This is a genomic window from Xenorhabdus littoralis, from assembly GCF_033949345.1.
In the GTDB taxonomy this organism is placed as follows: Bacteria; Pseudomonadota; Gammaproteobacteria; order Enterobacterales; family Enterobacteriaceae; genus Xenorhabdus; species Xenorhabdus littoralis.
In genome coordinates this window covers 1-49403 of the sequence record NZ_VCDP01000031.1, presented here as the reverse complement: position 1 = coordinate 49403, position 49403 = coordinate 1, and the positions used below count along the sequence as shown (strand labels likewise).

General features: G+C 41.7%; 39 protein-coding genes and 4 pseudogenes. 13 read left to right on the top strand and 30 right to left on the bottom strand.

The features are described 5' to 3' along the window. The 4 genes and pseudogenes from FE394_RS09370 to FE394_RS09355 all read left to right on the top strand — a co-directional run. Positions 1-237, top strand: a pseudogene (locus tag FE394_RS09370) (TetR/AcrR family transcriptional regulator); the annotation flags it as partial. Between the two features lie 15 nt (positions 238-252). Continuing rightward, on the top strand, positions 253-489 hold the full coding sequence (locus FE394_RS09365; RefSeq protein ID WP_319926129.1) for a TetR-like C-terminal domain-containing protein: 237 nt from the start codon (positions 253-255) through the stop codon (positions 487-489). Between the two features lie 55 nt (positions 490-544). Further along, the gene (locus tag FE394_RS09360; protein ID WP_319926128.1) at positions 545-1069 is read left to right on the top strand and encodes a DAPG hydrolase family protein; all 525 of its coding nucleotides are present in this window, start codon (positions 545-547) and stop codon (positions 1067-1069) included. Positions 1070-1188: 119 nt separating this feature from the next. After that, positions 1189-1594 (top strand): annotated as a pseudogene (locus FE394_RS09355) (GNAT family N-acetyltransferase). Between the two features lie 88 nt (positions 1595-1682). Here FE394_RS09355 and FE394_RS09350 read toward each other — a convergent pair. The 12 genes from FE394_RS09350 to FE394_RS09295 form a co-directional block, all read right to left on the bottom strand. After that, the gene (locus FE394_RS09350; RefSeq protein WP_319926127.1) at positions 1683-2009 is read right to left on the bottom strand and encodes a lysozyme inhibitor LprI family protein; all 327 of its coding nucleotides are present in this window, start codon (positions 2007-2009) and stop codon (positions 1683-1685) included. Continuing rightward, positions 2010-2489 (bottom strand): hypothetical protein, encoded by a 480-nt coding sequence (locus FE394_RS09345; RefSeq protein WP_319926126.1) that lies wholly within the window; start codon positions 2487-2489, stop codon positions 2010-2012. 121 nt (positions 2490-2610) lie between these two features. Next, the gene (locus FE394_RS09340) at positions 2611-3948 is read right to left on the bottom strand and encodes a PI-PLC domain-containing protein (protein WP_319926125.1); all 1338 of its coding nucleotides are present in this window, start codon (positions 3946-3948) and stop codon (positions 2611-2613) included. A gap of 269 nt (positions 3949-4217) precedes the next feature. Further along, positions 4218-5882: an alpha,alpha-phosphotrehalase gene (treC, locus tag FE394_RS09335; protein ID WP_319926124.1), complete on the bottom strand. Its 1665-nt coding sequence runs from the start codon at positions 5880-5882 to the stop codon at positions 4218-4220. A gap of 40 nt (positions 5883-5922) precedes the next feature. After that, positions 5923-7356 carry a PTS trehalose transporter subunit IIBC gene (gene treB, locus FE394_RS09330; RefSeq protein ID WP_319926123.1) on the bottom strand — a complete coding sequence of 478 codons (1434 nt, stop codon included), beginning with the start codon at positions 7354-7356 and terminating at the stop codon, positions 5923-5925. A 908-nt stretch (positions 7357-8264) separates the two neighbouring features. Then, on the bottom strand, positions 8265-9245 hold the full coding sequence (locus FE394_RS09325; RefSeq protein WP_319926122.1) for a hypothetical protein: 981 nt from the start codon (positions 9243-9245) through the stop codon (positions 8265-8267). 84 nt (positions 9246-9329) lie between these two features. Beyond that, positions 9330-10175: a hypothetical protein gene (locus FE394_RS09320; RefSeq protein ID WP_319926121.1), complete on the bottom strand. Its 846-nt coding sequence runs from the start codon at positions 10173-10175 to the stop codon at positions 9330-9332. A gap of 218 nt (positions 10176-10393) precedes the next feature. After that, complete coding sequence (locus tag FE394_RS09315) at positions 10394-11233, bottom strand: hypothetical protein (protein WP_319926120.1); 840 nt, start codon at positions 11231-11233, stop codon at positions 10394-10396. Between the two features lie 55 nt (positions 11234-11288). Next, positions 11289-12920, bottom strand: coding sequence for a hypothetical protein (locus FE394_RS09310; protein WP_319926119.1), 1632 nt, complete (start codon positions 12918-12920; stop codon positions 11289-11291). A gap of 10 nt (positions 12921-12930) precedes the next feature. Then, on the bottom strand, positions 12931-13200 hold the full coding sequence (locus tag FE394_RS09305) for a PAAR domain-containing protein (protein WP_319926118.1): 270 nt from the start codon (positions 13198-13200) through the stop codon (positions 12931-12933). A gap of 21 nt (positions 13201-13221) precedes the next feature. Beyond that, entirely contained in the window at positions 13222-14052 is an 831-nt protein-coding gene (locus tag FE394_RS09300) for a DUF4123 domain-containing protein (RefSeq protein ID WP_319926117.1), read from the bottom strand. Continuing rightward, positions 14049-16055 carry a type VI secretion system Vgr family protein gene (locus FE394_RS09295; RefSeq protein ID WP_319926116.1) on the bottom strand — a complete coding sequence of 669 codons (2007 nt, stop codon included), beginning with the start codon at positions 16053-16055 and terminating at the stop codon, positions 14049-14051. Before FE394_RS09295 ends, FE394_RS09300 begins: the two co-directional genes overlap by 4 nt. A 615-nt stretch (positions 16056-16670) precedes the next feature. On the opposite strand from FE394_RS09295, the gene FE394_RS09290 reads away from it, so the two are divergent. Continuing rightward, positions 16671-17639 carry a LysR substrate-binding domain-containing protein gene (locus tag FE394_RS09290; protein WP_319926115.1) on the top strand — a complete coding sequence of 323 codons (969 nt, stop codon included), beginning with the start codon at positions 16671-16673 and terminating at the stop codon, positions 17637-17639. Between the two features lie 79 nt (positions 17640-17718). On the opposite strand, the gene FE394_RS09285 is transcribed toward FE394_RS09290, so the two are convergent. From FE394_RS09285 to FE394_RS09230, 12 genes are all read right to left on the bottom strand, one after another. Continuing rightward, positions 17719-18900: a M20 metallopeptidase family protein gene (locus FE394_RS09285; RefSeq protein ID WP_319926114.1), complete on the bottom strand. Its 1182-nt coding sequence runs from the start codon at positions 18898-18900 to the stop codon at positions 17719-17721. After that, complete coding sequence (locus tag FE394_RS09280) at positions 18900-19349, bottom strand: hypothetical protein (RefSeq protein WP_319926113.1); 450 nt, start codon at positions 19347-19349, stop codon at positions 18900-18902. Before FE394_RS09280 ends, FE394_RS09285 begins: the two co-directional genes overlap by 1 nt. Further along, entirely contained in the window at positions 19346-20167 is an 822-nt protein-coding gene (locus FE394_RS09275) for a DUF3100 domain-containing protein (RefSeq protein WP_319926112.1), read from the bottom strand. The genes FE394_RS09280 and FE394_RS09275 overlap by 4 nt, the downstream gene beginning before the upstream one ends. Before the next feature lie 213 nt (positions 20168-20380). Next, the gene (locus FE394_RS09270) at positions 20381-21919 is read right to left on the bottom strand and encodes a M28 family metallopeptidase (protein WP_319926111.1); all 1539 of its coding nucleotides are present in this window, start codon (positions 21917-21919) and stop codon (positions 20381-20383) included. A gap of 82 nt (positions 21920-22001) precedes the next feature. Further along, positions 22002-22541 carry a dihydrofolate reductase family protein gene (locus tag FE394_RS09265; RefSeq protein ID WP_319926110.1) on the bottom strand — a complete coding sequence of 180 codons (540 nt, stop codon included), beginning with the start codon at positions 22539-22541 and terminating at the stop codon, positions 22002-22004. 235 nt (positions 22542-22776) lie between these two features. After that, positions 22777-23808 carry a methyltransferase gene (locus tag FE394_RS09260; protein ID WP_319926109.1) on the bottom strand — a complete coding sequence of 344 codons (1032 nt, stop codon included), beginning with the start codon at positions 23806-23808 and terminating at the stop codon, positions 22777-22779. A gap of 253 nt (positions 23809-24061) precedes the next feature. Beyond that, complete coding sequence (locus tag FE394_RS09255; protein ID WP_319926108.1) at positions 24062-25129, bottom strand: methyltransferase; 1068 nt, start codon at positions 25127-25129, stop codon at positions 24062-24064. A gap of 60 nt (positions 25130-25189) precedes the next feature. Beyond that, a complete protein-coding gene (locus FE394_RS09250; RefSeq protein ID WP_319926107.1) occupies positions 25190-25393 on the bottom strand; it encodes an MbtH family NRPS accessory protein in 204 nt (67 codons plus the stop codon). A 30-nt stretch (positions 25394-25423) separates the two neighbouring features. Continuing rightward, complete coding sequence (locus FE394_RS09245) at positions 25424-26482, bottom strand: hypothetical protein (RefSeq protein ID WP_319926106.1); 1059 nt, start codon at positions 26480-26482, stop codon at positions 25424-25426. Between the two features lies 1 nt (position 26483). Then, positions 26484-30863, bottom strand: coding sequence for an amino acid adenylation domain-containing protein (locus FE394_RS09240; RefSeq protein WP_319926105.1), 4380 nt, complete (start codon positions 30861-30863; stop codon positions 26484-26486). Beyond that, entirely contained in the window at positions 30853-34176 is a 3324-nt protein-coding gene (locus tag FE394_RS09235) for a non-ribosomal peptide synthetase (protein WP_319926104.1), read from the bottom strand. The genes FE394_RS09240 and FE394_RS09235 overlap by 11 nt, the downstream gene beginning before the upstream one ends. A gap of 13 nt (positions 34177-34189) precedes the next feature. Next, the gene (locus FE394_RS09230; RefSeq protein WP_319926103.1) at positions 34190-37393 is read right to left on the bottom strand and encodes an amino acid adenylation domain-containing protein; all 3204 of its coding nucleotides are present in this window, start codon (positions 37391-37393) and stop codon (positions 34190-34192) included. A gap of 266 nt (positions 37394-37659) precedes the next feature. Here FE394_RS09230 and FE394_RS09225 point away from each other — a divergent pair, with 266 nt between their 5' ends. From FE394_RS09225 to FE394_RS09200, 6 genes and pseudogenes are all read left to right on the top strand, one after another. After that, a complete protein-coding gene (locus FE394_RS09225) occupies positions 37660-38295 on the top strand; it encodes a class I SAM-dependent methyltransferase (protein ID WP_319926102.1) in 636 nt (211 codons plus the stop codon). After that, positions 38285-39790 (top strand): FAD-dependent monooxygenase, encoded by a 1506-nt coding sequence (locus FE394_RS09220; RefSeq protein ID WP_319926101.1) that lies wholly within the window; start codon positions 38285-38287, stop codon positions 39788-39790. Before FE394_RS09225 ends, FE394_RS09220 begins: the two co-directional genes overlap by 11 nt. Before the next feature lie 380 nt (positions 39791-40170). Continuing rightward, positions 40171-40326, top strand: a pseudogene (locus FE394_RS09215) (cytochrome b); the annotation flags it as partial. A 25-nt stretch (positions 40327-40351) separates the two neighbouring features. Beyond that, complete coding sequence (locus FE394_RS09210; protein ID WP_319926100.1) at positions 40352-40933, top strand: YceI family protein; 582 nt, start codon at positions 40352-40354, stop codon at positions 40931-40933. A gap of 219 nt (positions 40934-41152) precedes the next feature. Further along, positions 41153-41995, top strand: a complete 843-nt coding sequence (locus FE394_RS09205; RefSeq protein ID WP_319926099.1) for a hypothetical protein — start codon at positions 41153-41155, stop codon at positions 41993-41995. Positions 41996-42005: 10 nt separating this feature from the next. Further along, positions 42006-42545, top strand: a complete 540-nt coding sequence (locus FE394_RS09200) for a hypothetical protein (RefSeq protein ID WP_319926098.1) — start codon at positions 42006-42008, stop codon at positions 42543-42545. A gap of 66 nt (positions 42546-42611) precedes the next feature. Here FE394_RS09200 and catB read toward each other — a convergent pair whose 3' ends face one another. From catB to FE394_RS09165, 6 genes and pseudogenes are all read right to left on the bottom strand, one after another. Further along, positions 42612-43250, bottom strand: a complete 639-nt coding sequence (gene catB, locus FE394_RS09195) for a type B chloramphenicol O-acetyltransferase (RefSeq protein WP_319926097.1) — start codon at positions 43248-43250, stop codon at positions 42612-42614. A 141-nt stretch (positions 43251-43391) separates the two neighbouring features. Further along, on the bottom strand, positions 43392-44324 hold the full coding sequence (gene paaX, locus FE394_RS09185; RefSeq protein ID WP_319926096.1) for a phenylacetic acid degradation operon negative regulatory protein PaaX: 933 nt from the start codon (positions 44322-44324) through the stop codon (positions 43392-43394). A 230-nt stretch (positions 44325-44554) separates the two neighbouring features. After that, on the bottom strand, positions 44555-44947 hold the full coding sequence (locus FE394_RS09180) for a hypothetical protein (RefSeq protein WP_319926095.1): 393 nt from the start codon (positions 44945-44947) through the stop codon (positions 44555-44557). 1 nt (position 44948) lies between these two features. Then, positions 44949-45308: a tlde1 domain-containing protein gene (locus tag FE394_RS09175; protein ID WP_319926094.1), complete on the bottom strand. Its 360-nt coding sequence runs from the start codon at positions 45306-45308 to the stop codon at positions 44949-44951. Between the two features lie 412 nt (positions 45309-45720). Then, positions 45721-45876, bottom strand: a pseudogene (locus tag FE394_RS09170) (acyl-CoA synthetase family protein); the annotation flags it as partial. 227 nt (positions 45877-46103) lie between these two features. Further along, on the bottom strand, positions 46104-47030 hold the full coding sequence (locus tag FE394_RS09165; protein WP_319926093.1) for a LysR family transcriptional regulator: 927 nt from the start codon (positions 47028-47030) through the stop codon (positions 46104-46106). A 128-nt stretch (positions 47031-47158) separates the two neighbouring features. Here FE394_RS09165 and FE394_RS09160 point away from each other — a divergent pair, with 128 nt between their 5' ends. After that, positions 47159-48361, top strand: a complete 1203-nt coding sequence (locus FE394_RS09160) for an MFS transporter (RefSeq protein ID WP_319926092.1) — start codon at positions 47159-47161, stop codon at positions 48359-48361. Next, complete coding sequence (locus FE394_RS09155) at positions 48354-49370, top strand: hypothetical protein (RefSeq protein ID WP_319926091.1); 1017 nt, start codon at positions 48354-48356, stop codon at positions 49368-49370. Before FE394_RS09160 ends, FE394_RS09155 begins: the two co-directional genes overlap by 8 nt. The last annotated feature ends 33 nt before the right edge of the window (positions 49371-49403 follow it).

Here is a 49403-nt window from a genome sequence, read left to right as displayed (position 1 = left end):
GGGTTATTCCGCAGGACCCCAAAAAGGGCTAATTCAAGTAAGCCTACGATCTATCGGTGGTGGCCCAACAAGGCGCAGCTGATTGCGGAAGTTTACGAGTCTGAAGCGAGTCAGAGTCATGTTCCCGAAGATTTATCAGTCAGCGAAAGGATTGAGTTTCTGCTTAAAGGGCTTTGGAAATTCTGGAATGGGACTATCTGTGGTGAGGCATTTCGCAGTTTCATTGCGGAATCGTAGAACGTCAGGGAGAACATGGCGCTGCTGCGTGAAGATTTCATGCAACGACGTTTTGCCTTGCCCCGAGAAATTTTTCTTTCCGGTATTCGCAGCGGAGAATTGCCTCAGAATACTGACGTGGATTTAATACTGGTTACTCTCTTTGGATTTTGCTGGTTTCACTTACTCACTGACAATCTCGGGGACACATCCATTCTGGAACCATTTATCCACTATATCTTCAAAAATGTACCACTAAAGCCAGTCGGTTGATGGAGGTATATTTCTAACCGGTTTTACTCATAATCCATGTAATAAGGTAATAAAAATGTCGCGAAATCTGAAAGAACGTTGGGATCTGGATGATATAGGGAACATGCTTAATCCAGCCCCTTTACGTCTAGAAATGGGAATTACCCGCATAAATGATGGCAGATTGGTTGTTGCCTGCCAAAGTGATTTGATGGATTGTAAAGGGGCAATGCTGAATTGGTGGTTCAGCTATTTCTGCACAACACAGCACCTTAAATGGTGGTATCCCCGCGATCATAAACACCATTATGGCTGGGATGATAAGTGGAAGAAAGGCGAGAATTATATCGGTGCCACAATTCATGCCGTTGAATCACTGAATGAAATCCCTCCTGTTGCAGCGAAAATCAAATTTCACCATCCGTCCGATTTTTTCTCTTCGAATAGTGTCGCTTCCGCTTTTGAAAAAAAATGGATATCCGCAGCAGTTTGTGGATGTAGCGGTTTTGGGGACGATGAGTTTGCTTCACTTTCTCGGATATTGCCTTCGCTTTATTACGCAGAAAACACCGATAATGTTGTACCTCCTGATTGGTGGTAATCGGTAATAGAAGATGAAAACAATTAAATTTCATTGCATTAGGAAATAAAGGTATGGAATAATATTATTACTGGCAAAAAGAAAACTATTTCGTTTCAACTGATCAATCTCTATTAGATATCACCACCATTCATCAATATCTTACTCTTTGCCGTTGGGTGGAAGGTATTGATCTCACGACAGTACAGCGTTCTATTGAGAATAGTCTGGCGTTTGGATTGTATAAGATTGGATGAGGATAAAATTCAAATAGGATTTGCCAGATTCGTGACAGATTTTGCTACTTTTGGCTATCTATGTGATGTTTACATATTAGAAGAATATCAGAAACAACAATTAGGAAGTTGGCTGATGGAGTGTTGCCAATCTCACCCTATTGTGCAGAATTTACGGAGATTAATGTTGGTGACTTCAACAGCTCCGTGGTTATATGAAAAATTTGGTTATTCACCTGTTGAGCGTGAAAATGGTGTGTGGCAAATAGTTCGTCCAGATATTTATAAAAAAAGTAAATTAATAAAATAACTAAGTCAGTATCATTAATATGATTTTTTTCTTATAACAAACTCAAGGAAAGAAAATCCTTCCTTGAGTTTCCAGTCGTTATTTTCTGTTAAATAGGTTTATCTATCGAGTTATACAATGTATCAAGCTGTTTAATGCGCTGGTGATAACTTTGCATTAAACAGGCTGTATCTCTCTTGCATTTCTGGCGCTGCTTCAGCCATGCAGTTTGGTTATCATACATTTCACCTGATACTCCCATGGCAAATAACCCTCGCAGAAAGTGATATTTCACACTCATTTCAACATCCAGATCATTCAGTTTTTGATTGGAGCAAATGGCTTTCTCATCCGCTGTTTTGGCTTTTGCACAATCAAAACTGGCAGCGAAACTAAATGGCGACAGAAGAAACAACATCAACCAGAGATATTTCATTTATTTCTCCTTATGGGGAGGAACGACAGGCCCCGGTCCAGTTTGCAATCTTGGGGGTACTATTTTTTCGTACGTGAATGATTGTGCTTTGCCGGTTGCATCCAATTTGCAGGAGAACCGGATGTCTTTCCAACCCTCATCTGTCCGGTACATCCCTATACCGACCAATTCAGAAGAAGGAGCCAGTTTTATGCTATCTGGCGACACATCACCAAGGAAAACCTTATCAGCGTCTTTGTGATGTTTCTTAATGACAGGTAAAGCAAAAGGGCGACAAATAAATTCAGCGACTTTTTTGGTATCAGACCAATTTTCGATATCTTTCAGAGCAGACTTATCTGTCACTTGTTCATTAATTTGTTTTTCCAGATATTTTTTCTGGTTTAAGGATAATTGTTTAGAGGGTGCCTGTGCTTGTGCAAAGGCAGATAATAGCAGACAGCTTGCTCCCAAATAAGTTAGATATTTTGAGTAAAACATAATGGCATACTCCTCGTTTGAGATAAAAAAAGTATGACACAGATTTTATGAATATGCCATTGTAGGGATATATTTCCCGTTATAAACAAGAGTAATATTAATAAATAAAACAGTTGTTTATCTAACGATAATATAGATGGCAGCTTATCGCCAGAGATAAAATTGCAGGTACTTTATCTTTAACATTATCTATAATAATAATATTGGGATATATGGCTGGGCTGTAACCTGGATAAAGATAATAGACTAATTGATCATTTGCTCTATCCGCTGATTCTTTAATTCCATAAGAGGAAATAAGGGGGCAGCTTGTTATTTCTGCTGCCTGTTGAGTCAATGTCCAATAAAATAAACAATAATGCAAGTAATTTTTTCTCAATTTTTTCATCTGATCTTCAATCATTTCATATAAAGCATCTGTATTGGAGTATTCACCAGCCACATCTAATCTACCAAAATAAAAAAAACCTTTATCGGAATACTTACCAAAGTCAATAGTAAATGTTTCATCATCAAGAAAAATAAGAACAGCTGAACGAGTGCCATTATTAGTTAGAGTATTTAGAGTTAACGCTGACATGTCTCTTACTTGATAATCGTTATAGTAATACAATTTGTTAATTTTGTTTAGTGAATCGAATAAATTCGTCCATTCATCTTGGTTAAAAGGACGATATGTCTCAAAAAACCCTACATCTAAATTTAGAGAGTGAGCAAGCCTTATCATAATTAATTCATTATTATTTTCCGTAAACTTATTAATTCCATCAATAATAGATTCCATTGACTCACCATTAGCGCCTTCCCACCCTATTACTGGTATTTTTTTGTAGTGCCCAGTATAAAACTCTTTATCGCTAAGGACTGGTCTGATATCAAAATATCGTACGCCCAACTTCAATTGTTCTAAGATATTATTTGATTGTGTTAAGGTATTGCATTCGCTAACCGCTGAAGTACTCCATGTAGACACACTCATTCCTGCATCATGAGAGCCTGGAAAGATAAGCCCTTGTATTGTCATTTCTCCTAATATATTTCGGTGATCTTGCATCCAGGATTCGGTATTTATGTCTGGTCCTATATAGTTACCAACATCCCCCATAAGAAATAAATGGGTAGTTCTACTTTGATTCCAACCCAAGCTTACTACAGATTGTTCACTATGATTACTTGTGGAGAAAGTTTCTAGGTGCATTTCTAAATCGAATCGTCCAAGTTTATCTTTATATACTCCGCGTATTAAGAAAGTATTATTTTCTGAGTCCATTATTTGGTATCTTACATCAAAGCTGGATTTTTTAATATCATCAACACTACCAATATTAACTAGAGTTATTTCTCCATAGTTAAATAATTCTGGGAAACCACTTATTTCTATATTATGAATATCTGAATATATTTTTTTCCAAGCAGACTTTGTAGTGTTAACTAGCATTAAAGTTGTGTGGTTAGACATAATTATTACCCCCTCTTAGAGAGTTATTGTATGGTTTTTATGAGTTTGTTTTTAATTATAGCAGGAGATTGAAAATATCAAGGTTAATTTCGAATAATTTTTATATTTTTGGTTTGTGATATTTATTTATAATTTGTGTTTTATTTAATTAATGATATTAAAGTTTTTATTAAGATAACTTCATGCCTCCTTTCATATTTCATGAGACATGAAGTTATAAAGCACTTTATAAACAAACCACTATGTTAAATGGATGTCTATAAATAAAACTATTCCGATGAAATTAAATATATTGCTTCATAAGGTTTAATTTCACTTTCATTTTCGATACTCGCAGAAGATTGATAATTACTCATTAATACCTGCCAGTCCTTGTGCATGAGAGAAAGCTCGGGTGACCACAGTTGTGTTTTATCACTGAGATTTGCAATGACCAGCAAGGTTTGATCCTGCCAACGACGCAGATAACACCACAATGAAGGATGTTCAGGAAGCAGATCCAAGTAGTCACCGTATGTCAGAATAGGGTGCTGCTTTCTCAATCTAATCAAATCGTGGTAGCAATAGAAGACAGAATCTTTATCTTGCAACGCAGTTTTGGCATTGATCTCTGAGTAATTACTACAAGGATTAATCCACGGTGTGCCTGTGGTAAAACCGGCATTTACTGAGTCATCCCACTGCACGGGGGTTCGGCCATTATCGCGGGATTTCTGCGCTAAAATTGACAGTATTTCTCCCGGAGGCACACCTTTTGCAATACGCTCTTGGTACATATTCAGGCTTTCGATATCCCGATAGTCTTCTATATGTGCAAAGTGCGGATTTGTCATACCCAGTTCTTCGCCTTGATAAATATAAGGCGTACCCTGCATTCCGTGCAGTACCATCGCCAGCATTTTAGCGGATGTTTTATGATGCTGATGCTCGTCCCCAAATCGTGAAACAATGCGGGGTTGATCATGATTACACCAAAAGAGCGCATTCCATGCCTTTTGATGCATCCCTTGCTGCCACGTTGAGAAAATCTTTTTCAGCTCAACATAATCTGGTTTTGCGCGAGTCCATTTCTCACCATTTGGATAGTCAACTTTTAGATGATGAAAATTAAACGTCATGGATAATGCTTTTCCATCCAGAGCACTATAATGCTGGCAGTGCTCAAGGCTTGTTGAAGACATTTCACCGACAGTCATCAACCCCTTCGGTTGGAAAACATCACGGCTCATTTCTTGCAGAAACTCATGTATCCGAGGGCCGTCGGTATAGAATCTGCGGCCATCGCCACGATCATCATCAGGATAATCCTGCTGTTTTGAAACGAGGTTAATCACATCCAGTCGTAAGCCATCAACACCACGATCGGCCCAGAACTCGCAGATTTTTTTCAGCTCAGCGCGGACAGGCTCATGCTCCCAATTCAAATCAGCCTGTTCTACTGCAAATAGGTGGAGGTAATACTGCTGGCTCTCTGCATGCCATTGCCACGCATTGCCGCCAAATTTAGATTTCCAGTTAGTGGGCAGGGAGCCTTCAGAACCGTCTTTCCAGATATAAAACTGGCGATAAGGACTATGAAGATCCTGCGCCGCCTGAAACCATGAGTGTTGAGTTGATGTATGGTTGAAAACCATATCCAAAATGATGCGAATACCACGGTGATGAGCGTTTTGCACCAGATTATCAAAGTCTTCCATTGAGCCGTAATCAGGATTGATGGCGCAGTAATCGGCGACATCATAGCCGTTATCAACCTGTGGAGACGGATAAATCGGGGTGATCCAGATAGCATCCACGCCAAGCTGCTGTAAATAATCCAGCCGTCGGGTGATCCCATTGATATCCCCTGTGCCTTTTCCGGTACTGTCCTGAAAACTCTTTGGATAAATTTGGTAGATAACGCTATCCATCCACCACGGTTTTTGTTCGGTCATAACTATACCTGCCACCTATTAGTTTAATATTCTTACTAATTTAATTAGTTATCTCATTGGTCAAGGCTGCTTTACGTTCATTTCTGCGATAAGCCAGAATGGTCAGCAACAATGGAACAACAATAGCAATAAGCATAGCGATGAGATAAACCATCCAGAACTGCGGTTTTATGGAAAGAATCCCCGGTATTCCTCCAACGCCGATGCCATTAGCCGTCACATGATTGAGGCCACAAACAAGTCCGGCAAGACTTGCGCCAATCATTGCGCAAAACATCGGATAGCGGTATTTCAGGTTGATACCATACATAGCAGGCTCGGTGACACCCAGATAGGCTGAAATTGCCGCAGGAATAGAAACCTCACGTTCTTTCTGCTTTTTACTTGCCCAGATAATTCCGGCAACGGCTGAGCCTTGAGCGATATTGGATAGCGCAATAATAGGCCAGATCGGGGTTCCTCCGGTACTCTGGATCATTTGCAGGTCGATTGCCAGAGTAGTCTGGTGTACACCTGTAATAACCAATGGGGCGTAGAAGAAGCCGAACAGGGCTGCTCCGATGGGGGCAAAACTCCCTGTCATTAACCCTTTGACTGCCCAGGCAACGCCATCCCCGATAGCACGTCCGGCAGGGCCTATCAGAGCATGTGCAAGGAAGACTGCCAACAGCAGAGAGGTCACAGGGACAATCACGAGATAGAGATAATCGGGCACCCATCTTTTCAGTCGAGTCTCAATCCATCCCAGAGTCAGGCCGGCTAACAAAGAAGGAATGACCTGCGCCTGATAGCCGACTTTCGAAATAGTAAACCAGCCGAAATTCCAGACTTCAGGGATTTGCTGTCCAAGCAGATAAGCATTCATTAACTGTGGAGAAACCAGCGTAATCCCCAGAACAATCCCCAGAATTGGTGTTCCGCCCATTTTTTTCACGGCAGACCAACAGATCCCAACAGGGAGGTAGAAGAATATTGCTTCACCGATTAGCCAGAGGAAATCATAGATGCTTTGCCAGACAGGATAGAGTTGTGCGAGTGGTTTGCCCTCACTGAACGGGATATCCCCGATCAAATTACGAAACCCGAGAATTAAACCACCACTGATAAGGGCGGGCAATAATGGGAAAAAGATCTCGGCAAAATGTGAAATTGCATTTTCATACCATTTCATATTTTGGCGAGCGGCTTGCTTAACCTCTTCTTTATCAACGGATTGTTTCCCTGTAGTTTCAAGAAGAGCTTTATAATAGACATCCACATTCGTCCCAATCACCACCTGAAATTGTCCCGCATTAGTGAAGCATCCTTTAACCATGGGCAATTCTTCAATTGCTTTGGCGTCGGCACTTTCGGGATTATTGAGAACGAATCTGAGGCGGGTAATGCAGTGACTGACGGAAGCGATATTCTCTTTCCCGCCAATCAGGATAATAAGTTTATCAATATCCTTTTGATTTAGTTGTTTTTTCTTCATGCCTTTTCTCCTTGGTATGGCAGGAGTTATAAATAATGGAGTGTTGCAATTAACAGAATGATTACTCTCGTGATGAGATAATTAATAAACTGAAGTAATAGCAGATTCATCCTAGTCAGATTTCATGCTTTTTAATATGAAAATATTTTTTGTTTGAGTTTTGGATCACACTTTATGCTATTAGATTGAAATTAAAATACTTTTTTATATTTATAAAGTTTATTGGTGAGGTTGTTTTTGGTTACTTAGGTTACTAATGGATTTTTATTATACATGTTTGGTTATGCATCCAAATTTGTAATGTTGTGATTTGTAAATTAGGGGGAGTTAACCATGATATACAGAACAAGAACTTCTAATATTAATAATGATAATGATTTTTCATCAAACCCGTTACAACGGACTCAGTCCGCTTCGAATATGAGATCTGTTGATGCTGAACTTACAAACTTTAGGGATCTCAGGAGAGTTATACGCATCAATAAACTGTTAATAACTTTAATTATAAATTAAGGTGGGAAATGACGATAGGTATGTATTCTAAACTAGCTTGGATTCACATATTAAGAGTATGTCGATATTGATTTTTCCATATCAAGAATATTTTTTTAAAAACAACCATCAGTGCATATTAAACATGGGTTGATGGTTGTTTGAATAACATAAATTGTATTTATCTAAAATTTAAACCGATCCGAAATTTGTACTGAAATTTCAATATAACATATAAGAATACAATAAAACACCAGCCCAAATAAATCCGATAGGGAGATTTATCTTTAGAAAGTTGTTTTTGAAATACCCATTTATTTTTTCTGCTCCATTTTATTTCTGTGTCATCAGAGATATCTTGATATTGGGCTAATCAGGCTTTCAAAGAACAATACCTGATTAGCCAACAAAGTTAATTATCTTGCTATAACGACTTTTCCGTTAATTATGGATAAATAAGGGCTATAGGTAGCTGTTTTTCCAGTTTCTTTATTATCGAATAAGATGGGGGAACGGCCATGTGCGCCAGCTTCTAAGCGAAATAGACGACCATTTTTATAGCTGACCAATCTGAACTTTTTCCATTCTGGTTCTGTTCTGACTGTATATTTATCACTATCTATTTTTTCTTCGAACTCCATAGAATTGAAGAAAATTTTGGGATTACTGTTATCGGCAATAGCCCATTCTTCCCAAGCGGGTTGACTCATTTTCCAGATTTTATCTAAATCTTTTTGTGAAAAAGTATTAATAATTTCCTGATAAAAAGTTTTTATCATAGGTAGATGTTTTTCTGTGACGGGTTGGGCTTTTGCCCACATCCAGTCTGGCAATCCATTGATGGTATATGTTTTTTTTGCAGAAAATAAACCTTCTTCTGCGGGTATTTTTGACATGCCAGTCGAGTCATAACTTGCTTTCTTATCGGATATATTCCTGCGTGACTCTTCAGTCACAGCGTTGCCATCTTTATCAACCACTAATTTAATTTGACTGATAATTTCACCATCTTCGTTGTAAATTGATACTTTTTTTAATGTGGCTTCACATCGGGATTCGGATTTAAGTTCCTCCTCAAAAGATCTACTGCCAAATAGTAATTCTATAGAGTTAGCACCATTCTCTAAAAAAGCGGTTGAATTTATGCCGCGAGACTGAGTTCCATTGGATGAGTTTAAATTATCCATGGCAGTCATACCATTAATACGTACTAAACAAAGACTTTTATGTGTATTAAATGAAAGTAAATATTTATATTCCATTTCTGTTTTCCCTGATGCAGAATTACTGAATAATATATAAAAACAAAATAAAATGCTAACCCAAAGAAATCCGATAGGGCGAGTTGTTTTTAGCAAGTGGTTTTTGAAATGCTTATTCATATTTTTCTGTTCCATTTTATTTCTATATCCTCAGGAAAATTATGATGTTTGGCTAATCAGATGTTTAAAGAACAATACCTGATTAGCCAACAAAGTTAATTATCTTGCTATAACAACTTTTCCGTTAATAATTGATAAATAAGGGCTGTAAGTGGCGGTATTACCATTTTCTTTATTATCAAATAAGATGGGAGAGCGACCGTATGCACCTTCTTCCAAACGGAATAGGCGTCCATTTTTATAACTAATGAGTTTAAAATTATTCCATTCGGGCTCTGTTCTGACTGTATACCTATCACTATCTATTTTCCCTTCAAATCTCATTGAGTCGAAGAAGATTCTGGCGGTACTATTATCAGCAATAGCCCATTCTTCCCAAGCGGGTTGACTCATTTTCCAGATTTTATCTAAATCTTTTTGTGCAAAAGAATTAATTATTTCCTGATAAAAAGATTTTATAAGCGGCAAATCCTTTTCTGTGACGGATTGGGCTTTCGTCCACATCCAATCTGGTAATCCATTGATGGTATATATTTTTTTTGCAACAAATAAACTTCTTTCAGCTGGTACAGTGGACATACCCGCTAAGTCAAATCCTGCTTTTTCATTTGATATATTCCTGAGTGATTCTTCAGTTGCTGCATTCCCATCTTTATCTACCACTAATTTAATATGGCTGATAGTCTCACCCTCTATACTGTGAGCTGACACTTTTTTTAATGTGGCTTCGCACCAAGATTCTGGATAAAGTTCTTCCTCAAAAGATATGCCACCAAAGAGTATATCCATAGTGTTAGAACCATTCTCCAAAAAAGCTGTTGAATTTATACCGCTAGACTGAGTACCATTGGCAGAGTTCGAGTTATCCATAGCCATCATTCCATTAATTCGTACTAGGCAGAAGCTTCTATTAGTGTTAAATGAGAGTAAATATTTATATTCCATATCTGTTTTCCCTGATGCTGAAACGCTAAATAACATATAAGCACATAGTAAAATACTAACCCAAAGAAACCCGATAGGGTGATTGATCTTTAGAAAGTGGTTTTTGAAATACCCATTCATTTTTTCTGCTCCATTTTATTTCTATATCATCAGGGAAATTATGATGTTTGGCTAATCAGATGTTTAAAGAACAATACCTGATTAGCCAACAAAGTTAATTATCTTGCTATAACAACTTTTCCGTTAATAATGGATAAATAAGGGCTGTAAGTGGCGGTATCACCGGTGACCTTGTTATCAAATAATATAGGAGAGCGACCGTACGCACCTTCTTCCAAACGGAATAGGCGTCCGTTTTTATAACTAACGAGTTTAAAATTATTCCATTCTGGCTCTGTTCTGACTGTATACTTATCACTATCTATTTTTTCCTCAAATTCCATAGAATTGAAGAAAATCTTGGGATTACTGTTATCAGCAATAGCCCATTCTTCCCATGCGGGTTGACTTATTTTCCAGATTTTATCTAAATCTTTTTGTGCAAAAGAATTAATTATTTCCTGATAAAAAGATTTTATAAGCGGTAAATCCTTTTCTGTGACGGATTGGGCTTTCGTCCACAGCCAGTCTGGCAATCCATTAATAGAATATGTTTTTTTTGCTTTAAATAAGTTTTTTTCTCCTGATGAATCAGACATGCCCGCAAAGTCAAATCTGGAATTTATATCGGTCACTACACGGCCATCTTTGTCGACTACTAATTTAATGCGGCTGATAATTTCACCTTGTTGATCGTGAGTAGACAGTTTTTTCAACGTAGCATCGCACCACGATTCTGGGTGAAATTTATCTAATTCAGTATATTTCTTATCAAAATGCTTTCTTCCAAACAATAGTTCCAAGGTATTCACACCATTCTCTAAAAAAGCCGTCGAATTTATTCCACTTGATTGAGTTCCATTTGGTGAATTTTTATTTCCCATTGCGATCATACCATTAACCCTTACGATGCATAGGCTCCTATTGGTATTCAGTGAGAGTAAATATTTATATTCCATATTTGTTTTTCCTGATGCAGAAGTGCTAAATAACATATAGAAACATATCAAAGTACTACCCCAAAGAAACCCGATAGGGCGAGTTGTCTTTAGCAAGTGGTTTTTGAAATACCCATTCATTACCTACTCCATCCTTTTTTTCTACTTTTACGATTGGTTCACGCTCTTCTAATTCATTTCCACTAGAGGATTTTTTATTACTCACACCAAAAGCGTAATCTATATCCACCGATGCCTTAATTCCATCATGATAAAATACCAAATCCATATTTTTTGGTTTTGATTCCAGTGCTACCAGCAATTTGGCGTTCGCTCTGGCTGTCGCATCTACATAACCATTAATAGCATAATAACTGACTCCGCCACGAATATTAGTTTCAGCCTTAATGCTAATGCCGGCTTCTAATACACCATCTTTTTTGAAAGACCAATCTCCTTTTTCATCAGATGCCCAACCAAATTTAACATTTAGCTCTCCTGCTAAGATGAGATCCAATTGTGCCCCTACAAATGCCCCATTTTCACCCCTTTTGACTTTTTCTTCGTAAACTTGACCTGCTTCACGTAATTTGGAAACAGCGCCTTCAATTTTAAAATAAGCGGCCAATATCTGAAGTACATCAACACGTAATTCCAGGCCAATCAGAGGAGCAGCCGCTATTTCTGCGCCAAATTTGGAATACAGTTGAAACTTATTATTATGGGTAAGCTCATGTTCACCATGAATCTTAATTGAGGGATAGATAAGATTCATTTTTAGGATTTTGAACTTATCACTATCATGTCCGACTGACAGGACATTAGTGATTTTATCAATACCCTGTACAAACGCTTCTATCGGTTTGATTTCGTTTTTATTTTTCTTGAACTCTTTTTGTAAGGTATGTGACCATGTACGGCTGGCGGTGCCTTTCTGAAGTTTAATTTTTCCTTCAACAGACAATGCGTTCGCCACTTGATAACGTGTCGTATCTTGAGTCCAGCCACGATGCTTTCTATGTTCCAGACCCCGTTCTCGATTGATTTTAGTTTGTTGTCTCCTTCTTTGTTGGTCTGTGAACTCTTCTACATCTTTTTTTGCCTTAAAAATCAGATCGATTTCCTGTTTCTCTTTGGTTATTAAATAAATATTGGAACTCAGGACCGTTTTTTCACCCAATAAAGTGGACATGACTTTTTCTATACCAGAGTATTCTTTCTTGATTAGGGGTTTGCCTGAACACTCATCAACTTTGATGGGATAGTGTTGTTTTTCTATATCAGAGAGAAAATCTTTTTTTAGGAACCGAGATAAAACGGAGAATGGCCCTTGATCAAGCACTAAAAAATCTTGATTTGCTTTGTGGTAATACAGTTCTCCTGTGTAAGTTTTTTGAGGTGAGAACTGTGCGATAGGTTGGTATTTCTCATCAAATACGTTACCAATCGGGCAATCAGGGTTATGTGAAATACAGCCTTTACTTATCGATTTTAAACTGATTGTCACATTTGGTTTTTCTTCCTTAGGCAACTCATTGATGTACTCAAACGTAGTTTTTGGTGCATCAAGGACATAAAAGAAATTTCTTTGAAACCAAGATTGTGTATAACTAATCGTTTTACCACCCAATGTAATATCAATTTTATGTGTGCAATTATCTGGATTATCACAATCGCATGTTGCTGAACCTGCCTTTGTTGAAGTCATCTTTATATCCTCAGCCAATATTTACACTACCGCCACCAATCACCACTCCACCACAATCAACGGCATCACCCGTTCTGGCGGCAGGTTTTCCCTCAATAAACACGGAGCCGGAACCTCCCGCTATTGCTCGTGAATGTGATGAATGGGAAGCCAGAGCATCGCCTTGTCTTGCCAGATTAGCGCCATCAACTTTCACCGTGCCCGCGCCACTGATGACGGGGGTCGCGGAACAATCCCCGTGTTCAGTGCCGATATCTCCGATTTTTACTGCGTTTCCCATGCTATTTTCTCCCTCGTTTCTTTAAAGGGGCACTTGGCCCAGTTCCTGAATCAGTAAACTTTCTGCTCGCATATGTCCCGGCTGGTTGAACTCGGTCAATTGGGCATAGATAGCAGTCGGCAGGTCATTAATAGAAAGGTAGTGTCGCGTGATAAAGAGCTGGAGTAATCCACGTACATTACGATCATCTGTGATATTAATTTGGCTGAACCAGGCAAAAAACTGCCGTGCACATTCGACGGTGTCGATATGGGGAATGAAATCAAAAGGCGCTTTTTCCAACCATTCAGGAATGAAATTGGCTAATTTCTCGATATAACGCTCAGTAAAAATCAATTGAATTTTCTCTAGCTGAACCGGTGAGATCGAGAGCATTTTGCGTTTACTGGTTGCACCTACAGGGAAAGGTTCCCTAATCCTGACAAAGTTATCTGTGCGTTCTTTTTCAAGGCAGAGTGTGGTAACACGCGTAATCGGCCCTAAAAAACAATGCACTTCCCAATCACTCAACACACCCAGAAAATCCCAGATATTGCGTGGATCATAAAAGCGGAAAAACACCGGTTTTTCCTGTTGGGGAAGCAGTACTTGCAGGTATTTTCTTAAATGCTGGCGCAGGGTTTTCATATCAGCCGTGCTGTGAATGAAAATTCCCCATGGTGTTTTGCGGCATTCCAGCCAGATTTTGACGTTTTCATCGACTTGAACCAGATAAGGAGCTATTTCAACCAGCTCTGGCTGGAGAGGTTCACTATACAGACAGGCGGAGGGCGGATCATAGCGTTCCAGCATCAGAAACAGATCCGGCTCCGCTGCGCCGTCGATAATGGCATAGAGTATTTCTTGATTCATTCCTGTTGTTCCTTCATTGGGCAATGGGCGACAAACATTGAACCTTCACTAGCCGCAGCAAGGAGAATGGCGGGGTTGGCAGGTGCGAGTAAATCGCCCGGACTACCGCCAGAGTTCAGATTGATGGCCGCACCCTTGATATCAATGCCGCCTGCGTGAAGCACGATAAAATTCCCGCCGACTCCCAGCGTAATTTTGCTGCCGCTTTGTAGGGTAATATCGCCCAAAGCATCAACGCTGAGCACGCCCTGAATTTTCTCAATCAGATCACCCTTGACTTGCAGTGACCGATCTCCGTCAGTTTGCTCAATATAGTTGCCCGTGGTTTTATGATCCTGCTGGCCTTCAACTGTTACTTTGCGGTTATTGGCTATCACCAGTTCATCGTCATGCCCGATACTGGTAGTCCGGTCATAGTTAATCCGTTCCCCGCGAGAATTACGCACCTGAATGGCAAGGTTTTTCTGGGCATGAATAAAAATTTCTTCGCGGTCTTTTTCATCTTCAAAACGTAACTCGTTAAACCCTTCACCCTTGTGGGTCTTGGAGCGGATCGACATTTGTGTTTTTGCCATCGGCAGACGGTTTGGCGGGATATTGTTGGCATGGTAAGCCCGTCCGACAATAATTGGCTGATCAGGGTCGCCGTGGACAAAATCCACCAGTACTTCATGACCAATACGGGGAATGGCAATCATGCCCATGAGTTGTCCTGCCCAGGCTTGGCTGACCCGTACCCAGCAAGAGCTGCGATCATCAAACTCGCCGTACCGATCCCAATCAAACTGGATACGGACACGCCCGTATTCATCACAAAAGATTTCTTCACCTTCCGGCCCGACAACGGTTGCGATATGAGGACCTTCCATCTTGGGTTTGGGATAGGGGGAAGAACGATAAGAATTTTTCCGGCTGGTGAAGGAAAATTGGTTGGATAACCATGTACCACTATCGCCGGAATGAGTTTCGTCGGCCTGTGGCTGTTGTCCCGAATGGGTTATCTGGATAAGTTGCCATTGATCATTAAAGGTTTCCCGTGGATGGTCAATCAGGCTAAACAACTGCCCTGGCCACATGGCAAAACAATCCCCCTGACCACTGCCACGTTGGGTATCCCTGCGCAGGTATTCCAAGCGGTACTGACTGGCCCGTTGCCCCAGTTCATCATCTTTATAACGACTGGGAAAATCATAATAGTGGTAGCTGTTCAATTGCCGCTGATGTTCCAGATTACGGCCTTCATACCAAAACTCCCGATTCCAGCGCGGATTTTTGAAAGTTCGATCTTTAGTGGTAATACTGGCCACACCGACTTGTTCCGACCATTGAAACTGACGGATACAGGTTATTTCGCCAGTGATATCGGTTTCAGGACGATAGGGAACGGTAATTACCTGATTGAGGGAGAGGCAGGAATCATGAAAAACAATGCGTTGTTCATGTTGCTCTTGATCGAACACGAAATAGTAAAAGATCCCCTCATCGGCCAGTAAGCGCTGGATAAAGGCCAGATCGCTTTCATCGTACTGAACACAAAACTCTCGTGGTGGGTGTTTGTAACCGAGTGCAAAGAAAAAATTGCGCACACCGTTTTCCCTTAGTAGGGTTTCCACGATATCTACAACCGACTGATTCTGGAAAATCCGGCTGTTGACTCGCAAAGAGGCGCGCCATAAAGGGGGTTGAATAGTGATATGGTAATGGCTGTGATGACGCCCGCTGGAAAGCAGAGAAAACTGCGTTACCATGCCCGTGATTTGCCGTTCAACCTGCCCGTTGCGATGCACAGCAAAAGCGGCATTCCGGTCGAGAACATCAGCAAAGTCAATCTCAGCAGTTTTACAGGTGAGAGTGGCCTCTAACTGAAAAGGAGATGACAGTGATTCATGCAGGGAAAAATCCACGACAGCAAAGGTTTGTTCAGGTAAATTTTCGGTGATGAGCGTAAAGACCAAACCTGAACGATCAAATAGCTGACTGACGGTATTCATTACCTTGTTCATTCGTTTCCTTCCTGTAGGCTGGTTGAAATATGAACATATAAGATGGCTAGGTTAGCATGATTGTGAAAAATTATTTATCTAATTGGATTTGCTACTGTAGCCCAAAGTTTAGACGGGTTCTACAGGTAATCATTATTAAATGAACGATATTATTAATTTTGTTGTTTTATTCGCAAAATATTTTGTTGTTTGGTTTTTTATTCTTCATGGAATTAAACTGTTTCATTTTGTAAAATAAATTATTTTTTAGTTTTACATAATTTTTATTTATTTTAAATTTGTTGATTTTACTGATTTATTTAATTCAACTACGTTAGTGCTGTTTTAATGGTTCTTTATTCAGATTGTTTTTCACTATCTTAGTTTTCAGATTATTTTTTCTGAAAATTTCAAACCCGCTCGCAATCTATATTTAAATATTAAAATTAACTGGTTATATATGGTTTATTAACCTTGAAATGTCATTATCCGGGGTGAGCCATCTTTATCTTATTTTTACTCACAATATGAATGAAGATTTCACATTGCTCATTTATAAAATATAGCGATTTAGATAAATATGATGACTTACCTTTTTCCTTTACTATAAAAATTAAGATCAGGATATTGTAAACCATGAACATCAACCAATTAAGAAGCCTTGTCGAGATAGTTAAAAATAATTTCAATATCACCAGCACAGCAGAAAAATTATATACCTCACAATCGACAATCAGTAAGCAGATTAAGTTTTTGGAAGAGGAATTAAATGTTTCCTTATTCATTAGAAAAAATAACAGTTTATTGGAGTTAAGCCCAATCGGTAAGCAAGTACACCAAATCGCCAGTAATGTTATTGCTCAGGTTGAGAAGATAAAAAATATGGTGGCGGAGGAAGATCAGGGGCAGGAGGTTAACTTACATATTGCGACAACGCATACACATATTCGTTATAAATTACCGCAAGTTGTGGATAAATTCAGGGGAATATACCCGAACGTTTCCATACATTTTCATCAGGGGGCACCCGCGCAGCTTGCTGATATGGTAAGACATGGTGATGTGGATTTTGCTATAGCAACTGAATCCATGCACTTTTATTCGGACTTATTGACCCTGCCGTGTTACCGCTGGACACGTAGTGTTATTGTGCCTAAAAATCATCCTTTGGTGGATGCTGAATGTATTACTCTCGAAGAGCTGGCAAGCTATCCATTGATTACTTATGTGTTTGGTTTTTCCCAACACTCAATGCTGGATATGGTGTTTTATCAAAGTGAGGTTATACCGAAAGTGGTATTGACGGCGACGGATACGGATATCATTAAACACTATGTAAGGCTGGGACTTGGTGTTGGAATGATCGCAACGGCAGCATTGGATGATCGTGATCGGGCGGATCTGCATATTATCAATGTAGATCATTTGATCCCGCCGAGTTTTACTTATGTTTGCTTGAATAAGAGATCGCATATGAAAAACTATATGTACGACTTTATCCTGTTATATGCCCCGCACTTAGATAAAAATACGATCCAGAGTTGCGAACAATCGCAGCAGGTTGATTGTAGTCAAGTTGTGTTAGATAGCTTACCGATGCTCTGATACTCATTGATTCCTGAACGCGATTCCTAAAGTGATATAGCGTCCGGTCAATGTAGCAATGACCGGACGCAGGTGGTATTTAACGTGTTGCAAGGTTGATAAAGATTTGTGCTCCAACCAGCAGACAGTCATCGTCAATATAATAAGGATTGGAATGCAGGTAGTTATCAATTCCTTTGGCTTTATTGCCGCTGCCGAGAAAGAACATTGCGCCAACGCGAGCTTTGGTGGCGTTGATCATGTAGCTGAAATCTTCACTGCCAGTCATGGGGTGACTATTTGACTCAATATTCTCGGTTGGCAGGAATTTAGCTGCGGCTTCCAGAATATGCAGGTATGCCTGCGGGTGGTTTTCCACTGCGGGATAGCTGTCATAAACGATAGTGGTTTTGAACCCTCCCGATTCACTGCGGGCAATAATTTCCTGAAAACTATCTTTCAGGAGTTGATCGGTTTCTTTATCCATAGCACGAATAGTTCCGCGAGCCTGAACGTGATCGGCTACGGCATTGGGGATCGTTCCTCCTTTGATCATGCCACAGCTGAATACCGCAGGGCTGAAAGGATCGGTTTTCTTGGCAACGATATAATCCATATAATCGATAATGCGGGAGGCTTCACGAATGGCATCCAACCCTTTTTGGGGCGTTGAACCGTGGGCGGAAATACCATGTACATCCAGCGTCCATGCTGAGCCCCATGATGACATCACACCCCTATTTAAACTGATGCTTCCCGTTTCCTGTGCGCCGTTATTATGCAAGGCATACACTTCACTGGCACCTTCTACGCAACCCTGCTCGACCATTTTATCTGCACCCGGAACACGCATGTCTTCTTCTGCCATCTGAAAGATAAAACGCACATTGGCACTCATTTCATCCCGATGTTTTGACAAATAATTAGCGGCTGTCAGGGCGATGCTCATATGGGTGTCATGGCCGCAGTTATGGGCACACCCTTTATGAATTGAAGTATGTTGATTGTTTGTCATATCAGGCATTTCAAGGGCATCCATATCGGCACGAAATGCAATCAGGGGTTTTGTGGGATCAATGATCAAATCAGCGATAAAACCGGTATAACCTTCATGGATTTTGATGGCATAGCCAAAACCAGTCATGAGGTCACGGCAATACTGGGATGTCTTAAATTCCTGACCTGATAATTCAGGAATTTTATGTAAATCTTGCCGTGTTTTTTTGCTGAATTCATTCAATTCAAACAGTTTTTCACTCACGTTATATTGATTTTTGTTCATTAGATTACCCCTTTTATGCTGAATCCAATTTGAGCAACGACAGAAGCACCGAAGAAGCAGCAGGTGGAAACGACCATGAAAATAACGATAACTTTCCAAGACATCTTTTTTAGCTCTTCCAACTGTCCACCGACAGATAAACCAACGAATGCCAGCAGAGGAACACAGCAGGATAAAAATGAGACTTTGCCAATGGCATGGAGAAAAAATGTTTTTATTACTGTGTCTGGCAGGCAAATTAAAATGCCGATAATCGTGGCATAGGCGAATGTTGGTAGTGATGAAGGCAAATAATGTTTTGCCACAAGGGAGAGAAACACGATGAGGGACATCGCAATCAGGCTATCCCACATGTGATGAATAGCGATCCCTGATGTCAGTGTCTGGGTAAACATGGCGAGTAATACCGCTACGAAAACCAGTTTCATATCGATGATGATATTTTTCATACGGTTTCCTCTTTATTGAAGATCTTATAAATCTTTTCTGAAAGAGGCAGACCAAGATATGTTAGAGATAATGCCCCAAGAGCGGACGATAACAGATTAGAAGCCGCTGCAACACTCAAGACCTTCTGTGTCATCGCTTCATCCAGCCCGCTAATCAGTGCGCCGGATGCGGCACTTAACATGGAGCCAGAACCGACACCTGATCCGGCAGCCAGTGCCATTGGATGCAATCCGGTCAAAGGAGCGAGGCTGCCAAGGATACTGAACCACACCGTGCCGATAACGGAACCGCATAAATAGATTGCCAGTACGCCGATATATTCTTGTGAGCCTGTGCCGAATTTTCCCTGAATCACCGCAATTGACGGTTCACGACTGATAGAAGAACCCGCTCCGATTGATCGGCGCCCAAAGCCAAACTTTATCGCTAATGGGATGGCAATAAATATGGGTAATAAGTTACCAATCTCTTGTATAAACAGAGGGATACCGACACTCAATATCATTTTGATATTGGGAACAATCATGCCAGCATATTGAGTTCCCAAAACTAAAAGACTAATTCCGACCATTTTCCCACAGAATTCTTCTTCTTTTTTGGTAAATATTTTCCCCCATAATCTTAATTTATTGCGGGTGATTTCTGCCGAAATGATCATCCCGATAATCACTGAAAACAACATAGGTAAAATGGGAATGACCGCAACTCCAATTTTTATTTCTTTTTTCCCAATGACATATTGGGAAATGAAAATTAAAAACAGGGTAACTAATATGCTGATAAAGAAAATATTTTTCTGACTTCTATTATATTCCATTCCTTATCTCCACGTAATAATGTGTGGAGAACATTGTATGTGAGGATGAATGATTTAGCATGATAGATGTCATGTTTATTCCATGCCTATTTTTCATAGAGTATGAAATAAAGGAATTGTAATGATTTATTCCCAGATATTGCCGGAGATAATGTCTCCGGCATAGGGGAAACAGAACTCTATAGATAGCTACATTGAAAAATATTCAGTTTATTACCGATTATCAGTGGATGATCTCTGCATTTCTCTCCATAGATACCAACAATTTATGCTCCATATTATTATGGGGACTAATGCTATAATGAAAGCAAATAATAAACTTTGTAATCCGCTGTTGATCAGGTAAACCACTGGTGTATACAAGAGGCTTGAAAAGTATATTCCTAATGTCGTGATAATGATAGCGAGATAAACTCGTTGAAATCTAAATAAAATTATGTGTGAAATTAATAAAAACAAAAATGGTATGATAATTAAATAAGACAGAGCGGGTATTTGTATGGAAATTATTGCACTGAGTGTTCCAATCAAAATAAATGGCAGTGGCCTATACAGTTTTTTTACTTTCTGCTGCTGATGAGAAATATTTTTACCCCATAATAAACAAATAATTAAAATACCTATGCCAAGGGTAAAGGCGGCATAAGGGGGAATAATGACCAATCCGTATATAGGCAATGGGAAGTAGACTGCATCCTTATTATGTTTCAGTAAATCCATATCTTGTTGTACTACAAAATAGTAACCTGATTTTCTCACGGTGTCTTGATATTGGAATAAGGTTTCAGGAGAAATGTTTTCTATTGTGTCACTCATTCTATGATAATGCTCAAATCCTTGCACTACAGCAAAATTTAGGCCGGTTATTCCCTTTTTCTTAAATACAGTGTAATCAGTATCGTTCTGTAACATATTATATATTAAAGGAGTAAATGAGAATGCGGTGATATTGCTTAAGTTTTTATTTAATGCCGTCATCAGAGAATAAGGCTGTGCAGAGGTTTCAAATAATACAGGAGTACCATGATTACCCCTTGCTTCGAAATTTAAAACAAGGCTGATAGATTGTAATTCTTCATCAGTCAATTGGTTGGCAAAATAATTTGCCCCTAGCAATCCCAGTTCTTCACCATCAGTCAGTAAGAAAATAACGTTATTTTTTATGGTGTTCACGTGGGTTAGATCCCGCATTAACTGCAATATGGATGCAACCGCCATGCCATCATCACCTGCTCCGGGAGAGGTGCCCACACTGTCATAATGCGCAACAATCAATATAGTGTTTTTCGCGGAAAGAGAAGTCCTCTTGGCAATAATGTTGGTGCCATACGCTGAATTTCCCTGTTTTAATCCTGAGCGGATACGTACTTCTTCTTCAAAGGTTTTGGCACCGACTCGTGCTAATTCCGCATCAAATTCGTGACGTTGATACTCATCAAGTTGGGAGTAGATTTTTTTCTGGCGGGCAATAAGTTCATCAATCGTGAAAAGGAACGGTTGTTCTGTAACGGGATATCCCATTGCCTGAATTTCTGTGAGTAAATAGCGGCGGACCTGCTCTTGCTGTGCGGATACTGTAGGATGTGGTTTAGCTGCAATAATGCTGAGATCTTTTTGTACGTTTAAATATCCTGTCTCTTTGCCTGATAAAGTGATGGTGGCGGTCGTGGTCGGTTGTACCATACTGACACCTTGATATACCGATAAACCAAGAACAACGACTAAAATCAGGCTAAAAATGATACGAGGCATGTTGTTTCCTCATTGTTGTCAATAGGCTGCGTGATAACAGTTGCTTGGCAAGAACAAGCCCTGTTACACGCAGTACTGGTACTTAGCTCATTTTTATATCCATTAGGGTTTCGATGGCACCGCTTTGTAATAATTTCTGCATCGTGGGGATCACTTTGATATTTTTGTTGGTCGGCAGAACTCTGACGCCAGAACCCAGAAATACAGGAATGGTTGTAATGAATAACTGTTCCAACTCGCCCGCATCAGCAAAATACGCCGCCGCTTTTCCTCCGCCTACCACCCAGACATTTTTGTCTTTTGCTGCGACTCTTGCTTTGGCAGCAATGGATTTGGGTGATTCTTGGGTGATTACAGCATTGATCCCGGCAGGAATTGAGAGTCCCCTTGAAGAAATGATGAATGACGGGATATCTTTATAGGGCCAGTCACTAGCTGAGTTTTTCATGATCCATTCATAAGTTTCAGCCCCCATGATGGCCGCACCAATCCCTTGATAAAAATCATCGTACGGCGTGGCATCATCGCCAAGAGTGAACTCATAGAGCCAATCCAATTCGTGGTCTTTCGTTGCAATATAACCATCCATTGTTGCGGCGACATAATAAATGAGCTTTGACATTATATTTCCTCATAGTTACATATGATGATTAAAAAATTTGGCTAATTAACGTTGTTTGTAAATAAGAACATTCATTCATTAATTAATACCCGACTAATTTAATAACTTCATTGAATTAATTTAATAAAGCCTATTACATTATATATTACATGATCAGGTCTGTTAGGTCGTATTTTTTTATCATCTGTCAAGGAAAGTATGTCATTTCATATATACGTATAATTGGCGTGATTTATTATTTTGGTGAGGCATGTATAATGCCGTTCCCACTGGGTAATTGACTGATTTCGTTAACGGTAAAATTAGCTTGTTCGAGTAATTCTCTGAATTCTTTTTCTGTTCGTTCTTTACCACCTGAAATGCCGAACAGAGAAAGCATATATAAATCCATCATAGCTGCGGTTTTATTTGATCTTGTATCTTCTATATCTGAAGCTAATAAATCGATAATGATGAGTATGGCATTTTTAGGCATGCTCCGGTGGCAGGTTGATAAAATTTTGCTGCAATCTGCATCACTCCAATCATGGAGTACATGTGACAGAAGATAGATGCTGGCATTTTCAGGCAATGCTTTGAAAAAATCTCCTGCGATGATTTGAAATAACCCTGTTTTTCCTTGTTCATCCAGTTTTTTTCGGGCTATTTCAGTCGCGACAGGTAAATCAAAGAGAATTCCTTGATTATTCGGCCATTTTTTTAATATCTGCATAAGCAGGTGGCCGGAGCCTCCGCCAATATCCAAAATGGTTTCTGCTTCGCCTATATCAAGATAATCTAATAACTCAGGAATTTCCAAATCCAGCCCCATATCTTGTGAACGGTCGAAAATGCCCCTTCTTTCCGGATGGGCTTCAAGATATTTGAATAGGGTGGTGTGATAGTGTTCTTCAAAGCTGGATTTTCCGCTGCGGATTGTTTCTGTTATTCCACGCCAGGTTTGTCCGACTTCTTCGCTGAGCAGCAACGCGGTTGGCTGGGCGGAGGCAACGGCTTGCTTTGTCAGGCTTTTACCCAATAAGGTTAAAGCAAATTTGCCATCTGTGTTAGTAATGAGACCAAACTGAACCAAAGCCCGGAGTAGCCTCATCAAGGCAGCCGGATGGGTTTGTGTCTGTTTTGCCAACAGCTCAATTGAACTGTCGGAGTTGTCAATTAAATCGGGCAAATTGAGGACGCAGAAAGTCTGTACGGCTTGGGATATTAATTGGCTATATAGAATTTGTCTGATTTGCTGAGATGTATTGTTGTCACTCTGTATGTCCATTATGGCACCCTTCAATTGAGTATGTTGTATACCTGTCGTCTTTCAAGTTGCAGCTTTGTTGGCTACGCTCGCTCACCCCAGTCGCATAGTTATCTATGCTCTTGGGGATTCACTTTCTTGCCGTCGCGCTGCAACTCGAAATCCATTGGGTATAAATGTGTGACAAAAAGTCATCCGGCTTTATGGAGCAGGATGACGTAATGTGATTTATCTTCTTTGCCCCTTTCGCCCTTTTATTGGGTACAGGCAATGATTATTTATGGGCAATGATGATGCCATGCGGTGTCCAGCCCGGAATGCGGATGCGCTGAGGATCTTTGAATCCGGCTTCATTCAGGCAGTGTTCATATTGTTCCCAGGAATAAATCATTCCTCCTTCAGCAGGCAGGCAGGCAAAATAAACACTGTCCAGTGCAGCAACAATAGGGCCATCCCCTTCATCATTTGACATGGAGTTGAAAATCACAACGCGTCCCCCTTGTGGCAGGGCATCATAGGCTTTGCGCAACATGCGAGTGTTTTCTTCCAGTGTCCAGATAACCAGTTGATGGGCAAAAAGAATACAATCGTAACCTGCCGGGAAAGGATCATGCAGGATATCCAAGGCTTTGGCTTCGACCCTGTCTCCAAGCCCCGATGCTGCAATTTTGGATTTTGGCACTGACAGAGCTGATTCAATATCGAGCAATGTTACGTGCAGATGAGGATTAGCTTGTGCCAGTGCAAGGGCATTGACTGCATCACCCCCCCCTGCGTCCAGCAGACGATGTGTGTTGGTTAGGTCAAGGTGTGTAATCAAATCCTTGTTGGCCAGTTCAGACCAGGAACGCATATATTTATAGAAAACTTTTTCCAGTTCAGGATGCTGGTGCATTCGGTGGTAAAGATCACGGCCTTCACCTGCAAAACGCCGTAAGCCAACATTACTGTTTGCCCGCAGGGATTCGGTAAAGTCGAGCTGGCTTTCATAGACAATATATTGTTCAAATGCGACGGTATCCTTAAAGCGTTGCCAATCATCAGTGCACATGAGTTCTTCCAAGACCTCAGCATTTTTGTAAGTGCCGTTGTCTTTTACCAGCATACCCAATGAGGTGACACCTAATAGCAGAATATCTGTTGCCCGCTCTTCCAGGCCCAACGCTGTCTTGATTTGGTCTTTTGTAGGTTTATGAAGATATTTGACTGTTTCAAACAGATTCAGCTCACAAGCTCCCCTGAGATACTGGAATGCAGCATGACTAAATAAGAGATAACTAAGCCCCGCCATATCAAGTTGAGCAGGCTTTGTATAATCAGCTGAGCGATGGGTAGATGTCATATCTTAATTCCTTAATAATAATATTTTATAAATTAGTTGGTTAGTTGATGTAGAGCATTTTTATTCATGTGTCGCGTCATGGGCGGTAGGCTCTGTCCAGACGCGATCGATGTATTTCAGGCATTCACTGCGTGTACCTCCGAATCCTTCCTTAAACCATCCTGACGGGAGTTCCCGCCCATTCGGCCAGATCGAATACTGTTTGTTGGCATTAGTCACAACAAGGCACAACACGGAATCATTTTCACCAAGAAACGTTGCCATAGGGTCTCCTTAATGAATGGCATGCTGGAGTTACTTTATGTGTTCATTTTTATTCAGGGAGCTTGTATTCAGGGAGCTCATCCGAGTTTTCTTGAGCCCTTCCAAAATTTGTCCGGCAGGGGTAGCCGCTTTTTTTCTACCAAGCAGGCTACTGCTGCTTTCCCCGACAAATTTTTCACAAACGTTGCGGTGAGCGGTATAAACGTCAGTCAGTACTGAGCGCATACGTTCAACCGTTTTCGGGTATGTTTGCTCAATAAAATCCCAAGTAGCTGTTGATTGGCGCATGAGGCGGATCAGTACTTCGTGATCACGCCAATTAATGCCGCTCATTTTGGGGGGAGCTATGGGAGGCATTAATGTGGGTCGGATTTCGCTTAAATACTGCTCTTGATTGAGGTCGGTCGCGAATTCAAGTGTGATTCGGGAGATATCCATCAATTGGATAATTCGGTTGGCTTGAGCATGAGCCAGTTCTAGATCGTTATCCTGAGCGGCACTTATCATCAGATTGAGGGACAGGCTCATTCCCTGACAGAGCACCATAAACAGCAGGTGTCCCCTGACCCAGCGCCTGAACGGTATGTCAGGCTCTTCTTTCCGGGTGGGGAGAGCCAATGAATACTTCCTGATTTGCGGCATACTGCGTGGTTTGGTAATCGTATGCAGAATGGCATCGACGGTAGAGATGATCTGATCCCACTCGTCCGGACTTAAGTTGGTGCCCCAACGCTCGACCAGTTCGCTGACCTGCACTGTAGCGCCCAGTGTAGCTTTGATTAACAGAGAGACACTTTCTCCTTTATGTCTCTCAATCCAGAAGGATTTATCATTATCTCTGTTTTCCTGACTTTCACGGGGATCATCCGTCATCATGCCATCGGAGACTTCAGGGAATTGCCTGTAAATTTTGTCCAAGGTCTGTATAAAAGTCGTCAAATTCTGATAGGCCTGTGCCGCTTCGATTTGTGACATAACTTGGTTTGCTAATGTCTTGGCAGTCAGCAAACCTTGTTCATTCACGGGTAAATCTTCAGGTATTCCGAGAATGAAGGGATTGATCGATATCGGGAAAGATGACTGGTTCATGTTATTTCTGTTCCTGTTTCTGGTGTTGTAGATTTTTTGGCGCAATCAGAAAGTCAGTCTCAATCAGATAATTGAGGATTTTGTGGGCATACGCTTTCATGGTCACCGGACGGGGGATGTCTGAGGATTCCAGTAACCCAAATGTCTGCTGTCCTTCTAATTCAGGGTTCACTTCATGCCGATAGACGGGATCAAGTGCCCTGTGTGGCTCTGGATCGGCATCTTTAATCAGGGGAATCAATGGGTACAGGTGGTGGCCGGGTGGAACAGCTAAGGCGCGTTTTCTGCCTTCCTCAAAAGGCACTATCTTGAATTTATAACCGAAGTCCTGAATCCAGTCGCAGAACTGACGAATAGAAACAGGGTCTGGGTTAAAGAGGTGGAAGAATTTACCCTGACTCTGGGGTTGCTGTGAAATATACACAATTGCAGCGGCAACATAGTCTACTGGCACGATATCAAAAATGCGTGGATAATCCGGCACAATACCCATTGGTAAAAAGCCGCGCAGTGCAACCAGCAAATAGTCGATGCTCTGTGATGCGCCTGTTTCGGTATGCCCCAAAATCAATCCGGGACGGAAAATACTCACGGGAATGCCACGTTGGCGAGCGAGGTTGGCAACGCCTTCGGCTACCCATTTACTGCCTGTATAACCAGCCGGAACGCCAACAGCGGATCTCAGCGGGCCGTCATCTTCCAGAAACGGTCTGGGAGTGTGTGTTGCCAGCAAAGTATCCACGGTAGAAACATAATGGACGCTTTTCAACCGGGCGGTGCATGCGAGCTCGAATACTGTCTGAGTACCGCCTACGTTGGTGGCTTTCAGCGCACTGTAGGGATAAACAAAGTTGACCAAAGCTCCATTGTGATAGATGACGTCCACATGGGTAGCCAGTGATTGCCATTGATCATCCGGCAGGCCAAAGTGAGGAAGTGCCAGATCACCGACTAAAAAATCAACCCGATGTAGTTCGGCTTCAATTTCAATGCGATATTTTTTCAGGCCTTCAACAATCCTTTCTTTGGCATGTTCACTGTTCTTGGCCCGGCATAGACAGATTATTTTGCTGGATGTCCGTTTCAGGAGTTGTTCTATCAGATATAGCCCCAAATAACCGGTGGCTCCGGTAAGGAATACCCATTCGGGCTGATACCAATTGGCGTGTGGCAGCCCTAGAGGTTGTATGTTGTCATCCAGCCGAATATCACCTTCCAGCGTTTGGGCATGTTGGCGGGCAAGGAGGGCTGATAAGCCTTCGCGACGATAAATCTCAATGGTTTCAGCCACAGCCGAAGGCGTAGGTACTCGGAAAAATTCGTGTAATGGGATCTGAACCTGATGCTGTGTTGCCAGTTTACCTGCCAGGCGGGTCAATAGGATGGATGTACCTCCTTGAGCAAAGAAATCAGTGTCAGGGGTGACTTCTGACAATCCCAGTATCTGGGCAAAATCTTGCATGATGGATTCTTCCAGCTTTGACGCGGGGGCTTGTCCTTTGAGCGTTATAGTTTCCGTTTTGGTTGGTGTTGCCAGTTCAACCAGTTTTAATAGATCCACTTTTCCGGTCGTAGTTCTGGGGAGTTTATCCATCAGCAGAAATTGGGCAGGCACCAAATAAGCCGGTAAGTGTTGGGATAATTGCCGGAGAATATCGTGGGCATCTGAATCTGCCTTTTGGTCTGAGGCTGCAATCAATCTTGCCTGCTCTGTTCCGGCGCCAATCGCAAAAACAACGACTTCACTGATACCCAAAATCTGACGTATCGCATAGGAAACTTCGTTAAGTTCAATGCGGTGTCCGCGGATTTTTACCTGATGATCACGCCGCCCCAGATAACTGATCGCTCCATTGGATAGACGACGTCCTATATCTCCAGTGGCATATAGACGGCCTGTAGAGAAAGGATTGGGCAGGAAACGCAGGGCAGTTTCCGTGGGCTTACCCAGATAACCACGAGCCAGACCTTTGCCTGCAATCATGATCTCGCCGGGGACGCCGCAGGGAACCAGATTAAGGGCAGGATCAACGATAAAGGCATCGACATTGCTCAGGGGATAACCGATGGGAATAGGGTCGTGTACATCATTCGGGACGGCATAAGCAAGTGCATCAATGGTGGTTTCTGTCGGCCCGTACAGATTGATGACCCGGGTTTGCCAGACGGTATGGAGTTTTTTCACCAAATCCACATTCAGGGTTTCACCGCCGCTGAGTACCAGCCTGATGGAATGACAGTTTTCTGCTTGTGGATGATCGACCAAGGCTCCCAGCAAGCTGGGCACACCTCCCAATATACTGATTTGGTGCTGTTTAATCAGGTTGATCAGGATGCTTGAATCTTCCATTGCTGCCGTATCTGCCAGCACAATGGTGGCGCTGTTGATGAGAGGCCAGAACAGTGCCCAGATACTGGGATCAAAACTGAATGAGTGGTTATGCAAGATGTTATCTTGTGGATATAAGGGCCAGGTTTGCTGACGCCATATTAAATTGTTGACCACTTGCTGGTGTTCAACCAGTACGCCTTTAGGTTGTCCGGTACTGCCGGAGGTATAAATAATGTACGCGGCATCTTTGTCTGATAAATTGTCTGATAAATTATCGGGAGTTTCCCAGCGAATTGACGTATCTAGGGTTTCTATGCAGAGTACAGGGATCTCTGGCCAGTCATGAGTGATTTGACCTTGTGAGGTGATGACCAATGAGCTATGACTGTTTTCCAATAAAAAGCGGATTCGTTCGCTGGGAAGGCGCGGGTCAATCGGGAGGAAGGCGTGACCTGTACGCAATACACCTAATACCGTAGTAACGAAATCAGCCGTTCTGGGGAGGCATATCGCAATAATTTGCTTTGCTTGCGTAATGTGTGACTGGATATTCGCTGCCACAGATTCAGATCGTTGCCATAATTCTGCATAGCTCAGTCGCTGAGTATCATCTACGATAGCGATATTGTCCGGCGCTGATTTTACTGTCTCCGCAACTAGATCAGTGAGTGTTATGTTCAGGGCTGGCGTTCTTTCTCCTCGTGAAATGGCCAGAATATTTTCCCGGGTTTTGTCTGATATCAGCAGCGCGGTTTCAAAAGACTGATCATGAGGAGTAGATAGCATCGCTATTAATGCTTCTGTCAGTGTATCGACCAGTTCTTTGGTCAAAATGTTGCAATCATAGTCCATCACCAGCGTCATCTCTTGCTCTCCCTCATGACAGGTGATGTAGAGATCAAGATCGCTGGATGAGAACAACGGGGGACATTCCAACATGGCTGTCTTGCTGTTTAGGTCACGGGATTGCGCAGTCTCGATATATCTCAGGCCGGTTTGGAAGTAAGGAGTCCGGCTTAGATCCCTTTTCGGGGGGCAGATTTCCAGCAGATTGGAAAATGAAACTTTATTTCCCGCCGCTAACTGCTCAGCAACTTGTTGGCTGATATCCTGTAGTGTGCTGTTTTCTGCCAGATCAACCCGGACGGGCAGGAATGTTTGCAGTGGGCCGATAACCGAGGAAAGGGCAGAATCACGAACTTTAACACCGCACACCGCAGCATGGGAGCCTTGCCAACGCATTAACACCGCAAGCCAGCACGAAATAAAATGTTCCGGGCTTTTTGTTCTCCATGTTTTCCCATGCTGAATGGTATGGATTTTTCGTTGTGTCAGTTTGATCTCCGGCCGCGGAAATTCAATCGGAATTTCGGTTGTGGCTGGAGCCTGAAGTTTTTGCCCCCATTGATAGATTGCACTTCTGACGGATTCATCGTTTATGTGGACTTGTTCTGCCTGAAAGGCCGCAGTCAAATCGCCCGCCGATAACAAGGGTAAATGGCTCTCTGGCAAACATATTGATTCGGCGATGAGTTTCAGTGAATCTTCATCCAGCGAGATGGGGTGGGCAGCCAAAAAAACATCATATTTTTCTTCAGAGAGTTTGCTGATGAAGATGCGGAGTAATGGGCCTTCATTCACATTAAAAGGTTGCTGAAGTTGTTTGATGATAAGCTCAGGTTCAGACGTTGTACCAACATCGGGTTCTTTTCCTGCATTTGCCGGAATATTTGCATCGAAAAATTCGAATTGTACCTGCCCTGTTGGCATTAATAGCCTGACTGGCTGGCCTGCCACTTCAATGAACAGGCTGCGCAGGGTTTCTGCTTTGGCCACTAGCTGGCTGAGATTAATTTGCACTGCGGCAATATCCAAGTGCCCTATTGCCTGATAGTGAGCCGTAATGGGCATCATATTGGCATCAGATAAGCGGGTCAGTAACCAGATCCTTTTTTGTTCTGTGGAAAGTGGATGTGCGCTGATTGCTCCCTGAGCCAACGGGTGTGAACGCAGTTCATCTTCGAAAGTGACCGTGTGTTTAGTTTGCACTATTTATTTCTCCTGATGATTTCTCCTGAACCTGAGAAGAGGATGGAGTGTGAGCATGATTGTTAAAGGTATTGAGTGCGATCGTGTTAAATTCCCAGTTGCCCTGAACTCCTTCAGTTTTTATTCCGGTGTCGAATTTCATGGATTCCAGAGTTGCTGCGATGCGGGCGATTGTCGGGGAAATATAAATATCTGCGATAGGGATGCGTTCCCCGAACGCTGTTTCAATACGCTCCACCATCTGGGCGACTAAAATGGAATGACCACCAAGCTGGAAAAAATCATCTGTAATCCCAAAGTGGTTTGTGCCAAGCAGTTGGCTCCAGACATCATGGATCTTGGCTTCCGCCTCATTTCTTGGCGCTATACTTTCAACAGTGGCATTGATGCGAATGGCATGAGACTGGAGGTGTTTTTTGTCCCGTTTACCATTATGTGTCAGGGGAATATCTGAAATACGGAAATATTCCGTGGGGATCCAGGCTTTTGGCAGATCGCGTTTCAGGGCATTAAGGGCTTGAGTCATCCATGCCTGTTCATCTTCGACATGCGTTGAAAAAATAATGAATGCCTGAAGTCGTGCGGCGTTTTCGCTTCGCTGAGAAGGGAGATATGCCGCAGCATCTTTGACGTTGGGCAGTTTCCTGAGTGCGACTTCGATTTCACCCAGTTCAATACGATGCCCGCGCAGCTTGATTTGATCGTCACGCCGACCGACATAGAGTAAGGAATTGTCCGGTAACATCCGTACCATATCACCAGTCAAATAGGCTCTTGCTCCTGTGGCAAAGGGATCAGGCAAGAATTTTCTGGCGGTTTCAGGCGCATTACCATAATAACCGGAACTGACCCCCAACCCTGAAATCATTAATTCACCCAGAAATCCTTTAGGAACAGGCTGGAGATGCTTATCCACGACCGTCAATTGTGTCCCTGCGATCGGCGCTCCCAAACGAATTGTACAACTCTGTGTACAACTCTGATTTGTCTGGGGCTGTATTTGGTATGCTGTTGACCAGATTGTTGTTTCCGTTGGGCCGTACAGATTCCATAATGTCATGCCGGGTTGACACAAACGGTCGGCTAAATCCTGAGGCAACTGTTCTCCGCCGCACAGCATGCGCAAGTTTTTTCGTGGTGACCAACCTGCCATCAAGGCCAGTGACCAAGTAATCGGTGTCGCTTGGGCCAGCGTTATTTCATGGTTGTTCAGGTATTCGATTAACTTGCTGCCATCACGCTGCGCTTCTGCCGGGGCAATGTGGACACTTCCACCGTGAACCAGCATTAACAGAAGTTCCAGCAGGGAGATATCGAAAGAGAAAGTGGTCAGAGCCAGCATCCGATCGCTGGAACTGATATTCAGCAGTTTACCAAATGCAGTCAACGTGGAGACAAGGTTGTCCTGACGAACCATGACAGCTTTGGGGTGCCCGGTCGAACCAGAGGTAAACATAATATAGCTGGCGGATGTGCCGACACGGGTTTCAGGTTGCGCAGTATGTTGCGGATAATGTTGCGGAGAATATTGCGGAGAATGGCACCATAGTGAAGCCATTGGGATAGGCTGCCATTGCCTGAAAGACTCAGGCATTGTTTCGTCTGCTATCAAAGTCACGTTGCTCAATCTTGAGAGCATTTCTTGCAGCCGAGACTCCGGCATGGTCACATCAAGGGGAATATAGACCGCGTCCAGTTGCCAGATGGCCAACATAGTAACAACCCACGCGACTCCACGTTTACCCATAACGGCAACATGGGAGCCGGCGACAATACCGTGTGTGTTCATCAATATGCCAGCCGCATGGATAATTTGCTGATTGAGTTCACGGAACGTTAGCTGGCGATGTTCGTCACTATATTCATCACTATATTCATCACTATATTCGTCACAATATTCGTCAAATAGCGCAAGTGCATCTGGTTGTTTTTTTGCCAGAATTGATAATTGACCGGGAATACTTTGGAATTCAGTCTCAAGATGGGCTGATACAACACGGGAATCACCATGGCCCATGCTTAATTCATTCAGTTGCAAGGGGGGCAGGTGAGCAAATTGCCTCAGAACCTGTTCCAACATACTTGAAATCTTAATCGCGGTTGAGGCATCAAGGACATCGGTAGCATATTCCAGAAAGCCTGTTGTATTGCGATCCTGATCCTCAAATAGGAACAGGGAAAGATCCAGACGAGAAGCGCCAGTATCTACATCGGAAAATGTTAAATGCAGTGATCCGGAATCAAAAAAATGCGGCGTATCCTGCTCATAGCCAAACAAGACCTGAAAAAGGGGAGGAAGTCCCGGAGCCCGGACATGCTCGATGGTACGCAGTATTTCAGGTAGCGGTGTCTCGCTATTATCAATCAAGTCAGAAAGTGTTCTTTGTATCTGTTTCAGATAATCTGTAACACTTTGTTCTTCATCATACTGGCTGCGAAAAACACAAATATTGGAGAGATAACCGATGACATTGCGTAATTCGGGTCTGATCCTGTTTGATGTTGGGATGCCGACCAAAATATCGTCTTGTTCTGTAATGCGGTGCAGGATAATACAGTATGCAGCTAAGAATACTGCTGCGGCTGAAACGCCTATTTGGGTTGCTCTTTGTCGTATCGACTGCCATTCATTATGATTAAAATTCAGCGGAATACGGGAGCCGGTGAAAGATTGTTTATCTTTTCGCTGTGTCATGGGCGCGACGTCGAGAACAGTAGAAGCGCCAGCTAACTGTGATCGCCAATAATCAATGCCTTGATGGGTAGTTTGTTTATTCCAGACAGCATAATCAGCGAATTGCAGGGCATCCGCGTCTATAAAATCGTGTCCCGTTTCATAGGCCATGAAAATTCTTTTCAGCAGCAATTGTAGTGATATCCCATCACAAACAATATGATGCGTGCTGAGGACTAATTCATGGTGACTCTGCCCTGTTTTTATCAGCAGTAAACGATAAAGCGGGGCTTGCCCCAGAAACCATTTTCGTTTTACTTCCATATTGATTAATTGCAATGCACTTGCAACATCATCAAGATAATTGATTGTGTGGATAGGCAGTGTGGCGGATGGTGAGACGGTTTGGCTCAGTTTTCCATTGGTATATGAAAAAGATGTTCTCAATATTTCCTGTGATGCCACGACCTGATTTACGGCCCGCTGGAGTTTAAGTACATCAAGATCACCATCAATGGAAACCCGGACGGCCATGGTATAAGCCAGTTGTGAATCTGGTGCCAGCTCATTAAGGAACCAAAGTTGTTCCTGACTGTGAGAAGCAGGAAAAACCATCGTCCGGTGTGTATTATTGTTCATACAACACTCCTGATTAATGATGAGAATTGTTTCGGTTTAGTCGTGGAATTGGAGTCGGCGCAGGTTGGGTATCCGCAGAGTTCAGTAGGTTGCCAATCAACTCTGCTTGCTGTCTTATGGTTGGCCTGATCCAGAGATCATGCAGTAGGATATGAATATTGAACTCATGCCTTAATAATCCGGTTAACTCGGTTAACACCAGAGAATGTCCCCCGATTTCAAGAAAGTTATCATTTGGGGCAGCATCTATACCGATCACTTGTTTCCAGCAGGCAGCGATGCGTTGCTCAATAGGTGACATTTCATAGTGGAAAGGGCGTGTTTGTTTGTTGGCTTGTAATAATTGAGTTCTGTCAATTTTTCCATGCTGATTTCTGGGTAACTCAGGTAGCAGGCAGAATTGTGAGGGAATGGCGTAAGCAGGTAATGAGCGCAGCAATTGCTGTTTTATCTGGTCAATGTGGATATATTCCTCTTGGATAGGTTCCGTAAGAACAATAAATGCCACGATATGCCGTTTTTGCCCTGTTCCTGTAATTAATACTGCGGATTCCCTGATATTATCAATATGCTGTAAACATCCCTGAATAGCGCCCAGTTCTACGCGAAAACCCCGGACTTTAACCTGATCATCCTTACGTCCGATGAAGTCAAGATTGCCATTTGGCAACCATCTGACGAGATCACCAGTGCGGTAGCAACGTTTCCCGTCGGGAGCCGGTAAAAAGGCGGCGGCGGAACGGGCAGCTTCATCGAGATAGCCTTGCGCGACACCCTCCCCATAAATCAATAACTCACCGATCACGCCAATACCGACGGGCGTAAGATCCTCATTCAAAACCTGTACATAAGTTCCCGCCAGAGGGATTCCAATGGTGATATCGTCGTCTTGATCCAGTACCAATCCTGTGGAGTAGGTTGTGGTTTCTGTCGGGCCATAAAGATTGACAATACGCACATCGGGCAGGATTTGACGCAAACGGAGATAGAGATTGCGAGTTAAAGGTTCACCAGCAAGGTTGATGACCTTTAATTTATTTTGCTGTTTGTTGTTGTGTAATAACCCCTGCTGCAATGAATTATGCTGTATCAGCGCTTCAATGGCGGAAGGCACCGTATTTATTAATGTGACATCTTTTATTATTGAGGGTTGCTCAATGATATTGATGACGGAGCGGATCATCTTGACACTGGCGCCGGCGACCAAAGGGGCAAACATTTCAAAGACAGAAAGATCGAAAGTGATTGGTGTGGCTGCCAGAGTGACGCTCAACTGATCATAATCATATTCTAGATTAGCCCAACGCATTAAATTGGCGGCATTGGTGTGGCTGATGGCGACACCTTTTGGTTGTCCTGTTGATCCACTCGTAAATAATATATAAGCGGTGTCGTGTAACTTGGAGAGATCTGCCAATTCTTCATCCTGTTTCCTCATAAGGTCGTCAATACCCCAGTGTTCCACCATGCCCGCTAAAATTGGCGCTGTGTTTTTCTGTGTAATGATTGCCTGACATTTGGCTTTTTCTACAATTGAACCATTCAGTTCAACTGAATTATCTGGACTGAGGGGAACATAGTTTCCGCCACAGGCCATGACAGCCAATAAAACAGGAATTAGGTTGATATCACGTGGTAGCAGAATCCCGACAGAGCGCCCGGATTTCAGTCCGTATGCCCGCAATGAACTGCTTATGTTTGCGATGCGTTTACCCAGTTCGCCGTAACTAATAGATTCGCTGGTAGATTCCGACTGGCTGAATATGGCTGGCCTGTCTGGAAATAACTGTATTTGCCGGATAACGGAAGCGATCAGCGTTTCTTCGATTTCAGGCAATTGCCTATGAGATTGCAGAAGGGATTCCTGTGTAGCCAAATACGCAGCTTGGTGTAATGGGCGTTGTGGCAATGCTGACAGATTTTCTTGTGGATACTGCACCATAGACTCAAGGATGTGTTGAAAAAGCTCAGCCATAGCTTGTGCCAGCCAGGCGGGATGCTGGGCAGGATCAATTTCAATCCGGCCGTACAGCCTGTTGTCATACTGGGTCATCAATACTGTATTGCTGAAAGGGCCAATACTGGTTGGCGCGATTACTGTGGATAGTGTCAGATCTTTCAGGTGTACTTTGCCATATCCCAGTAAAGCGGCAGCAACGCCTCTGGTCATGCCGGGAACATCTTGCTGAAAGATCACCGCTGAATTAGGAGGGGGAGGCTGTAACCCTTCTTGTGCCATCAGTTCGACCAGTTCGGGATAACCTCCCCCGCTGGTGGCATGTATGGCATTATGCAATAAGGTGCCAGTATTTTTTATATAGCTATGGATACTAATGTCTTCGGTACTGATGGGGAGGGTGACAGTATTGGCCAAATAACCCACTTCCTGATGATTATATTTATTTCTGCCATGCATCGTCACTGCAATAGGTACTCTTTGGCTCATACCCAACTTGGAAAGAGTGAGTGCTTGTGCTGCCAGAAAAATTGAATAGGGGGTTACGGAACACGTTTTGGCTAGCTCGTGTATTTTGGCTGTATATTCCACGCTGAGGCTAAAATGATGGGTTACCATTTTCCGGAAACCCGTTTTTCCGAAACCTGTTTTTCCTAAACTAAAAGCACTTTTGGTTTGCGGTGGCATCACTTTTAGAGGCAGAGAGAGAGACGCTTCTTGTGAAAGCACGGCGCGCCAAAAATCTCTATCAATGCTTGTTTGATGGCTGATATTAATTTTTTTCTGGGGGAGTTCAGAAGCGACATTATTCAAATTTTCTATCAACAGGCCAACAGACCAGAGATCCGCAATAGCGTGATGAACCCTGACCACCAAGTATAAATCATGATTTCCTGTTTCAATGATTTCTGCCTTAAATAACCGTTCTGACTCGATACTGATAATTTCGCGGTTTTCAGGGAGCAATACGTCAGATAACGATGAATCCGGGATTCCATCCAAAAAACGAATATGACAATACCCTGAAGTTTCAGGCGGTGTTTCCACAACCCAATATTTTCCATGCTGAAATTCAAAACGTTGTCTGAGTGACGAATGCCGCCTGACTATAGCATCAATGCGCGATTTCAATTGATGTGCAGAAAGGGAACCATCAATGCGAAAAGCAATTTCAAGAATTAAGCCAGGTAAATTTGGGTCGATTGCCTGTTGTAGGCATAACACTTCTTGCCGTGGTGTGGCTCGCTTTCCACTAATCATAATTGATAACTATTCCTTATGTTTAAATTTGATTGAAATTATAATTCTTGATTGATTATTTTTTTTAAATAAAGTCAATAATAAAAATACTCTTATGTTTCATAAATGTATTTATTTTTAAACTAGATTTATCATAATTGAGTACGTTTTTTGTTCTGATAGAATTTGACATTAGTCGTCGAAAGTCAACACAATTGGTTAGAATTTCTTTATTTAAAAGTGTTGGAGGGAGTCAGAAAATGTTAAATGCGGGAAAAACGAAGAGGGTGAAAAAAGGACCTGGTTTTATTGAAACTTTCGATCAAATAGCGCCTATCTATGAAGAAAAGTATGGCAATAAATTGAATTCTGCACATGAAGAATGCTTGAGTATCCTGAATAAAATGGATTGGACATCCTCGCCTCGCAGTATATTGGATATAGGTTGTGGAACCGGCGTTTTGCTGGAGCACCTACATACACGATGGCCACAGGCAGATTGTATTGGCATCGATCCAGCATCAGGAATGGTGGAAGAAGCGACTAAACGCAGACCATTCGCCCGATTTCTGGTGGGAATGGCGGAGGAACTGGCTTTTCCTTCAGACAGTATTGATTTAGTCGTGTGTTCCATGTCGTTCGGGCATTGGTATGATAAATCTGCCGGATTACATGAGATACGACGGGTTCTCCATGCTAATGGCTTGTTTTGTCTTATCGAAAATGCACCACCAGGGTGGGGCCTTAGATCTTTGATTAACTGGCTCATGGGCAGTCTGGGGAGCTACATACCCGAAACAGAAATTGTTCATCTTGCAGAGTCGGCAGGATTACAGAGAATTTATTCTATGACAACGGCCAGAAATATCATTGTTTCTGTTTTCCAACGTTCCAGTGGGGGGCACAGCTATCATGGGCAGTAATACTCGCATTACCCAACGTGTATTGGTTGTAGGGGCAGGGCCTGTTGGGCTGGCGGTTTCTGCGGCTCTTTCTGCGCAAGGTATTTCAGTTGACCTCATTGATAAACGGTCTGAAGCTTCCCCGCATTCGCGAGCCTTTGGGTTGGAGCCGATAACGCTGGAACTTTTGAACGCATGGGGTATTGCGGATGAAATGATACGTCAGGGGATCGTATGGGCGGAAGCTCCTGTCGGGGATAAGCAGGGGAGAACACTCTCATTTTCAACACTGGCGCTCGAATTCCCATACATGGTAATCATTCCGCAATCGTATACCGAAAGAGTGTTGACGGAGTGGGTAAACAAGGTTGGAGTCAATTTCAAAAGGGGATTGGAGCTTAAGACTTTGATGCCTGTTGGTGAAAAAATCGAGGTGGGAATGAAAGAAATCCGGTCACATTCAATAATCAAGGCAGAATATGATTGGGTTCTCGGTGCAGATGGTGTCAACAGTGTAGTGCGTCAATTGTTGGAGATTCCTTTCATTGGGCGGGATTATAAACATTCGTTGATTGTGGCGGATGTGATTTTGAATACCCCCCCATCTCCGGCGGTATACGCGCGTTCAGTTTCGAGGGGCTTGGTTGCACTCTTCCCATTACCTGATGGCACTTACCGCATTAGCATTGAAGATAATCAAAGAATGAATGTATCTGTCAATCAACCTGTTACCAGAGAAGAGATTGTCAGTAGTATGTCCGCCATTTTGGGACAGGATTTTGGTTTGGGTGATGTTTTATGGAGTGCTCGTTACAGAAGTAAGCAGAGGCTGGCAGAGCGGTATCGGGAAGGAAAGATATTCCTGCTTGGTGATGCTGCCCATACCCATGTTCCGGCTGGTGGTCAGGGGCTTCAGATGGGTATCGGTGATGCAGCTAATTTAGGTTGGAAATTAGCCGGTGTCATTCAGGGAACCTTATTGCCGTCTATTTTGGATTCTTATGAAAATGAACGCAGGCCGATAGCCAAAGCGGCATTGAAAAATACCGATTTACTGTTTAGTTTCAATACGGCAACAGGTATCTTGGGGCGCATGGTTCATTGGATTGGCGTACAGGCAACCAGAATCCCCTATGTTGAGAAAAAAGTTGTCAGAATGCTGGCTGGTGAAGATGTTCAATATCACTGTTTACGTCAGAAAGGTGACCATAAGCGAGTCGGTCAGCGTTTGCCTAATTTACTTTTACACCATGAAGGGGCGGAATATAAGCTGACAGAGGTGTTACGGAAACAGACGTTTGTATTGATACACAATCATGCACCGGAATTGGCATCTGCATTACAGTCATATTTTCAGGTTGCATCTCAAGAATTGATTATGGCCGAAATTATTTCCCCCAAAAACTTACTCCGTATTGGACAAATCGTTATTGTCAGACCTGATGGTATTGTTCTTTGGTTGGGAAATAACTTTACACAAGCAAAAGTCAGTTTAGATAGTTGGATAAAATGTTAGTTTATTATTTTTTACATCTTTTTGATGTGTAAAACTTGTGCCATAATATTAATGTGTATTGACGTAACAATCAAAAATCAGATAATACTCACCTGACAATGTTATTGTTTAATCAAGGGTTTTATTACTTTTTGGCTTTTAAATCCCCCAAATTGCTTAATGAAAGTGTAGTTGGATAACTATTTTAAAGTAATTTCACCAAGAAATAAGTTAAGTTGATTTTTTTCAAGTTGTTTAAATAAAAAATAAACTACACTTTCAAATAACCTTTTTTAATAACAGCTTTCTATATTGTACTAACGTCCCTATGATCAGAATAAGGAAATAATATGTCCCTAAAAAATACGCCCACTAGCTTTGGTCATATTTCTATTTTAACAGGACAGGGGGTACAAGCGGACATAGCGGGTATGATTCATCTTTATTTCGCTTGGATTGTGGTCGTGTTTTCCCTATTACATGGACTTGCCGCACTGAAACACCATTTTATTGATCATGATGTTACCTTAAAGAGAATGTTTGGTTATAAACCATAATTGAAATGACCTTTGGAGAATTATTATGCTGAACAAAAAGTTAATCTCCCTGATTATAGGGGGATTACTCATGAGCACAGGAAACGCATCGGCTGCTGATTATAAATTCGATAAAATAGGCCAACATGCCTTTATTGAATTCCGTATCCAACATTTGGGATTCAGTTGGCTTTATGGTGGTTTCAATAATTTTGATGGTAGTTTTACTTTTGATCCCCAAAATCCGGCTAAAGACAAAGTCAATGTGATGATTAAAACCGGTAGTGTCGATACCAGACATGCCGAACGGGATAAACATTTGCGCGGCCCTAATTTTTTGAACAGCTCAAAATACCCTGAAGCTAAATTCACGTCTACCAAAGTTAAGAAAGAAGGTGAGCGTTATCTTATTACCGGAGATCTTACTTTGAATGGTGTTACCAAGCCTGTCACACTAGATGCAAAATTAATAAATGCAGGAAATGATCCATGGGACGGATATCGTGCAGGTTTTGAAGCTACAGGTAAACTCAGGCTAAAAGATTTTAATATCAAAGAAGATTTGGGGCCGAAATCTCAGGAAGTTGAACTGATAATTTCGGTTGAAGGAGTGAAGGAAAAAGCCTAATTAAAAGAGCACGGCAGTAAGATCGTGCCGTGTTCTGTTGATTTAGACTATCAGCTTATTAATATACTCTACCCAATGGATTTCAAGTTATAGCTTTGTTGATTGCATCTTGAAATCCATTGGGTATATGTATTTTTTACCATTCGATTTCAGGTTATTACTTTAAATGATAGTCATATTTGGAAATTGTATTTTAAAAACTTAAAGGAATAGATAATTATGTCTAAATTTATGATTATGCGGAATAACAGAGCATTACTGAACGAAACTGTATTTTATCTGACTAAAGGGAATACGCTGACATTAAAGATTGATGGTTTAAATCTTAGCACGAAAAAACACCTTAAGTTTCAATCTAATAATACTCTGGTGTCTGTTTACCAGCGCGATAATCCACTGCTCAGAGAACAAACTCTGCAAATAACAGCCTTGAATATGGGGATCAGTATCGTCAGGGCAATAGATACCAATTTAAGTTACTGCTCCGACTTTGCGGCAGGAGTCGCCGAAGATTGCTTTCCACCATTAACGATTAATGTTTTGTCTAAAATAGAAATTCCGGAAGGTTTGACTGCTGAACAAAAGGCAATGTTAATGGTGTTGTTGGCGGAGACTACATTACCGACATCAAAGGTGATTAAGTATAACGAAGCTGATGCTAAAAAGACTATGCAATATATGCATGATGTTCTATTGAACAGAGTTCAATCTCCCAAAGCACATGAACTTGATGTACCTAGACAGGGAAATAAATTAATTGGTTTGATTTCTGGGCCGCGGACAATAGAAGGTTTTTCTCAATACCCCAAAATTAAAACTTCTATAAAAGATAGAATTGATTATATTATATCAGCTTCAAATGATGGTACCAATCCGGAGTTTTTAACTTATCGTCGTTTAGTTAATAATGCCATTGATATAGCAAAAAGTAATAAAATATCTAATCCGGAAGTTATTGCATGGAGGACTGATGGTTCTGGACATCCCGGAAAGAATTTTATAGAAATATTTTCTCTTCAAGGTCAAAGATTTTATAAATTATCGAAAGAATATATTAAATAAGAGAGCTAATATGAAATATTTAATTGGTTTTTTTATTATTTATTTTTCCATTAGTGCTTTTTCAAAGCAAAGTGGTCTGGATTTTAAAGGTTGGGAAAAAACGGGGCAATGGGGTATCTATAACTTAAAGCCAGATAATCATTTTAGTCCCCTAAAAATAAATAACTATAGAGATAATTATTTATCTTCTTTTAGTTACCTGATTAAACTTTTCCATAAAGAAAATGTAGAAAACAAATTCTGTATTATTGGTTACAAGTGGGATAAAACGAAAGAACATGAAGGGATTGAAAGAACAATTGTTTTTTGGAAAACGGCTAACCAGCTTATATCTTGGGACTTGCCAGATGGTGAACATTATGAAAAATATAGAACAATTGTTTTAAGTAAGCCTTTTATTGATATCAGCGAATCTGTTGTGCCTTATAAAGAAGCTGAAGGCGCACAAGCTTTATGGGCTAAAGAAGGTGTCATTCAGCTTATTGAAGATTGTGAACTACATGGACAAAAAATCACGATAAAGCCTTCTGAGGTAATTAAATTTAAATAATAGTGAAACTGCTCGTAACCTACGAGCAGTTTTTTTAAACAATAAACGCTATAAAGGTTCGATGGTTTATTTTGTCTCGTTCTGATCTTTCCACCACCGATACAGCGCATCAATATCCGATGAAGTCATCAATTTCATCGTTGTCTTAAGTTGTTCCAGCGGCCAGTTCCACCACTGCATTTCCAGCAGCAAGGCGATATGCTCATCAGAAAAGCGTTTGCGGATCACTTTCGCCGGATTGCCGCCAATAATGCTGTAAGGCTCTACATCTTTAGTTACCAGAGCACGAGTGCCAATAGCCGCGCCATCGCCAATTTTTATCCCCGGCATAATAATCGCTTCTGCGCCAATCCAGACGTCATTACCGACAATGGTATCCCCCATCGGTTGGTAGCCATTCTCTGCATCAGCAAAGGCAGGTTCTTCCGACATATAGAAAAACGGAAATGACGACACCCAATCCAGTCGATGTCCTTGATTACCCGCCATCATGAAAGAGGTGCCTGTGCCAATGGAGCAGAAACTGCCGATGATAAGCTTATCGACATTGGTTAAATCAGGTAATAAGTAACGGGCACATTCGTCGAATGAATGACCGTGATAGTAACCGGAATAGTAGCTGAAACGGCCAACCTGAATATTGGGATTGGTGACCTGTTCCGCTAATGTTTTTCCTTTATAAGGATTGTCAAAGTAGTTTTTCATAGGATACTTATTGTTATTTATAGTTGATTTTTAGGGGCTAAATATTAGCTGAAAACCATGTACTGACGGTCGGATTCGATTTCAGTCAGTGGCTCGACTTCCTGCAATATCGGTTTACAGCGTGTTACGAGTTCCTGATATTCATGGATATTGACTTGTTCCTCCAAAGCGCCGGTAATACGCCGCTGCGGGTTGAGGTAGCTGACCAATGGTCGTTTCACAGTTTTCGTTGACGTAGCGTGTTGCGGCAAGGTCAATGTGCTGATAGATGTTGATACATAAGTTACGGGCAATTTGCCCTTCCCATTGTACAGGGAGCAGAGCATCGGGCAGCAGAGGATCGCGCAGTACCACACGGCGGTAAAAGTGGATGAGCAGCAGGCGTAGCTGGAAACAGCGTTCTGGTGTCAGATCGTCTTCATGGCAATCTCGTAGCAGAGTCATCAGGGGGCGGAAGGAGACGATAAATTCGTGATAGTGCTGTGATACCTGATCCAGTGACCAACTGGCGGATACGCGTTCTTTCAGACTTTGTTCTGAACGCGGATAAGGATAATCAGCGCGGAAATAGATGACAGAATCGCTGGCGTTGAGTTCGCCCAATAGGGCGGGGATGTCACGTTGAGAGCTGCTTGGCGCCGCCATCAGGGTACTGTTGAGTTGACCGAATCCAAGCCAGCTCAGCTCTTTTTTCAGGCGGGTACGCTCATCTTTGGCCGCTCCTTCCAGTAACAGTAGATCCCATTTGCCATCCCATGCGGGCTGTTCGCTGAGATATATTTTGCTTTCTGCATGGCGAAATTGATTCATGCCGCGTTCAGTTATGCGGTAATAACTGCGTCGTCCCAGTTTTTCTACTTCAAGCCAACCCTCTTTTTGCAGGCGAAATACGGATGTTCTCACGAAACGATCACTGAATCCCAACGGTTCTAACAGCAGACTCAGGCTGCCAAGCCATACTTCTCCGCCACGATGGCTGAGTGCATCCCCATACAGGGAGATGATCAGCGATGTTCCGCTGATAGGCTGAGCATCAAGGGCATGCCGGATAAAGTCGTCGAGTTTGTATGTCATATTTTTCTGTGATCTTATCAAAAGTGTGTCATGACATTAGCATAACTAACCTTAGTTCTGTTTAAGAATAGCAATATTATCATCACGTAGATTCAAACTCAGTTTCTTAGGAACAAAAACGAGCCGTTACACCCAGTATATTATTTCAACTGCTCTTGTGAGTAAAAATGGGAGCTTTACTGCGTTGAAAAGCAATTTAGCTCCCTGATTAATCCTTTTTGAGAATAAAATTAATCGTTCTCGTGAGTTATATCAAAATAAGCAACTTCTGATAAAGAACACTCTTCTGCTGATATAATTGATGCTGCAATGAAAACAGCAGGTTTTTTGTGTTTATCAATATATGGGATAGTTATTTCTAGTGTTTGAGTATATAACTGTCCCCAGTCTTGGAATGTAATTGGCTTATTTCCTTTTACCAATTTTGTTCTTTCAATTAGGGAAGAAGTTGCTTTCATTCGGTCAAGCTGTTTATTTTTATCGAATGCTGCATCTATCACTTTTTGAGTAGCCCAAGATTCGGCTGTGGCACAATAATCCAAAGCTTCTTTTGTTTCATCTTTCGTTGAAGATAATGCAATACCAGGAACACATAGCATTGCTAGTAAAATGAATTTTTTCATACTATTCCACCACTAACTCTCTATCTATAGAGCTGATTATTTCCCTTCTCGCATCTGGCCCAACAACTATACAACCTTCTGATGCTTCTCCCGGGGTTTCTCTACTATCGCCGTGAATTCTAAAAAGGTTTCTTCCATACATATTATTACAATTGCAGGGTTCTAAAATGATAGTCATCGGCCCTTTGCTGCTTGTATATCCCCCTATAGTATATCGTCCTCTGGGGATAGGGCCTTTCCCGCGTACTGATTCTGATGAGGGATTGTTCTTATGCTTCCCTTTCCCACTATAGCCGCCACGATAAACTAATTTATCGTTATGATATAAGTCACCTGAGTATTGATGATAAGTCCAAACCATTTAAAATTCCTTTTTAGATCTCTATAGAGAGTAAATATGACGTTATTTTTTACATGATACTCAGCACATTGAATAAAAGTCATTAAATGTACTTATATATCCTATCATCCATTTGTTCTAATGTTCAATATCCATTAACATTAATTCTTGGATAATAATGTCAACAAACATTAATATTTGTATGAGAATATTCTATTTTATATTTTTAATTTCATTTAACTTAATTGAAGTTGGATTTAGGTCAATCTAATCTAATCTAATTTTAATTTAACTGTAGATCATAGATTTATTGGATTGCAGGCCGTTATAGATATATCGGTCGTCCTGAAATCTAGAAGGCGCCAATATTCTTAAGAAAAATACCATTGAGTACCACCGCAGTTCGCATCATTGAATTTGCGGTGGCAAAAGGTTATTCATGTGGCCGGTTGTCGATGACCCGAACGGCCTTGCCTTCTGAGCGGGGGATGACGCCACAGTTGACGATACTGACATCGGTACTGATTCCCACCATCGATTTAATGTGATGACGTAATTGATGACAGATATCGCAGCGTTGTTGATAATTGCAGCGTTGTTGATAATTGAATAGTTCTGGCTTTTTCAACTCTATTTTATGAAGTACTTGTAACATGAAAAATAACGATTTCAGAGATGAATTTATCATCTCTTTCCTAAGAGGAATTTTAGTCAACTTTACCCATTTTATCAGTATGTTGAATATTGAGATAATTCATCTGAGTCATAGAGTTTCTCCTGGATTAGAAGCTCTATTTCTACATAATTGGCTGGGAGTTAGTTGTTTGGCTCGCTCCAAGGTATTTGTGAGATAAAAATATCAGCTAAAGCATCCACTACTACTCGTACTTTTGGAGACAAGTGCCTATTTTGGGGCCATACAGCATGAATTGGGAATCCCTGAGTCTGGACTTCAGGCAGTAATCTTACCAACTGCCCATTCTGAAAGTATTTGGAAACTAACCAATCTGATAACAGAACAATTCCATGACCATGTAGTGCAGCATCTAATATTGTCTCACTATGGTTGGAACTAATACGTCCTTGAACTTGTATGGCTTTACTGTTGCCTTTTTCATCAAGAAAATACCAAGGAAGAGTGCGGCCGCCATTCCCAAAAGTAATACATTGGTGCTTCATTAAATCGTTTATCACGCGGGGATAACAAAACCTTTTTAAATACTGCGGGCTTGCGCATACTACGGATTTTTGCATCCCTAAGGGTCTTGCTATAAGAGTTGCACTTTCATGTAATTGACCGATCCTTATTACTAAATCTACACCTTCATCAATCAAATTAATCCGACGATCAGTTAAGCTTACGTCTAACTCAAGCTCAGGATATTTTTCCACTATATTCAACAGGATCGGTAGAACCCAACGTTTTCCAAAGACCACTGGCATGTCAACACGTAATTTTCCTGAAGGGGCGATTTTACGTGTTGAAACCTCCAACTGAGCATTTTCAAGTTCGGCTAAAGCGCGTGAACATCCCTTACTATATGCTTGGCCTTCATCTGTTAGGCTTAATCGCCGGGTTGTTCGATTAAACAAACGCACACCAAGACGAGTTTCCAGCCGGGAAATGCTCTTGGCTACGCCTGACTTTGACATGTTAAGTTTTTCTGCCGCAAGCGTAAAACTACCAGCTTCCACGACATGTAGGAATACAACAGTATAACGAAAAGGATCAGAAGATGTCATCTTTTAAAACCTAATTGACGATTTTTTGTCAACTTACTTATGAGGAATTTGCTATATATTATACATTGATTCTTAAATAAAATAGAAAATTAATAGCGTACTCTAATGCCTTAGGTGGGAGTAATAAGATGATGAATTCGCATGTTGACCCTGGCACGACTCTATCACAAAAGCTCTTATTTCTATTGGCCTTAGGTGCCGGGCTTGGAGTTGCTAATGTCTATTACCTTCAACCCGCCTTACATCTTGTACAGTCAGAGTTTTATGTTGGAGCAGAGCGTATTGGTCTAGTACCGACGTTAACCCAGATTGGCTATGCCGCAGGTATGCTATTCCTTGCTCCATTGGGAGATGTCCTCTCCAGAAGAAATATGATTTTTGCAAAGACGCTATTTCTTGCACTAGCGCTCACTTTGGCTGCTTTAGCCCCTAATCTAACCTCATTGATTATTGCTGGAATCGCTATTGGATTGCTGAGCAGTGTTGGGCAAGATTTCATATCTGTTGCAGCTCAACTATCCCCTGAATCTCGGAGAGGACATGTAGTTGGTACTGTCACTACTGGTTTACTAATCGGTATATTGCTATCGCGTACTTTGGGTGGATTGATATCAGACCTTTTGGGATGGAGAGGTATGCAACTTATAGCAGCAGGATTAATGCTCGCTATAGCCCTATTAGTACGAAGTCGCCTTCCTGTTTTACCTCCTGTTCTTAATAACATTAAATACAATAAATTGCTCAGAAGCTTATGGGATCTGTGGCAACAGCATCGTTCACTAAAACTTGCTGTAATGACTCAAGCACTATTGGCATCAACACTTGGTGCGTTTTGGTCTACTTTGGCAATAGTTCTTGCATCTTCTCCTTATAACCAGAGTGCAAGCGTAGCCGGGGCTTTTGGTATCGCCGGTGCCGCTGGAGCATTGGGAGCGTCTATTTTTGGACGAATTGCTGACAAAAAAGGTCCACTATTGGCAATACGATTAGGGTGTGGGCTGGTATCCATTTCATTTATAGGTATGTGGTTTTTACCTAGTTCACTGGTCACTCTTGCTATAGGAGCAATGACATTTGACTTGGGTGTGATGGCTGCATTGGTATCCCATCAATTTATCGTTAACAGTGTAGATCCTAATGCTCGTAGTAGGCTCAATGGATTATTGATGACTGGCGCTATGTGCGGCATGGCTGTTGGTGCTGCCGCTGGAAGCTTTGTATGGGCCAACTTTGGTTGGGGCGGTCTATGCGCATTTTGTCTGTTTGCTAGCCTATTGGGGTTAGTTCTTTCATCCTTCCACAATAACAATGGAGTATTTAAACATGGTTAACTACATTGAAGAGCAGCTAATTCGCCCTCCCTATATTACGGCCAGACCTGGTACACATGAGCCATTAACAGTAGTGTGTTCTTTTCTTTCTCGAGCAGATAATACTCCATTATCAGAAAGAAGTTTCGCCGATGGACATTTATTAGACCACAATAATAATGTTATCGTTGATCCATCAGAGAATCCTTCGGACAATGCATTCGAAGGAAAACCTAATATAAATTTTGAGCATTGGGGGGAATATTGGAGAAAAGTACATGGAGCTCGTTTCATCCACCCAGAAACTGATGTGGATGTCAGTATTCTGGAAAAGCTTATCCGTTATGACCAGCTACATCGTTTAGCCGCTGGACCAACCCAAACGGATACAGTGCCTTATCGTGTTCCTGTAGACGAAAGTGGAAAATTATGGTCCACAGTTATTGGCCATATTGAACCGTACCGCCGTCCAGATTGGGATGGTATTGCCTATTTAAACTTTTCAAGTGAAGAGGATATTCCATTACTGCTAGGCAGTGAGCGAGTGGTACAAAAAATCCTACCAGAAGATAAAACTATTTTTCGCGATATCGCTCCACTCCTATCAAAACAATACATCGTAATTCCTAGCGAGCATGGGAATGAGGCAATCACGTTAGTAAAAACTCATCAGAGGCGATCAAATATCGATAGGATTGAGTTTCAAGAATGGTGGTTAGGCAAATATGCTGCAGAAGTACATAAACGAAATGAAGAAACAAAAATTATCAAACGGTATGTGCAGCTGCATAATATTGGTCCGACGGAAGAAGGACAACCATTTTACCACAAATACACTTCTTCTCTTGACGGTGTATCATTATTAAGCTTTTCCAGTATAAATGATTTAGAAGACTATCTGAGAAGCCCTCTGTATCAGGATTTGATAGCTTTTGAAGCTACTAAGAACGAGATTACTGAGTATTGGACATCTACTTCTATTACTCTCGTTAATCGTATTTGCCCAGAATATCCCACTCATAAAAAATAAATAGGATACTGTGATAATCAGAACCACCCGCAT

Bases quoted from the DNA above. Each gene is read 5' to 3' on its own strand.
- FE394_RS09270 (WP_319926111.1), bottom strand. From the start codon at position 21,919: ATGCCTCGTATCATTTTTAGCCTGATTTTAGTCGTTGTTCTTGGTTTA.
- FE394_RS09275 (WP_319926112.1), bottom strand. From the start codon at position 20,167: ATGGAATATAATAGAAGTCAGAAAAATATTTTCTTTATCAGCATATTA.
- FE394_RS09260 (WP_319926109.1), bottom strand. From the start codon at position 23,808: ATGGACATACAGAGTGACAACAATACATCTCAGCAAATCAGACAAATT.
- FE394_RS09350 (WP_319926127.1), bottom strand. From the start codon at position 2,009: ATGAAATATCTCTGGTTGATGTTGTTTCTTCTGTCGCCATTTAGTTTC.
- FE394_RS09295 (WP_319926116.1), bottom strand. From the start codon at position 16,055: ATGAACAAGGTAATGAATACCGTCAGTCAGCTATTTGATCGTTCAGGT.
- FE394_RS09180 (WP_319926095.1), bottom strand. From the start codon at position 44,947: ATGAAAAAATTCATTTTACTAGCAATGCTATGTGTTCCTGGTATTGCA.
- FE394_RS09265 (WP_319926110.1), bottom strand. From the start codon at position 22,541: ATGTCAAAGCTCATTTATTATGTCGCCGCAACAATGGATGGTTATATT.
- treC (WP_319926124.1), bottom strand. From the start codon at position 5,882: ATGACCGAACAAAAACCGTGGTGGATGGATAGCGTTATCTACCAAATT.
- FE394_RS09200 (WP_319926098.1), top strand. From the start codon at position 42,006: ATGAAATATTTAATTGGTTTTTTTATTATTTATTTTTCCATTAGTGCT.
- FE394_RS09325 (WP_319926122.1), bottom strand. From the start codon at position 9,245: ATGGAACAGAAAAATATGAATAAGCATTTCAAAAACCACTTGCTAAAA.
- FE394_RS09250 (WP_319926107.1), bottom strand. From the start codon at position 25,393: ATGGCAACGTTTCTTGGTGAAAATGATTCCGTGTTGTGCCTTGTTGTG.
- treB (WP_319926123.1), bottom strand. From the start codon at position 7,356: ATGAAGAAAAAACAACTAAATCAAAAGGATATTGATAAACTTATTATC.
- FE394_RS09165 (WP_319926093.1), bottom strand. From the start codon at position 47,030: ATGACATCTTCTGATCCTTTTCGTTATACTGTTGTATTCCTACATGTC.
- FE394_RS09345 (WP_319926126.1), bottom strand. From the start codon at position 2,489: ATGTTTTACTCAAAATATCTAACTTATTTGGGAGCAAGCTGTCTGCTA.
- FE394_RS09245 (WP_319926106.1), bottom strand. From the start codon at position 26,482: ATGAACCAGTCATCTTTCCCGATATCGATCAATCCCTTCATTCTCGGA.
- FE394_RS09315 (WP_319926120.1), bottom strand. From the start codon at position 11,233: ATGGAATATAAATATTTACTCTCACTGAATACCAATAGGAGCCTATGC.
- FE394_RS09205 (WP_319926099.1), top strand. From the start codon at position 41,153: ATGTCTAAATTTATGATTATGCGGAATAACAGAGCATTACTGAACGAA.
- FE394_RS09290 (WP_319926115.1), top strand. From the start codon at position 16,671: ATGAACATCAACCAATTAAGAAGCCTTGTCGAGATAGTTAAAAATAAT.
- FE394_RS09305 (WP_319926118.1), bottom strand. From the start codon at position 13,200: ATGGGAAACGCAGTAAAAATCGGAGATATCGGCACTGAACACGGGGAT.
- FE394_RS09310 (WP_319926119.1), bottom strand. From the start codon at position 12,920: ATGACTTCAACAAAGGCAGGTTCAGCAACATGCGATTGTGATAATCCA.
- FE394_RS09285 (WP_319926114.1), bottom strand. From the start codon at position 18,900: ATGAACAAAAATCAATATAACGTGAGTGAAAAACTGTTTGAATTGAAT.
- FE394_RS09160 (WP_319926092.1), top strand. From the start codon at position 47,159: ATGATGAATTCGCATGTTGACCCTGGCACGACTCTATCACAAAAGCTC.
- FE394_RS09155 (WP_319926091.1), top strand. From the start codon at position 48,354: ATGGTTAACTACATTGAAGAGCAGCTAATTCGCCCTCCCTATATTACG.
- FE394_RS09360 (WP_319926128.1), top strand. From the start codon at position 545: ATGTCGCGAAATCTGAAAGAACGTTGGGATCTGGATGATATAGGGAAC.
- FE394_RS09340 (WP_319926125.1), bottom strand. From the start codon at position 3,948: ATGTCTAACCACACAACTTTAATGCTAGTTAACACTACAAAGTCTGCT.
- FE394_RS09255 (WP_319926108.1), bottom strand. From the start codon at position 25,129: ATGACATCTACCCATCGCTCAGCTGATTATACAAAGCCTGCTCAACTT.
- FE394_RS09210 (WP_319926100.1), top strand. From the start codon at position 40,352: ATGCTGAACAAAAAGTTAATCTCCCTGATTATAGGGGGATTACTCATG.
- FE394_RS09280 (WP_319926113.1), bottom strand. From the start codon at position 19,349: ATGAAAAATATCATCATCGATATGAAACTGGTTTTCGTAGCGGTATTA.
- FE394_RS09365 (WP_319926129.1), top strand. From the start codon at position 253: ATGGCGCTGCTGCGTGAAGATTTCATGCAACGACGTTTTGCCTTGCCC.
- FE394_RS09300 (WP_319926117.1), bottom strand. From the start codon at position 14,052: ATGAATCAAGAAATACTCTATGCCATTATCGACGGCGCAGCGGAGCCG.
- FE394_RS09320 (WP_319926121.1), bottom strand. From the start codon at position 10,175: ATGGAATATAAATATTTACTCTCATTTAACACTAATAGAAGCTTCTGC.
- FE394_RS09175 (WP_319926094.1), bottom strand. From the start codon at position 45,308: ATGGTTTGGACTTATCATCAATACTCAGGTGACTTATATCATAACGAT.
- FE394_RS09230 (WP_319926103.1), bottom strand. From the start codon at position 37,393: ATGATTAGTGGAAAGCGAGCCACACCACGGCAAGAAGTGTTATGCCTA.
- FE394_RS09235 (WP_319926104.1), bottom strand. From the start codon at position 34,176: ATGAACAATAATACACACCGGACGATGGTTTTTCCTGCTTCTCACAGT.
- catB (WP_319926097.1), bottom strand. From the start codon at position 43,250: ATGAAAAACTACTTTGACAATCCTTATAAAGGAAAAACATTAGCGGAA.
- paaX (WP_319926096.1), bottom strand. From the start codon at position 44,324: ATGACATACAAACTCGACGACTTTATCCGGCATGCCCTTGATGCTCAG.
- FE394_RS09220 (WP_319926101.1), top strand. From the start codon at position 38,285: ATGGGCAGTAATACTCGCATTACCCAACGTGTATTGGTTGTAGGGGCA.